Below are 55,065 nucleotides of genomic sequence, written 5' to 3'. Positions count from 1 at the left end.
GGCGGCAACGCGGTGGAGGCCATGGTGGCCGCGGCCGCGGCCATTGCCGTGGTGTACCCGCACATGAACGCCATCGGCGGCGACGGTTTCTGGCTCATCCACGAACCCGGCCAGGAACCCGTGGCCATCAGCGCGTGTGGCCCGGCCGCAGCGCTGGCCGACCTGGACTTTTACGCCGACCACGACGCCATCCCTTCGCGTGGCCCCAAGGCCGCGCTCACCGTGGCCGGCACCATCGGCGGCTGGGCCAAGGCACTCGAGGTGGCCGCACCCTGGGGCCCCGCCCTGCCCTTGTCGCGCCTGCTGGCCGACGGCATCCGCCACGCGCACAACGGCATCGCCGTCACCGAAAGCCAGGCCGCGCTCACGCGCGAGAAGTTCGACGGCCTGAAAGACGCGCCCGGCTTTGCGCAGACCCACCTGGTCCATGGCCAGCCACCCGCCGTGGGCCACATCCTCAAGCAGGCCACGCTGGGCCGCACGCTGGAGCAACTGGCCGAACGCGGCCTGGACGACTTCTACCGCGGTGAGCTCGCCCAGCGCATCGGCGCCGAGCTCGAACGCGTGGGCAGCCCGCTGCGCACCAGCGACCTCGCGGCCTACCGGGCGCAGATCGTCGAGCCGCTGTCGGTGCGGCTGAACGACAGCACGGTCTACAACCTGCCGCCGCCCACGCAAGGCCTCTCGGCCCTGATGATCCTCGGCCTGTTCGAGCGCCTGGGCGTGACCGAGGGCGAAGGCTTTGCCCACGTGCACGGCCTGGTGGAGGCCACCAAACGCGCCTTCCGCGTGCGCGAGCGCGTGGTGACCGATCCGCAGCGCCTGCCGGTCGATCCGAAGAGCTTTCTCAAACCCGCCGCGCTGAGCGATCTGGCCGCCGACATCGACCGCGCAAAAGCCCTGCCCTGGCCCGACGTGGCCGCGCCGGGCGACACGATCTGGATGGGCTGCATCGACGCGCAGGGCCGTGCGGTGAGTTTCATCCAGAGCGTGTACTGGGAGTTCGGCTCGGGCGTGGTGCTGCAGGACACCGGCATCGTCTGGCAGAACCGGGGCACGAGTTTTTCGCTCGACCCGAAGGCGCTCAACGTGCTCAAGCCCGGCATGCGCCCCTTCCACACCCTCAACCCGTCGCTGGCCATTTTTGACGACGGCCGCGTGATGCCCTACGGCACCATGGGCGGCGAGGGCCAGCCGCAAACACAGGCGGCGGTGTTCACGCGCTATGCGCGCTTCGGCCAGGGCCTGCAGCAGGCCGTGACCGCGCCACGCTGGCTGCTCGGGCGCACCTGGGGCGATGTGACCACTTCGCTGAAACTGGAGAGCCGCTTCGACCCGGCGCTGGTCGACGCGCTCAAGGCCGCGGGGCACCAGGTGGAGGTGTTTGACCAACCCTTCAGCGACACCATGGGCCACGCGGGCGCGCTGGTGCGCCACCCCAACGGCGTGATCGAAGGCGCGGCCGATCCGCGCAGCGATGGGGTGGTGGCGGGGGTCTGACGGCCGCCTTGGCGAACGCCCAAAGAAAAACCCCGCTGTTGTTGCCAGCGGGGTTTTTCTTTGGGGGAACCCGATAGCTCAGGCAGCGCGGCGGCGGCGCAGGCCGAGGACGGCCAGGCCCAGCCCCAGCAGGGCCAGCGTGCCGGGCTCGGGCACTTCGGCCGCGGCGGCCACCGAGTTCAGGGAGACGTTGTCCAGGATGGCGCCGATGTTGTCGTTGCCGGCGTTCTGGATGAACAGCCTGGCCAGCACGTCCGCGTCGGGCGTGAAGGAGAACACGAACGTGTTGAATGCGTCGCCTTGCACGCCCACCGTTTGGCCCGCGAAGCCTTCGAAGCCGAAGGTCACCCGATCGGTGTTGTTGTTGCGCTGGTTGCCCGAGAGGTCCAGCGAGAACAGGTAGGTGGTTCCGGCCATCAGCGCAAACGCATCCTTCGTGGTCATCAGGCCGGCATGTCCGGTGCTGCCGTCCAGATCCACGCAACCACCAGCATTGCCGACGCAGTCGATGCCGTAACCGCCATTGCGGATGTAGTCCACGGTGTGCGGGTTCTTTGCGCTGCCACCCGTGACGGTCCAGTTGCCGAAGGCGTTGAAATTCAGAACGCTGGAACCCGCGTCGGTGTTGAAGTTGTCGCTGAACATCACGGCGGCATGGGCGGCTGGCGCTGCGGCCATCAGGGCGGCCACGGTCAGGGGAGCGGCGAAACGGGTCAGAAAGCGGATCATGGAATGCCTGGGTTCGTTGGAGGGTGTGATTTATGTCACGACCCTGAATGGCTCGCCACAATTCACTTCTTTGCTGCAATAAGCAGAGCAAAAGTCGAGCCAGGCCAGCAAGGTGTTGATCTTCAAGGGAGTACCCCCGGGAGCTGTAACGAAATGTCAGTTTTCCCGACACTTCACCACGCCCTCAGGCTCCCTCGCCTGACTGCGGCATCCCACGCTCACGCGTCATACACTGCGCCGATGTCCACCCCGGTCGATTCCGTCTTCCCTGACCCCAGCCGCTGCCCTCTGTGCGGCGGCGACAACCGCTGCGCGATGGAGGTCGAGCGCGACACCGGCGAGGCACAGCCGCCGTGCTGGTGTGTGGACGCCACCTTCAGCCCCGAGTTGTTTGCGCGCATTCCCGACGAAGCACGCGGACAGGCCTGCATCTGCGCGGCCTGTGTGGCCGAGGCGCTGCGCGTGCGCGCGACGGACTAAGGCTCCCTTGGTGGGTCCGCTTCGGGCGGCAACACCAGCGACGATGCGGACGCCTGGTTCAGGCTGTGCAACCACTCGCGCCAGATCGCCACCAGCAGCGCCATCAGCACCGGCCCGACGAACAGGCCGACGATGCCCATGGTCGTCACGCCGCCCACCAGACCAAAGAACGTGGGCAGAAACGGCAGCTTCACCGGCCCACCGACCAGGCGCGGGCGCAGCGTCTTGTCGACGATGAAGAGTTCGACCGCCCCCCAGGCGAACAGACCCACGCCGGCCCACAGGTGCCCCGAGCCCACCAGGTAGAGCGAGACCAGGCTGAACGAGAGCGGCGCGCCGCCGGGAATCAGCGCCATGAAGCCGGTGACCACCCCCAGCAGCACCGGCGAGGGCACACCCGCGATCCAGTACGCCACGCCCAGCACCACGCCCTCGCCAACGGCGATGAGGCCCAGACCGGTCACGGTGGCACTCACGGTGGCCGGCACCACGCGCGAGAAGCGCTGCCATTGCAACGGCAGGATGCGCTCACCGATGCTGTCGAGCTGGTCGGCGATGCGGCCGCCGTCCTTGTAGACGAAGAACAGCGTGATCAGCATGAACAGCACCGTCAGCGCGAGGTTGACGATGTCGCCCGTGGCGCTGAGCACCGTGCGGTAGATGTTGCCGATGTGCTGGCCACTGAGGATCTGGATCCAGTCGCCCAGCGCTTGCGGTTCGCCCAGGTGCGCGCGCCAGTAGACGGCCAGCGTTTCGCCCACCCAGGGCAGCGCCTCGATCCAGGGCGGCGGCGGCGCTCCATTGCGGTTGACGTCGAGCAACCAGGTCACGAAGCCGCTGGCCTCCTTGAGCGCGTAGTGCAGCGCCAGGGTGAGCGGCACGATGAGCACCACGATCACGATCACCAGCGCCAGACTGGCCGCCAGCGTGGTGCTGCCGCCGCAGGCGCGCACGCCCCGGCGGTACAGCGGCCAGCTGGCAAAGCCGATGATGAGCGCGGCCAGCACCGGCACCAGAAAGCCCCGGAAGAAGTAAACGCCAGCGGCCACGATCAGCAGCAACAGGCCGCGAACGATCAGGGAGGCGTGCGGAACAGGGGGCATGGGAAAGGGGCGGACACCGGCAGGAAGGCCTCGGGCAATATACCCGACCCCTCTCGCGCGAACGCGGGCCCGGCGAGGCCACCGCAGCCCTGCCAAATCCAGCGGAACAAAACGGCTAAGCTTGTTCGCCGCCCCTGCACCTCCGCTCATGAAACCACCCTCCAGCGACCACACCCTGCCCGCGATGCGCGCGCGCTACGGCGAGCGCTACCGCTGGCTGCTGCTGCTCTCGGTGATGGTGGGCACCATGGCTTCGATCATGTCGTCGACCATCATCAACGTGGCCATCCCCGACATGAGCCAGCACTTCACGCTCGGCCAGGAGCGCGCCCAGTGGGCCACCTCGGGCTTCATGGCGGCCATGACGGTCTCCATGCTCACCACGCCCTGGCTGCTCGCGCGCTACGGCTACCGCAGCACCTACGCCGGTTGCATGTGGCTGCTGCTGGCCGGCGGTGTGGCCGGCGGTTTCGCCAACTCGTTCCCGCTCGTGCTGGCCGCGCGCGTGGCCGAAGGCCTGGCGGCCGGTGTGGTGCAACCAATCCCGGCCATCATCATCCTGCGCGCCTTCGAGCCGCACGAGCAGGGCCGGGCCAGCGGCATCTTCGGCATGGGCGTGGTGCTGGCTCCCGCGATCGGCCCCAGCATCGGTGGCGTGCTGGTGGACGGTTTTGGCTGGCGTTCGATCTTTTTCATGGTGGTGCCGTTCTGCATCGCCTCGCTGTGGCTGGCGCGGCGCTTCGTGCCCACCACCTCGCCGGGCGGCGGTGCGGCCAACCCGCAAGGCGCAGGCCTGGACTGGCGCGGCCTGCTGCTGGCCGCCGTCGGCACGCTGTGCCTGCTCAATGGCCTGGTGGAGCTGCAGGGCGGCACGGTGCTGAGCGCAGCGGTTCTGCTGGGCGGCGCCGCGTTGCTGCTGGTGGCCTTCGTCGTGCTGCAGCGGCGCACGCTCAAGGCGCGCCGGCGCCACCCCGAACAAGGCGTGGACCCGCTCATGAATCTCTCACTCTTCAAGGACCGGCGATTCGCCATGGGCAGCATCGTGGCCTTCATCTACGGCATCGCCTTGTTCGGCTCCACCTACCTGCTGCCGGTCTACATGCAGATGGGCCTGGGCCTGTCGGCCTCGTACGTGGGCACCATCCTGCTGCCAGCGGGTCTGGTGCTGGCGGTGACCATCGCCGTTGTCGGTCGGCTGGCCGACAAGCAGCCGACGCACCGGCTGGTGAGCATCGGCCTGGTGCTGCTGGCCGCCTCGTTCGCGCTCATGGTGACCATCGACCTCGGTCGCCCGGCGCAGATCATTCCGCTGCTCGTCACCTGGGCGATCCTGGGGCGCATCGGTCTGGGCTTCATCCTGCCCTCGCTGAACATCGGCGCCATGCGTTCGCTGGACCGCGGCCACATCCCGCAGGGCTCCAGCGTCATCAACTTCCTGCGCATGCTCGGCGGCGCGGCCGGCGTGAGCCTGTGCGGCATCGTGCTCGAATGGCGCGTGGCCGCGCACGGCGCGGTGCTCGACACCGGCACCTCCAGCCCGGCGCGCATGGCCGCGTTCGGCGAAACTTTCCTGATGCTCGCCGCGATTTGCGCGCTGGCGGTGATCGCAGCGCTGAAACTTCGCACAGTGCAGCAGACGACGGGTTCAAAATAGCCAAATGTGCCAATTGCTCGGCCTCAACTGCGCCACCCCCACCGACGCGTCGTTCAGCTTCACCGGCTTCTGCCAGCGCGGCGGCAAGACCGACCACCATGCCGATGGCTGGGGCATTGCGTTCTTCGAAGGCAAAGGCCTGCGCCTGTTCGTTGACCACGCCAGTGCCTCTCAGTCGCCCATGGCCACCTTCCTGCAGGGCTACCCGCTCAAGAGCCGCAACATCATTGCCCACGTGCGCAAGGCCACCATCGGCGAGGTGTCGCTGGAGAACGCCCATCCCTTCGTGCGCGAACTCTGGGGCCGCCAGTGGGTGTTCGCGCACAACGGTGACCTGAAGGACTATTTCCCGCACCTGCACAGCCACTTCCGCCCGGTCGGCACCACCGACAGCGAACGCGCCTTCTGCTGGCTGATGCAGGAGTTGGCCAAGTCGCACGCCGGCCTGCCCAGTGTGGAAGAACTCACCCTCACGCTGCGCGAGCTCCTGCCGCAAGTGCGCCGCTTCGGCTCCTTCAATTTTTTGCTCTCCAACGGCGAGGCGCTGTGGGCACACTGCAGCACCAGACTGCACTGGCTGGTGCGTCAGCATCCGTTTGCGCAGGCCACGTTGATGGACCAGGACTGGACCGTGAACTTCGCCGACCTCAACCACCCCGGCGACCGCGCCGCCGTGGTGGTGACCACGCCGCTGACCAGCAACGAGCAGTGGGCCGCCTTCGAGCCCGACGAGCTCAAGGTCTTTGTGGACGGCCTGCCGTTGCCGTGATTTCCCGGGTGGCGCGGGGGTACCCCCCCGGCTACTATGATCGTTGCTCCCCTGCGTCGCGTGCGCCGGTCGGCTCATATCAACAACCCCCTGGAGACAAGACATGCAAAGACGACACCTCGTGGTCGGCGGCCTCGCCGTCGCGACCCTGCCCCCATTCGCGTTCGCGCAAGGCATCGAGAAGCCCAAGGTCACCATCGCCGTGGGCGGCAAGAACCTGCTGTACTACCTGCCACTGACCATCGCCGAGCAACTGGGCTACTTCAAGGCCGAGGGTCTGGACGTGACGATTGCCGACTTCGCCGGTGGCTCGCGCGCGCTGGCCGCGGTGGTGGGCGGCAGTGCCGACGTGGTCTCGGGCGCGTTCGAGCACACGGTCAACATGCAGTTCAAGGGCCAGCCCATGCGCGCCTTCGTGCTGCAGGGCCTGGCGCCGCAGATCGTGCTGGGCATCAACCCCAAGACCATGGCCGGCTACAAGGGAATTGCGGATCTCAAAGGCAAGAAGATCGGCGTGACCGCGCCGGGCAGTTCGACCAACGTGATGGTCAACTTCGTGCTGGCCAAGGCCGGCCTGAAGCCGAGCGACGTGAGCATCGTCGGCGTGGGCGCGGGCAGTGGCGCCGTGGCTGCCATGCGCTCGGGCCAGATCGACGCCATGAGCAACCTCGACCCTGTGGTCACGCTGCTGCAGCGATCGGGCGACATGAAGATCATTTCCGACACGCGCATCGTCGCCGAATCGGAGAAGGTGTTCGGCGGCCCCATGCCCGCGGGCTGCCTGTACGCGCCCCAGCCCTTCCTGGACAAGAACCCGAACACCGCGCAGGCCCTGACCAACGCGATGGTGCGCGCGAACAAGTGGATTCAGACCGCCGGTGCGGGCGACATCATCAAGGTCGTTCCCGAGGGCTTCCTGCTCGGTGATCGTGCGGTCTACATCGACGCCTTCATGGCCGCCAAGGGCGCGCTGTCGCCCGACGGCAGCTTCCCGGCCAAGGGGGCAGACACAGCGTTCCGCGCGCTGGCCAGCGTGGACGAAAAGCTGGCTGCGGCCAAGCTCGATCTGAACGCGGTCTACACCAACGCCTTCGTGCAAAAGGCCAACGCCAAGTACCCGAAAGGCTGACGTGACGAGTCCAGCGATCGACCTGCAGGGCGTGTCCTGCACTTTCATCAGCAAGGACGACCCCGGTCAGCGATACACCGCCGTGCGCGATGTGACGTTGACCGTGGGCGCTGGCGAATTCGTCAGCGTGGTGGGCCCCACCGGCTGTGGCAAGAGCACGCTGCTCAATGTCGCGGCCGGCCTGCTCTCGCCGAGCACCGGCACGGTCAACGTGTTCGGGGAGCCGCTGGCCGGCATCAACACCCGCGCGGGCTACATGTTCCAGACCGAGAGCCTGATGCCCTGGCGCACCGCGCTGGGCAACGTGATGGCGGGCCTGTCGTTCCGTGGAGTGCCTGACGCGGACGCACAAACGCAGGCCGAAGACTGGCTGCGCCGCGTGGGCCTGGGAGGCTTCGGTGACCGCTACCCGCACCAGATGAGCGGCGGCATGCGCAAGCGCGCCAGCCTGGCGCAGACCCTGGTGCTCGACCCCGACATCATCCTGATGGACGAACCGTTTTCCGCGCTCGACATCCAGACGCGCCAGCTGATGGAAAACGAAGTGCTGGACTTGTGGGCGGCCAAAAAGAAGGCCGTCCTGTTCATCACGCACGATCTGGATGAGGCGATAGCGATGAGCGACCGCGTGGTGGTGCTCAGCGCCGGCCCGGCCAGCCATCCCATCGGCGAATTCAGCATCGACATCCCGCGCCCGCGCGACGTGGCCGAGATCAAGACCACCGCCCGCTTCATCGAACTGCACGCCGCCATCTGGGCCGTGATGCGCGAGGAAGTGCTCAAGGGCTACCAACAACAACTCAAGGTGGCCTGAGCCATGTGGAACCTCATCAAACCGCAGCCGAAGACCCTGCGCCTGTGGCAGATCGGTCTGCTGGTGGCGCTCATCGTGTTCTGGTACGCCATGACCACGCCCGGCCTGCTGCCGAACTTCATGTTCGAGAACGACCGCCAGGCCGCGTTCTTCTTCGGTGAGCCGTTGCGCGTGGCCGAGCGCATCTGGGCCTGGTTCGTCACCGACGCCGACATCTACAAGCACCTGGGCGTGACGCTCACGGAGACGGTGCTGGCCTTTGCCATCGGCGCGCTCGGCGGCCTGGGCGGCGGCCTGTGGCTGGCGCTCTCGCCCATGGCCTCGGCCATCCTGGAGCCCTACATCAAGGCCATGAATTCGATGCCGCGCATCATCCTCGCGCCCATCTTCGCGGTGTGGTTCGGCCTGGGCATCGCGAGCAAGGTGGCGCTGGGCGTGACGCTGGTGTTCTTCATCGTGTTCTTCAACGTCTACCAGGGCGTGAAGGAAGTGAGCCCGGTCATATTGGCCAACGCGCGCATGCTGGGCGCAAGCCAGAAGCAGCTGCTGCGCCACGTGTACCTGCCCAGCGCCACCAGCTGGGTGTTCAGCTCGCTGCACACCAGCGTGGGCCTGGCCTTCGTGGGCGCGGTGGTGGGCGAATACCTCGGCTCCAGCCAGGGTGTGGGCTACCTGATCCTGCAGGCCGAGGGCAGCTTCGACATCAACACCGTGATGGCCGGCATCGTGGTGCTCACGGCGTTTGCGCTGGTGCTCGACGCGGTCGTGGGCCGCATCGAAAAACGGCTGATGAAATGGCAACCCAAGGTGGGCGAGACGGAGAAGCTCTGAAGGGCTGCGCCTGCAGCCGCGTTCAACTCAGGTCGCCCGGTCGCGCACATAGACGATGGCCTCGGCCCGCGTGTGCACGCCCAACTTGTCGAAGATGCTCGACACCTGGTTGCGCACCGTCTTTTCGCTCTTGTTCAACTGCTGCGCGATGGCCGGGTTGTCCAGACCGAGCGCCACGAGGCGCAACACCTCGCGCTCGGCCGCTGTCAGCGCGGCATCGCCTCGGCTGGCATCGACCGGCGCGGCGCCCAGAAATCCGCGGAGTTCGGCCAGGAACGCGGGCCATGCCGGCTCGGTGTCCAGCAGCACGTGGTTGTCGCTGTCCAGCGGCACGAAGCGCGCCCCCGGAATCAGCGCCGCCAGCCGCAGCCCTTCGTCGAACGGCACGCGCGCATCGCCGCGCGCATGCAGCACCAGCGTGGGCACGCGCAACTGGCGCGCGAGCTCGGTCACGTCGACGCGGTGAAACGCCTCGAGCGTGCGCGCGGCGTTCTCGGGGCTCGCGGTCAGGCGCTCCAGTTCGTTCCACCACTGGTGCTGCGCCGGCGTGCCGCCGGGGATGAACTGGTTGGTGAACACCTGGCGGAAGGCGTCGTTGTCGCGCCCCCAGCCCAGGCGGATCAGGTTGACCAGCGTCTCGGCCTCCAGCCGCTCGGCGTCGCTCGTGGCGCGCCGCAGCGCTCCGCGCGCGTAGGCACCGGGCAGCACCAGGTGAGACACCTTGTCGGGGTGGCGCACGGCGTAGGCAATGGCCACCGCGCCGCCCTGCGACATGCCGATCAGCGGAAAGCGGCGCAGGCCCAGGCTGTCGACCACGGCCTCGAGGTCGCCCACCCAGGCGTCGAGCGAGAAGTCGGCCACCGAGCTGTCGGACAGGCCGCAGCCACGCTGGTCGTAGCGGATGTACTGGTGGTCGCGCGCGAGTTCGGCCAGCCAAGGCCGCCAGACGGGGCTGTGCAGATCGTGTTCAACGTGGCTCAGCCAGTGCGCGGCGCGCAGCAGCGGCGGGCCTGACCCGATCGACGCGATCGCGATCCGGGTGCCGTCGGCCGCGCTGCAGAAGCGCAGGTTCTGACGCAGGTTCGAGGGGGGACTCGGAACGGCGGGCATGCGCCATTGTCTCGCGCCTGGGTCGTTCGTCCCATGGCTGGACGCCTGCGATGTCCCCTCGACGGGGGACTTGGGACATCCGCCCCATGCGCCGGCGCGCGCGGCGAGCAATCCTTCATCCACGTCGATTCGACGGATCTCACCGAGAGGAAACACCATGGAAACCCACCCCACCCCCCTGGACATCCCGCGCTACGCCAAGACCATCGAGGTCTCCAAACGCATCCGCTGGGACATCGACCGCGACGTGATCCGCGGCCGCCATTTCGACCTGGCCCACACCTTCCTGCCCGACGGGCTGTCACTGGCCGACGAGCTGCCTTTCCTGAGCCCCACCGAGCACCGCTTCCTGAGCCAGGTGCAGGGCCGCACCTACGCCAACATGTTCGGCCTGGTCGAGCGCTTCATCGGCGCGAAGATGCTGGAGGTGAGCCGCGACCACTGGCTCGGCGACCAGACCGCGCTGGAAGCCATCGTGCGCTTCACCGACGAGGAACTGAAGCACCAGGAGCTGTTCCGCCGCATCGAAGGGCTGGTGGGCGCCGACATGCCGGCGGGCTACCGCTTCGACGTGTCGCCCAACGACGTGGCCGCCTTCGTGCTGGGCAAGAGCACCTGGGCCGTGCTGGCGCTCACCTGCCACATCGAGTTGTTCTCGCAGGCGCATTACCGCGCCAGCATCGATGCCGCGGAAGGCCTGTCGCCGCTGTTCAAGGACGTGTTCCTGTTCCACTGGCGGGAAGAGTCCCAGCACGCGATCATCGACGAGCTCGAATGGGCACGGGAAGACGCCAAGCTGACGTCCGATACCCAGCGCGATGCGGCGGTGGACGACCTGATCGCGCTGGTCGGCGGCGTCGACGGCATCCTGCAGGGGCAGGCCAAGGCCGACGCGGCGTACTTCCTGAACGTCAGCGGCATGGCACCGGAAGGGGAGCGCGCCGAGCAGGTGAATGCCACGCTGCTGAAGGCCTACCGCTGGCAGTACATCGTCTCCGGCACGCTGGAACCGCGCTTCCAGAAAATGCTGGGCGGCCTCGTCAGCCAGGCGCAGATGGCGCGCATCCAGGCCGCGCTGGCACCGCTCAGCTACGCGGTGCCGGTGCGCGCGGAGGCCATGCGCGCCATGAGCGCGACGGTGCACTGACCGCGCTTCACGGCGGGCTCTGGCCCTGCCGTGCCGCCTCGATCGCCGCGATGTCGATCTTCTGCATGGTCATCATCGCCTCGAAGGCGCGTTTGGCCGCCGCGCGATCGGGGTCGGCGATGGCCGCGATGAGGGCGCGCGGGGTGATCTGCCATGACACGCCCCAACGGTCCTTGCACCAGCCGCACGCGCTTTCCTGGCCACCGTTGCCCACGACCGCGTTCCACAAGCGATCGGTCTCGGCCTGGTCGTCGGTCGCGATCTGAAAGGAGAACGCTTCGTTGTGCTTGAACACCGGGCCGCCGTTCAGCCCGAGGCAGGGAATGCCGGCCACGGTGAACTCGACCGTCAGCACATCGCCCTGCTTGCCGTCCGGATAGTCGCCCGGCGCGCGCAGAACCGCGCCCACCGCACTGTCCGGGAACGTCCGGGCATAGAAGTTGGCGGCGTCCAGGGCAGCGCCGTCGTACCACAGGCAGATGGTGTTCTTGCTCGTCATCGCATGCCTCCTGAAGTGTTGAGCACGCAGCGTACGCCACTGCTCCAACACAGTCCATCAGGGGGACAAACCACCCCTTCCTGTGGCAGAGTCCATGTTTCTCGAAAAGCGCCGTACCCAAGGAGACCACCGATTGAACGCCTGGATGATGCTCGGACTGGCCATCGTGGCCGAGGTGATCGGCACCACCGCCTTGAAAGCGAGCGAGAGTTTCACGCGGCTCGTGCCGTCGCTGATCGTGGTGGTGGGCTATGGCGTGGCGTTCTACTGCCTCGCGGGGGTGCTCAAGAGCGTGCCGGTGGGCATCGCCTATGCGGTCTGGTCGGGCCTGGGCATCGTGCTGATCACCGCGGTGGCCTGGCTGCTCTATGGTCAGCGCATCGACGCGGCCGGCCTGATCGGCATGGGTCTGATCATCGCCGGGGTGGTGGTGCTCAATGTGTTCTCCAAGGCCACGGCGCACTGAGCGCGGGTCAACCCCGGCCGGCCCGGCGCTCCTCGCGCAGCATGAACAGGTAAAGGCCTTCCACTTTTTCCCGCGCCCACGGTGTCTTGCGCAGGAAACGCAGGCTCGAGCCCACGCTGGGGTCGACGTTGAAGCAGCGCACCGGGATGCGCTGGCCGAGTTCTTCCCAGCCGTAGTGGTCCGCGAGCGCGGTGACGATGGCTTCCAGCGTCAAGCCGTGCAGCGGGTTCCTGGGTTGAGCCGGCGCGTCGGCCGCTGCGTCGTCTTCTTCGCTCATGCCATCGCCGCTTCAAGCGCATCCACAAACATCGCCGGCACATCAAAGCCGGTCTGCTGCTGGATTTCCTGGAAGCAGGTCGGGCTGGTGACGTTGATCTCGGTCACCTTGTCGCCGATCATGTCCAGCCCCACCAGCAGCAGGCCGCGTTCGGCCAGCACAGGCGCGATGGCCTCGGCGATCGCGCGGTCGGTGTCCGCCAGGGGCTGGGCCACGCCTTTGCCACCCACCGCCAGGTTGCCGCGCAACTCGCTGCCCTGAGGAATGCGCGCCAGCACGAAGGGCGCGACCTTGCCGCCGATGAGCAGCAGGCGCTTGTCGCCGTCCACGATGGCCGGCAGGTAGGCCTGCACCATCACGCTGGTGGCGCCACCCTGGTTGAGCGTCTCGGTGATGGAGCCCAGGTTCATGCCGTCGGGGCCGACGCGGAAGATCCCCATGCCGCCCATGCCGTCCAGGGGCTTGAGGATGATGTCCTTGTGTTCGGCGTGAAAGTGGCGGATGGCCTCGGGCGAGCGCGTCACCAGCGTGGGCGGCGCGTACGCGGCGAACTCCATGAGCGCGAGTTTTTCCGGGTGGTCGCGCAGCGCGCGCGGGCTGTTGAACACCTTCGCGCCTTCGCGTTCGGCCTGCTCCAGCAGGTGCGTGGCGTAGAAGAACTCGCTGTCGAACGGCGGGTCCTTGCGCATGAGCACGGCGTCAAACGTGTGCAGGGCTTCGCGGCCCTGGTGCAGCACGCGGTACCAGTCGTCGGCCACGCCGGTCAACTCGATGCGGCGCGCCAGCGCGGTCACGGGCTGGCCGGTCTGCCACTGCAGGTGCTGCGGCTCACAGGCTGCCAGCGTGTGACCGCGCTTCTGCAGCTCGCGCATCATGGCGAAGGTGGTGTCTTTGTAGGTCTTGAAGGTGACCAGCGGGTCGGCGACAAAAAGGATGTTCATGGCTTGCTTTTCTGACGAAGGCCGTACTGTTGCACAAACAGCGCGAGGGCGCCGGCCACCCCACCTCGTGTGGGCTTCAGATCTCGATCTTCGAGCCCAGCTCGATCACCGCGTTGTTCGGCAGATGCAGGAACTGCGCGGCCGCGCTGGCGTTGTGGTGCATCTGGGCAAACAGCTTTTCGCGCCAGGGCGCCATGCCGCCGCCCAGCGTGGGCGTGACGACGTCGCGCGACAGGAAGTAACTGGTCGTCATGGGCTCCATGGCACAGCCGTGGCCCCGCATGAGCTGCAGCGCCTTGGGCACGTCGGGCTCGTCCTTGAAGCCGAAGTTCAGCGTCACGGCCCAGCAGTCGTACCCCAGCGGCTCCATCTGCAGGCGTTGTCCGGGCGCGATCCACGGCACCTCGTGGCTGCGCACGGTCACGAACAGGTTCTGCTCGTGCAGCACCTTGTTGTGCTTGAGGTTGTGCAGCATCGCATTGGGCACGCTGCCCGGCTCGGCCGTGAGAAACACGGCGGTACCCGACACGCGCACCGGCGGGCTCACGAACACCGCCTCCAGAAAGCTCGGCAGGTCCAGCGCTTCGGCCTGCTGGGCCTCCCCCATGAGGCTGCGGCCGCGCTTCCAGGTCATCATGAGCATGAACACCAGGCCGCCGATGAGCAGCGGGAACCAGCCGCCGGCGAACAGCTTGAGCAGGTTGGAGGTGAAGAACGCCAGGTCCACCATGAAGAAGAAGCCGGTGGCGGCCACGCACAGCCACAGCGGGTACTTCCAGCTGTAGCGGATCACGTAGAAGGTGAGCACGGTGGTGATCAGCATGTCCAGCGTGACCGCGATGCCGTAGGCCGCCGCCAGGTTGGTCGACGACTTGAACATCACCACCGCCAGCACGATGGCGGCAAACAGGCCCCAGTTGACGAAGGGCATGTAGATCTGGCCGGTGTCGTGCTCGCTGGTGTGCTGCACCTGCAGGCGCGGCAGGTAGCCCAGCTGCATGGCCTGTTTGGTCACGCTGAAAGCGCCGGTGATGAGGGCCTGCGAGGCGATGACGGTCGCCATGGTGGCCAGCAGCACCAGCGGCAAGAGCAGCCAGTCGGGCGCCATGTTGAAGAACGGGTTCTTCACCGCTTCGGGTCGTGCCAGCAGCAGCGCGCCCTGGCCGAAGTAGTTCAACGTGAGGCAAGGCATGACCACCGCAAACCAGGCCAGGCGGATCGGCTTCTTGCCGAAGTGGCCGAGGTCGGCGTACAGCGCTTCAGCCCCCGTGACGCACAGCACCACGGCGCCCAGGATGATGAAGGTGGTGCCCGGCTGCTGCCAGATGAAACGCAACGCATGGTGCGGGCTGAGCGCGGCCAGGATCTCGGGGTGGTCCACGATCTGCACCACGCCCAGGCCCGCGATGCTGATGAACCACAGCACCGTGATCGGGCCGAAGAACCTGCCGATGCCGCCGGTGCCGCGCTTTTGCACCACGAACAGCGCGAACAGCACCACCAGCGTGATCGGCACCACGTACTGGCGAAAGGCGGGGGAAATGACCTCCAGGCCTTCCACCGCCGAGAGCACCGAGATGGCGGGCGTGATGACGCCATCGCCGTAAAACAGCGCGGTGCCGAAGATGCCGACGGCCAGCAGTGTCTGGCGCAGTTCGGGCCGGTCTTTCACCGCGGTGGAGGCCAGCGCCAGCATGGCGATCAGGCCGCCTTCGCCGTGGTTGTCGGCACGCAGCACCAACACCACGTACTTGAGCGACACGATGACGGTGAGCGTCCAGAACAGGATGGACAGCACGCCGTAGACGTTGGCGTGGGTGAACGGGACGTGGCCGGATCCGAAGACCTCCTTGACGGCGTACAGCACACTGGTGCCGATGTCGCCATAGACCACGCCGATGGCGCCCAGGGTGAGCGCCGCGAGAGAGGATTTGGAAGCTGACACGAAACGACCCCGGCCGGGTGGGCGCGGGGCAGGTTTGTCTGGGGACCGCGATTTTGCGCCCCCCTCGGGCCCCGTGTCTGCGGGCCAGGGACTCTAAAGCGCCGTCGCGGCGCTTATGTTGCGCCGCAGCAACTCACTCGTAGACCTCGGCGTCCGGGTCGGTGGCTTCGAGCTCGTAACTGGCCGCCAACATGGCCAGGCGGCCGATGACGCCGTACATGTAGAAGCGGTTGGGCACGCTGGCACCGGGCTTCACACCGGGCTGCGGCAGTTGCGCGCTCTGCTCGAAGGCCAGCGGCACGAAACTGGAGCCGGGTGCGTTGAGGTTTTCGTCCACGCCACGGTCGGCGTGCACACGGTAGAAACCACCCACCACGTAGCGGTCCATCATGTAGACCACCGGCTCGGCCACCGCGCTGTTGATGCGCTCGTTGGTCAACACGCCTTCCTGGATGATGACCTCATGCACCGCCTGCCCGCCCTGGGCCACGGCCATGCGTTCCCGCGTCTTGGGCGAGAGCTTGTCCAGATCCTTGGCGTCGCGCACGGTGAGGATGCCCATGCCGCCGGTGCCGTTATCGGCCTTGATGACGACAAATGGCTTCTCGTTGATGCCGTATTCCTTGTACTTGCGGCGGATCTTGCCCAGCAGCGCGTCGGTGTTGCTGCGCAGGCACTCCAGGCCGGCGTCGGTGTTGAAGTCGACCTCGCCGCACTGGTTGAACATCGGGTTGATGAGCCAGTGGTCCATGCCCAGCAGCTTGCCGAAACGCTTGGACACCTCTTCATAGGCCTTGAAGTGGTGGCTCTTGCGCCGCGTGGGCCAGCCTCCGTGCAGCGGGGGCAGCAGGTACTGCTCGTGCAGGTCTTCCACGATGCCGGGCACGCCGGCGCTGAGGTCGTTGTTGAGCAGGATGGTGCAGGGGTCGAAATTCTTCAGACCGAGGCGCCGCTTGCTGCGGATCAAGGGCTCCAGCACCACTTTTTCGCCGCCCGGCAGCTCGATCGTGGTGGGCACCTTGATGTCGTTGGACATGGAGCCCAGCCGCACGTTGAGCCCGGCCATGTAGAAGATGCGCTGCAGCTGGGCCAGGTTGCTCAGGTAGAAGGTGTCGCGCGTGTTCTCGGGGATCAGCAGCAGGTTCTTGGCCTCGGGGCAGATCTTCTCGATGGCGGCCATGGCCGCCTGCACCGCCAGAGGAATCATCTCGGGCGTGAGGTGGTTCCAGCCGTCGGGGTAGAGGTTGGTGTCCACCGGCGCGAGCTTGAAGCCGGCATTGCGCACGTCTACTGACGTGTAGAACGGCGGCGTGTGCTCCATCCACTCCAGCCGGAACCAGCGCTCGATCACCGGCGTGGACTCGAGGATGCGCTGCTCAAGCTCGTTGATGGGGCCGGTCAGGGCGGTGACGAGGTGGGGAACCATAGGAAAAAGGCCTGCGGTGGCAACGGGTGGGGGTAGTCAGTGTAATGGGGCCATATGACACCCATTTCAAGCCGAAGACACCAGTTTGCCGGGCTTCTTTCGCGCGATCTTTTGGCCAGCCCCGTCAGCGGGCTGACGGGGCTGGCCCGAAGCGGGCGGCCGTGCGGGCGCGGGCCTTGGCTGCCTCCACGTCGCGGTCGCGCGGGGCGGCGGTGGTGCGCAGCGACCGGATGAGCTCCCGGGCGGAGCCGGCCACCTGCTCCACCGCGCGGTCAAACGCCACCTCGTTGGCCTGCGACGGCACATTGAAGCCGCTGAGCTTGCGCACGAACTGCAGCGCGGCGTCGCGAATCTCCAGCTCCGTGGCGGGCGGCTCGAAATTGAACAGCGTCCTGATGTTGCGGCACATGGTTCTCGTCCTTGTTCTGTCGACCCGTCGGCGGGCCAGGCGACCCGGGTGCATTTTTTCCGCGGGCACTGCCCGTGGCAAGCGCGGAATCGCGTGTCCGCATCCGGCCAGACAAACGGCGGCACGGCGCCTACGCTGGGGGCTCTTTTCAACCCGGGAGTGACACATGCATGCATTGACCGGCAAGGTCGCGATCATCACCGGCGCCAGTTCAGGCATCGGCCGGGCCACGGCCTTGCTTTTTGCGCGGGAGGGCGCGGCGGTGGTGGTCGGGGCCCGACGCGAGGCCGAACTCGACGAGTTGGTCGCCGAGATCCGCCGGGCCGGCGGCGCTGCGGTTCGCGTGGCGGGCGACGTGAGAGACGAGGCCTTTGCTCAGGCGCTGGTGGAGCAGGCCACCGAGCACTTTGGCGGTCTGGATGTGGCGTTCAACAACGCCGGCACACTGGGCACGATGGGCTCCACCCTGTCACTGTCCAGCGCGTCGTGGCAGGACGCGATCGCCACCAACCTCACCGGCGCCTTCCTCGGTGCCAAACACCAGATTCCAGCCCTGTTGAAGCGGGGCGGCGGTTCGGTGATCTTCACGTCGACCGTCGTGGGCCACACCACGGCCTTCTCCGGCGTGGCCGCCTATGCGGCCAGCAAGTCCGGTCTGATCGGCCTGACCCAGGCGCTGGCGGTGGAATTCGGGCCGCAGGCAGTGCGTGTCAACGCCCTCGTGCCCGGCGGCACGGACACCCCGATGGCCCGGGAGATGAATGGCACACCCGAGAGCCGGGCCCATGTGGAAGGTCTGCATGCGCTCCAGCGCCTGGCCCGCCCGGAGGAGCTCGCGCAGTCGGCGCTGTACCTGGCATCCGACGCCTCGTCGTTCACCACCGGCACCGCCATGCGGGTTGACGGGGGGATTTCCATCCACCGCAACTGAGCCGTGCGCGGTCTCAGCCGCGCACTTCGCCCTCGCCCAACACCACGTACTTGAGCGAGGTCAGGCCCTCCACCCCCACCGGTCCACGCGCGTGAAACTTGTCGGTGGAAATGCCGATTTCGGCCCCCAGGCCGAATTCAAAACCATCGGCGAAGCGGGTGCTCGCATTCACCATGACGCTGGCCGAATCCACCTCCCGCAAAAAACGCTGGGCGTGCATGTGGTCGGTGGTGAGGATGGCGTCGGTGTGGTGGCTGCTGTAGTGGTTGATGTGGGCAATGGCCTCGTCCACACCCTCGACCAGCTTGATGCTGATGACGGGCGCCAGGTATTCCTCGGACCAATCCTGCTCGGTCGCGTCCTTCAGGTGGGCGCCTTTCACGGCGGCCAGGATCGCTTTGGCGTCCGGACAGCAGCGCATCTCCACACCCTTGGCGGCGTAGATGGCGCCGATCTTCGGCAGGAACTCGGCCGCCACGGCGCGCGCCACCAGCAGGCTTTCGGTCGCGTTGCAGGGGCTGTACTTTTGCGTCTTGGCGTTGTCGGCCACGGTCACCGCCATGGCCACGTCGCAGGGGTCGTCCACGTAGGTGTGGCAGTTGCCGTCCAGGTGCTTGATGACGGGCACCTTGGCCTCGGCGCTGATGCGCTCGATCAGGCCTTTGCCGCCGCGCGGGATGATCACGTCCACGTACTGCGGCATGGTGATGAGCTGGCCCACGGCGGCGCGGTCGGTGGTGGGCACCAGCTGCACCGCATCGGCCGGCAGGCCGGCATCGACCATCGCACGCTGCACCAGCGCGGCCAGGGCGCGGTTGGATTCGATGGCTTCGGAGCCGCCGCGCAGGATGGCCGCGTTGCCGCTCTTGATGGACAGCGACGCGGCCTCGATGGTCACGTTGGGCCGGCTCTCGTAAATCATGCCGAACACGCCGATGGGCACACGCATCTGCCCCACCCGGATGCCGCTGGGCATCTGCTTCATGCCGGTGATGTCGCCAATGATCTCGGGCATGGCCGCGAGCTGCTCGCAGCCCTGGGCACAGGTCTCGATCACCTTGGGCGTGAGCTTGAGGCGGTCCACCAGCGGCTCGGCCAGGCCGGCGGCGCGGGCGCGCTCCAGGTCCTTGGCGTTGTCCCGCTGCAGCGCGTCCACATTGGCGCGCAGCAGGGCCGCCAGGCCGCGCAAGGCGCGCTGCTTGGTGGCCGCGCTGGCCTTGGCCATGAGCGCCGAGGCCGCCTTGGCCTGCTGGCCCAGGGTGTGCATGAGTTCGGTGGTGTTGGTCGCGTTCATGCACGGGATTTTCGCAGAGGGGCGCCCTTTGTGGCGGGAGAGGGCTCAAGTTGCCACATCGCAGGCCGATACACCGGTTGAGATCTCCACCCATCCGCCCTCCAGCGCCACGCCCACCATGTCCCTGTCCGTCATCTCAGGCACCTCGGCCGCCGCCATCGGCCTGAGCGGCATGCGCGCCGCGCAACTCAAGCTGGACTCGCACGCCCACAACGTGGCCAACGTGCAGACACCGGACTTCCGGCGCCAGGTCACGACCCAGACAGCCCGGCCCGATCTGGGTGGTGTGGATGCGCAGATCGGTCGCGAGACCGACGTGTCGGCACCCTTCGATCGACTGGCCGAAGACCTGGTGGGCCAACGCATGAGCCTCTACAGCTTCGCCGCCAACCTGCGCACGGTGCAGACGGAAGACCGCATGCTGGGCACGTTGCTGGACACCCGGGCCTGAGGTTCAGGCCATGGAGACCCGATGCGCTCCGAACGCTGCCATCGCGCCGTCGGCCACCGCCAGGGCCACGTTGCCCGCCGCCCGGGCGGCGTCTCCGCACGCAAACACGTTGGGAATGCTGGTGGCCTGCGCCTCACCCGTCTTGATGAACGGACCCATCGGTCCCTCGTCCATGGCACAACCCAGCTGCTCGGCCAATGGACTGCTCATCGTCGTCCGCGGCTGCGTGAAGAGTCCGTTCATCGGGAGCTTGCGACCGTCTTTGAGCACCACGTCGGCGAAGCCTTCGATGCGTTCGATCGGCGTGCGCTCAAGCTGGGTACCTCGGCGCGCCAACACCGCGAGTTCGTCCTCGTTCGGTGAATAGGCCCCATTCAAAAAGAGCGTGGTGACGCCCCAGTCCGGCAGCATGACGGCATGGTGATGGGCCAGTGGCGAGGTGGCCACGATGCCGATGCGGCCCGCATCCATCTCGTATCCGTGACAGTACGGACAATGGAACACACTGCGCCCCCAGCGCTCTGCCAGACCCGCAAGCGGTGGCAACTCGTCGCGCACACCGGTGGCGAGGATCAGTCGGGCGGCGCTGATCCTGGTTTCGCCGACGCGGAACGCCAGCCGACCGTCGGGCTCGACCCGGGCATGCTCTGCCACACCATCCATCCAGCGAACCGTTGCATAGCGCATCAGCTGCCGCTGGGCGTCGGCGGCGATCTCGCCGGGCGCGCGACCATCTTGCGTCAGGAATCCGTGTGAGGTCTCGCCCGCCTCGTCCACAAAGCGGTTGCGCCGCTGACCCGCGTCCACCACCAGAACGTCACGGCGCGCGCGCGCCAGTTGCAGGGCTGCGGAGAGTCCGGCGTAGCTGCCGCCAATGATGGCGAAATCAACCCGCTTCATGCGCATGCCCTCCGAGATGATGTGGACCAGATCCTCCTGTTGCCCGGTGGTGCGCCATTCGCTGGTGAAAGTCGTTGGACAGCGTGGCCAAGGTCACGGCGCCGAGACGCTTCAACAGGACAGCCTCCGCCGCCAGCACGGCGCCGTTGAGTGATTCGTGAACCGCTTGAGCAACCAGGCACGTGGGCCGGTCTTCGCGAAAGCCGAGCGACACGAGCGCCGGTGCGCCCAGCGCCTCATGAACGTCACGCAAGCTGATGCGGTCCAGCGCACAGGACAGCACCCACCCGCCGCCATGGCCCTTGGCTGAAGCAACGAAGCCCGCCTCTCTCAGGCCGGACATCAGCCGGCGCAGCACCACCGGATTGGTCTGCATCGCGGTGGCCAGCATCTCGGAGGTGGCGGGCCCATCGTGTTCTGCCATGTGCAGCAACACGTGGAGAACGTCTGAAAGTTGGCTGCTCTTTTTCATGCAACATTATGAGTTGCATATGAAAGTCACCACCACCGTCAGGGCTTTCCGCTCAGCGCGTGCCCGCCCCGACCAGCATCTCGCACGGCCCAACGAAACCCTCCGACGGGGTTTCGAAGCGGAGCAAGGCTTCCTCGATTTCTCTCCACGTGTCGGTGCGCTCGTCGTCGCTCAAGCTGGCCATCATCTGGTGCAGCGCGCCGAAGGATTCCCGCTCGAAGCGCACGCACTCGGTGGCCGTCGGCAGACGGACGGGGGAGTCGACCTTGCGCACCTCCACGTCGCGAAAGCCCGCTTGCTCCAGCACTTTCGCCAGCACGCCTTCACCGCCCAGCGAGAACGGCCCGGGTTGCCCCGGCAGGGGTGGTGGCAACTGCGCACGGCGCCGGATGATGCCGACCGGCACGGCAAAGAAGGGATTGCGTTCGGCCGTGGAATACACCACCGCGGCGAAGCGCCCACCCGGCTTCAGTGCGTGACGGATGCCGGCGAGCGCGCGCTGCTGGTCGGGAAAGTAGATCAGGCCGACGCGCGATACCGCGGCGTCGAAGGTGGCGCCGGGCAACAGGTCGTGGCGCTCACCATCGAGCTCACGGATTTCCACGTTCGACAGGCCGGCCTGTTCGGCCGCCGATGCGGCGTAGCGAAGAATCGCCGGCGAGATGTCGGTGGCCAGCACATGGCCGCGCGTGCCCACTCGGCGCGCGGCGACCAGGGTTTGTTCGCCCGCGCCGGCCGCCACGTCGAGCACGCGCGCGCCAGGCCCCACCGCCGCCATGTCCAGCATGGCTTCGGTCGCGGGCCCGAGCCAGCGGGCCAGCAAGGGGCCCCAGCGGTCCCAGGCTTCGGCGGCGTTTTCCCACTGCGCGCGTGTGGTCTGGCGGAACTTCTCGGCGTCAAAGACGGCTGGGGAAGCGGGACGGGGAATGAGGGTCTCGGTCATGGCAGTGCTCCTTGGACTGGACCGCGCGACGTGTGCGGTCTGGCTTCAAGTTAAGCCGGGCGCCACGCACCTTCAAGTCCAGAATCTGGAGTAGGCAGCCGACCTGCGCACCGCTAGACTGATCCGCATGATCGACTACATGCAGTTCTGTACGGTCGCGCGGGGCGCGGAGGTGCTGGGTGCCGTGTGGACACCGCTGGTGGTGCGCGAGTTGCTCTGCGGCAGCCATCGCTTCAACGACATCCATCGCGGCGTGCCGCGCATGTCGGCCACGCTGTTGACGCAGCGCTTGCGCAAACTCGAAGAGATCGGCGTCGTCGAGCGGCGCCGCGCCGACAAGACCTGGGAGTACCACCTCACGCCCGCCGGCGAAGAACTGCGACCGATCGTCGTGGGCATCGGTCATTGGGGTGCGCGCTGGATCGGCAGCCGGCTGCGGCGCGAGCAGCTCGACGCGGGTTTTCTGATGTGGGACATCCGCCGCTTCGCGCGCCTGGAGGAGTTCCCCGACGGAGAGCGCACCGTCGTCCACTTCCGCTTCAGCGATGCGCCCGTGGCCGAGCGGCAATGGTGGCTGGTGGTGGAACACCACGAGGCCGACCTGTGCCGCGACGACCCGGGCCACGACGTCAGCGTGCTGGTGGAATCGACCGTGCGCGCACTCACCGAGATCTGGACCGGCGACGGTGACCCGGCGCAGAAGATCCGGGCCGGCGACCTCACGGTGCAGGGTGCGGGCCGCAACGGTCAGCGGCTCTGGCGGTGGCTGGGACGCAGCATGTTCGCGCCGACACGCATGGCGCAACGGTGAGTCCGCGCAGCGGCCGCGTTCAGAACGGGTAATGCCGCGGCGGTGCGAGCATCAGGGCGGCGGACTGTTGCCCCCAGCGGCGCCGCTGCAGCCAGGGCAGCATTGACAGATGTAGCTCACAGGCTACACTTGCGCCATGCGTATCGAGCAGACCGATGACTACCGCCGATGGATCAATGGCCTGCGAGACCCCATGGCGCGTGCCCGCATTCTGGTCCGTGTCGATCGACTGGTTCATGGCAACCCAGGCGCGCACCGGAACCTCACCGACGGCGTATCGGAACTGAAAATCGACGTCGGCCCCGGCTACCGGGTGTACTACACGCAGCGCGGCAACGTGCTGCTGCTGTTGCTGGTCGGTGGCGACAAGTCCACCCAGACCAAAGACATTGCCAAAGCCATTGCCCTGGCACAGGGCTACCAGGAGTGACCACCATGCCCAAGACCACCGCCACCAAGACCACCCCCTACGACGTGACCGAATACCTGCGCACCCCCGAGGACATGGCCGCCTACCTCGATGCCTGGCTCACCGACGCGCCTGACGACGCGGCGGGCATTGCCCGCGCACTCGGCGATATCGCTCGCGCCAAAGGCATGACGCAGGTGGCCAAGGATGCGGGACTCAGCCGTGAAAGTCTCTATCGCGCACTGAGCCCGGAAGGCAACCCGAGTTTTGCAACCGTGCTCAAGGTGGCGCGGGCTTTGGGGGTGAGGTTGCATGTGGAGGCGGCATAAGCCAATGAGGCAGATGGTGTGATGGATGCAGCACTTTGAGGTCTGCTTGGAACCATCGTGGGGGCAACGTGGCTCTCAGGCCAGCACACACTTCGTCTTCAGCAAGAGGAAGACCTGACAGCTTTTCGCAAAGGCACTCCCTGGGGTAGGTCGTATCTCGGTGATGACCTGAGCGAAAGCATGCGACTTGCCAACAGAAAGCTCTGGATACTCATTGAACGAGTAGCAGACGATTACCTTCGGGCGGTGCTCAAAGCCACCCCGGGCGATCATGGCTTGGTCTGTTCGGCTGAAAGCCATCTTGATGCGGAAGCCGCGTTCATGAAGGCTGCCAACACCACCAACAAGACCTTGGAACAAGTCGGCACTGCCCTCAGAGGTCTCTACTGAGAGCCTCCAACCGGCAAGAAGCGTCCAATCCAGCGGCAGTTTCCAAACATCAGAACGGATAGTGCCGCGGCGTCGTCTGCAAGGTGATCCACCGCAGTTCGGTGAACTCCGCGATGCCGGCCTTGCCGCCGAAGCGACCGATGCCCGAGCCCTTCACGCCGCCAAACGGCATCTGCGCTTCGTCGTGCACGGTCGGGCCGTTCACATGGCAGATGCCGCTGTCGATCTTGCGGGCCACGTTGAAGGCGCGGGCGATGTCGCCGCCGAACACGGCGGCCGAGAGGCCGTACTCGTTGTCGTTGGCGCAGGCGATGGCCTCTTCCACGCCGTTGACGCGCACCACACACTTCACCGGGCCGAAGGTTTCCTCGTGGTAGATGCGCATGGCGGGGGTCACAAAGTCGAGCACGGTGGCGGGCATGAGCGTGGTGTCGGCCTTGCCGCCGCACGCGAGCTTGGCGCCTTTGGCCAATGCGTCGTCGATCAGTTCGTTGCAGTGGTTGACCGTGCCCATGCCGATCACCGAGCCCAGCACCACCGGCTCGGGCTTGCGCGGATCGCCCAGCGGCAGCGCCTTGGCCTTGTCGCTGAACTTCTTCACGAAGGCGTCCGCGATCTTCTGGTCCACGATGATGCGCTCGGTGCTCATGCAGATCTGGCCGCTGTTGGCAAAGGCGCCGAAGGCCGCGCCGTTGACGGCGTCGTCGAGGTTGGCGTCGTCCAGGATCACCAGCGGCGCCTTGCCGCCGAGTTCCAGCACCACGGGCTTGAGGTATTTCGCGCAAGTCATGGCGATGATCTTGCCGATCTTGGTGGAGCCGGTGAAGTTCACGCGCCGCACCGCTGGGTGGGCCACCATGGCTTCGACCACGGCGCCCGCGTCGGCCGGTGCGTTGGTGATGTAGTTCACCACGCCGGGCGGAAAGCCCGCGTCCTGGAAGGCCTCGACGATGAGCTGGTGGGTGCGTGGGCAGTTCTCGCTGCCCTTGAAGATCACCGTGTTGCCGCAGGCCAGCGGCACGCAGATGGCGCGCACGCCGAGGATGATGGGCGCGTTCCACGGCGCGATGCCGAGCACCACGCCGGCCGGCTGGCGCACGCCCATGGCCAGCGACCCGGGCACGTCGGACGGAATCACCTCACCCGCCACCTGCGTGGTGAGCGCGGCGGCTTCGCGGATCATGCCGGCGGCCAGCATCACGTTGAAGCCGCCCCACATGCCGGTGGCGCCGGTCTCGGCGGACACGGCTTCGATGAACGCGGGCGTCTTGGCCTCCAGCGCATCGGCCGCTTTGAGCAACAGGGCGCGGCGCAGGCTGGGCCCTGTTTCGCTCCAGGTCTTGAAGGCTTCGGCGGCGGCTTCCACCGCCATCACGGCATCGGCCGGTGACGCGGCAGGCGCGCGTGTGGCCACGCTGCCGTCGAGTGGGTTGCGGCGTTCGAAGGTGGCGCCTTTTTCGGCGGTGACTTTGAGGCCGTTGATGAGCATGGACATGTCGGACATGGGGTTCTCCTAAATAAACAACTGCACGGTGTCAGGGGGTGGCCACGGCCTTGCGGCGTTGCACGGCATCGGCGGCGCTGGTGGTGCCGGTGGCGGGGTCCTTGTCGGCGCCCAGGTAGGCCTCGCGGATCACGGTGGAGCGCGCGAGCAGCCTGGCCGGGCCACTCGCCACCAGCGCGCCGCGCTCCATCACGTAGCCGCGGTCGGCCACCGCCAGCGCCTTCTTCACGTTCTGCTCCACCATCAGCACGGTGGTGCCGGCGTCGGCAATGCGGCGCACGATGGTGAGCAGCTCGTCGACCATCTTGGGCGCGAGACCCAGCGAGGGTTCGTCGAGCATGAGCAGGCGCGGCGCGCACATCATGGCGCGCGCGACCGCCACCATCTGCTGCTCGCCGCCGCTCATGGTGCCGGCCAGTTGGGTGGCGCGCTCCTGGAGCTTGGGAAAGTCCACGAAGGCCCGGGCCAGGCGCTCGGCGCGTTGCGCCTTGGGCACGAGCCAGCCGCCGAGTTCGAGGTTCTCAGCCACGGTGAGTTGCGGGAACAACTGGCGACCTTCGGGCACGAGGGCCACGCCGGCCTGCACGATCTCGTGCGTCTTCTCGGGCATCTCGGTGCCGTCGAGCAGCACCGATCCGCCGCGCGGGATCAAGCCGTTGAGCGCCTTGAGCAGCGTGGTCTTGCCGGCGCCGTTGGGGCCGAGCACCACGGTGAGTCCGGGCTGGATGTCGAGCTTGAGGTCGCGCAGCACCAGGAAGGCGCCGTAGCCGGCGGACAGGCCGTCGACCTTGAGGCGGGCGCGGGCGCCGCCACCGAGCTCGAAGGGGGTGGGTCGGTACCACATCATGCGGTGGTCTCCTCTGGCTCGTTCATCTCGTCGCCCAGGTAGGCCTCGATCACCTCGGCGTTGCGCACCACCTCGGCGGGTGTGCCATCGGCAATCTTCCTGCCCTGGTGCAGCACGATCACGCGCTCCACGTGGCGCAGCAGCGTGGTCACGGCGTGCTCGATCCAGACCACGGTGAGGTCGAGCTCGTCGCGCAGGCGGCGGATCAGCCGCGCCATCTCCTCGACCTCGTTTTCGGTCAGGCCGGCAGCCACCTCGTCGAGCAGCAGCATGCGCGGGCGCGTGGCCAAGGCCATGCCGATTTCCAGCAGGCGCTGTTGCGAGGGCGTGATGGCCGCGGCCGGCAGATCGGCCTGGGCGGAGAGGCCGATCAGACCCAGGATGCTCTCCGGCGTGCGCAGCACCCAGGGCACGGTCGTCTCTTCGCCCCACCAGATGTACTTGCGTGGCCGGCGGCCAGCGAACTTGAGACCGAAAGCGATGTTGTCGCGCACGCGCATGTCGGCAAAGGTGCGCGGGGTCTGGAAGGTGCGCGCCAGCCCGTGGGCTGCAAAACGGTGCGGGCCTTTGCCGCTCAGTTCACGCCCCTGCATCAGCAGCTTGCCGCTGGTGGCCTGGGTCACGCCCGAGATGGCGTTGAAAAAGGTGGTCTTGCCCGCGCCGTTGGGCCCGATGATGCCGACGAGTTCGCCGGCCATGAAGCGCGCGCTGACCGCATCCACCGCGGTGAGGCCACCGAAGCGCACGGTGATGTCGCGTGCGTCGAGGAGCGGCTGGCGATCAGAAGACATCGCGGCGCTCCCTGAGTTGTTTGTCGCGCAACTTGCGACGTTTCGTCTCACCGCTCAGGTCATCACGTGTTTCCAGCCACCACGCCTTGGCACCATCGCGCCAGCCACGGAAGGTCTCGGCGCGCAGCGAAGCCAGGCCACCCGGCAGGTACAGCACCGAGAGGATGAGCAGCAGGCCCAGCGACATCATGTAGATCTGCGGCACCTGCAGGCGCAGCGTTTCGGCCAGCACGCTGAAGACGATGGCGGCAATCAACGGGCCCCACAGCGTGGCCGCGCCGCCAATGAGCGCGATCAGCACGGTCTGGAAACCGATGAAGGGGTTGAAGACGGTGTGCGGGTCGATGTAGGTCCAGCGCACCGACATGGCCGCACCCACCGCGCCGGCCACCGCGGCGGTGAGCGCGAAGCCCGCCACCTTGACCCAGCGCGTGTTCACGCCCAGGGTCTGGGCGCGCTGCTCGTCGGCCCCGATGCCCAGCATGGCCAGGCCGAAGCGCGTGCGCCGGATCGTGATGGACAGCGCCACCGTGATCACCGCGAGCGCGAGCACGGTGAGATAGATGGTGTCGCGATCGGGCACCACCATGAGCACGCGGCCCACGGTACCGGTCACGCTCTTCTCGAAGTAGCTGATGGCGTGGCGGATGAGCTCGGTCATGCCGAAGGTGAGCACCGCGAAGTAGGTGCCGCGCAGGTGCAGCACGGCCGCGCCCATCACCACCGCCACGGCCGCGGCGATCAGTGCCCCCAGTCCGATGGCCTGCGCCCAGGACACCTGCTCCAGCAGGATGGCGCTGGTGTAGGCGCCAATGCCGAAGAAGGCCGAGGTGGCCAGCGACAGGTAGCGCGTGGTGCCGCAGAACAGCGCCCAGCTCGACGAGAGCGCGATGTACATCAGGCAGGTGAGCGCCATTGACACGGCGAACTCGCTGGCGAAGCCCGGCAGCGCCAGCGCCCAGCCGGTGAGGCCGAAGAGGACCAGCAGGTCGCGGATGAGGAATTGTCTTGAATTCATGCTTTTCTGCTTTTGCGCGAGAACAGACCTTCGGGGCGCAGGAGCAGCACGCTGATGAAGACCACGTAGCTCAACAAGGCCTTGAGCGAGGGATTCGTGAAGTGCATGCCCAGGGCTTCGATCACGCCCAGCAGCAGGCCACCGGCCAGCGCGCCGCCCATGCTGCCGAAGCCGCCCAGCGTGATGACGATGAGCGCGGTGATGGTGTAGGGCTCGCCCATCGACGGTGAGATGGTGTAAGACATGGAGATCAGGCAACCGGCCACACCCGAGAGACCCAGGCCGATGCCGAACATGAGCGGGTGCAGGCGCTGCGTGTTGATGCCCATGAGCTGCGCGCCGGTGGGCGACTGCATGAGCGCGCGCACGCCCTTGCCCAGCAGCGTGGTGCGCATGAGCACGATGAGCGCGCCCGAGAACAGCAGGGCCAGGGCAAACACCAGCAGCTTGTTGCCGGCGAACTGCGCCGTGCCGTCGGGCAGCGGAATCTGCACCGGCTCGGTCAGGAAGTCGTAGCCGCGCAAATCGCCGCCCCACATCCACGAGGCGAAGTTCTGCACCAGGAACATCAAGCCGAAGGCCACCATGAGACCGCGCGCTTCAAAGATGTCGAGGTTGGGCGAGGTGGCGGTGAGGCGGCGGAAACACAGGCGGTGGATCACCCAGCCCAGCACGAACAGCATGCCGAACGACACCGGCACCATGAACAGCGGATTGAGCCCGAGCGAGGTCTGTGCCATCCAGGTGAGGTAGGCCCCCACCATGAGGAACTCGCCGTGCGCGATGTTGAGGATGCGCATCAGCCCGTACTGCAGGTTCAGCCCGAGCGCGACGAGCGCATAGATGCCCCCGGTGATGAGACCGGAGGCGAGGAGTTCGAGCCAGGCGGAGAAAGACATGTGGGGGTGAGCGAGGGTTGTTGACCAGAATGCCGCGGGTCCGGCGCCGCCGGCCCGCAGGCATTGCCCCCTGGAGGGGGTGACGCGCCGCAGGCGCGGCGCGGGGGTGAGCCCTACTTCCAGGCGGGCTTTGCCGGATTGAGCGCCGCCGTTGCGACGCTCTTCGGCCACACCACCTCGAATTCCCCGTTCTGCCACTGACTCACGGTGCCCGGCGTGCCCACGTTCTCGCTGCCGTTGAACTTGATGTCGCCGATGATGGTCTTGTGCGTGGTGCCGGCCACATAGTCGCGGATGGCCTTGCGGTCCAGGCCTTGTGCCTTCACCGCGTTGGTGAGGATCTCCAGACCGGCCCAGCAGGCGCCGCTGGCCCAGCGGTCGGGCTCCTTGCCCGCGAACTTCTTGGTGTGCGCGTCGAAGTAGGCCTTGGCAGCCGGGCTGGTCTTGCTGTTCCACGAACCCATGCCCAGCACACCTTCGGCACCGGCGGGGGTCATCACGTTGCGGTAGAGCTGGAAGGCCGTGCCCACCGAGGCGTAGAAGAACTTCGGGTTGAAGCCCACTTCCTTGGCCTGGCGGCTGGCCAGGATGGTGTCGGGCGGGTAGGTGAATCCGACAAACGCGTCGGGGTTCTTGTCCTTCATCGAGCGCAGCACGGGCGAGAGGTCTTTCACGCCACCGGGGTAGCTCTTGTCTTCCACCAGCGTGATGCCGCTGCCCTGCAGCGCCACCTTGAAGGCGGCGAAGTTCTCCAGACCGAACAGGTCGTCCACGTAGATCAGCGCCACGGTCTTCACGCCGTTGGCTTTCAGCATGTCGACCAGCGCGTTGGTCATGGGCGCGGGCTGCTGCAGCAGCAGGAAGAAGTACGGCAGGCGCATCTCGACCAGGCGGCGCGAGAGCGCGGTGGGCGCCAGGAACGGGTACTGGAAACGGTTGGCCAGCGGGGCCACGGCGAAGTTGGCGTTGGAACCCCAGGGCGGCAGCACCAGGTCGACCTTGTCGCTGCCCATGAGCTTTTCGTAGGTGCGCACCACGGTCTCGGTGTCGCTGCGGTCGTCGCTGCTGATGAGTTCGATCTGGCGCTTCACGCCTTTCACGTCGAGACCGCCCGCGGCGTTCTGCTGCTCGGCCCAGAGCAGGTAGTTGGGCTCCTGGCTCACCTGCGCGCCACCCGTCCAGGGGCCGGTGCGCGACATCGAATACCCGATGCGCACCGGCGCGGACTGCGCCAGGAGCTGGGGAGCGAAGGACATGGCGCCCACCGCGGCGGCGGCGCTCTTGATGACCAGACGGCGATTGGCTTGAACCATGTTGTGTCTCCTGCAGGTATGGGTTGGCTGAGAGCCGAATGGTAGGCACGACCGCGATCGCGCGCTGTGCTGTGGGTGCACTACCTGCTTGCCGGAACGTGCATGACGCCTCGGGTAAACCCTCAACCTCGGGCACAGCGAGGGCTCGCGGGGCGGCCGATAATTTGTGTCCCAGACCACCCCCGGAGACCCCCATGGCCGTTGCCTCCGTGATGAGCACCGACAGCGTGGCGCCGATCGAGCGCGCCGCCATCTGGCGCGACTGGGTGTGGACCCATTTCGGCGGCCTCGAATCCGACCTCTACGGCGACACCGGGTTCGATGGCCACATGAGCGCATCGGCCGCGGGCGACGTGGTGCTCACCAAGCTCGAAGCGAACCGCCACCGCGTGCTCAAGAGCCCACAACTGGCGCGCGCCAACGACCGCGCCTACCTCAAGATCGTGGCGCCCTGGCAGGGCAGCGCGGCGGTGCAGCAGCAGGGGCGCGAGGCCTGGGTGCGCCCCGGCGGCTGGGCCATCTACGACACCACCGGCAGCTACGAAATCGCCAATCCCGAGCGGGTGGAACACCTGATCGTGATGCTGCCCAAAGATCAGCTGACCGAGCGTGGCCTCAAGCTCGAACCGCTGATGGCGCGGCATGTGGGTGGCGTGAGCGGCATCGCCCGGGTGGCGCTGGAAACCATGCGCACCACCTACCAGGAACTGCCGCAGATGAGTGAGACGGCAGCGCGTGGCGCGGGCGAGCTCATTGTGGAACTGGTGCGCCTCTCGTTGCAGGAGCTCGCCGGGCGCGAGAGCAGCGTCACCCAGCTCGAAGCCTTTCGCGACCGCATCCGGGTCCACATCGGCCAGCACCTGCGCGATCCCTCGCTCACGCTGGACCACATCGCCCAGGCGCTGAACTGCAGCAAGCGCCATCTGCACAACGCCTTCAGCGCCGAAGAAGACACGCCCGCCCACTACATCCAGCGCCAGCGCATCCAGGCATGCATGCGTGAACTGCGCCAGTCCGGTGGCACACAGCGCACCATCACCGACATCGCTTTTTCCTGGGGCTTCAACAACACGGCACATTTCAGCCGCGTGTTTCGTGAGCACACGGGTGTGTCGCCGAGCGACTTTCGGGAAGCGGCCCAGCGGCGCACATGAGCTGTCAGCGCAGGCCTTGTGGACCAACCCTTGTTCCGGCTTTCCAGACTCCTTTTGCTGGGGCTTTGGTTGGTGGGCCTTGCGGTCCACGCTCAGCCGATCTTCGACATTCCACAGAACATCGCCAGCGTGGCGCTCTCGCAGGAGTTGGAATATTTCATCGATGTCTCGGGCCGGTGGCGGCCGGAGACCGGTGAACCCGCACCGGGCGGATGGCAAAAGCTGCGCGACCGCGCCGGCCAGAGCAATTTCGGTTTCCTGAGCCACCCGGTCTGGTTGCGCGTGACCTTGCGCTCGCCGATCACGCTTGAGCGCATCTGGATCATCGACACCCCGCAGCTGGACTGGGTTGAATGGGTGCAGACGCGAGCGGACAGGCCGCCGCGGCAAACGATCGCGGGTCTGGGAACCCTGCGCGAGGGGCACGCTTCGCGCGATCGCGTGCCGAGCCTGCCATTGACGCTCGACGCAAACCAGCCCGTCACCGTGCACCTGCGGGTGCAAGGCGCGGGGCTCATGCAGGTGCCGGTCGATCTGTGGGAGCCAGCCGCGTGGCACGAGCGAGAGCGACGCACGCTGGCCCTGCTTGGATCGTACTTCGGCCTGCTGGTCGGTCTGCTGGCCTACAACGGCTTTCTGGCACTGCGGCTGCGTGATCTGGCCTACAGCCTTTACGTCGGCTTCGGGATCGGTCTGGGCGTCTTCCAGCTCGGCAGCACGGGCCTGGGGCCCCACTTCGTCTGGACGGACATGGCGCTGAACACCCATGTGTTCATGAGCACGATGACCGACGTGTACGGTGCATTTGCCTTGCTGTTCACCGACAGCTTCCTGCATTTGGGCCGGCGGAGTCCCCGCCTGTCATGGCTGCTGCGCGGCACGGCCGCCGTGTGGGGGCTGCTGTTGCTGGCGCAGGCATGGGTTCCAACACCGACGATCATGAACGGACCGACATTGCCGTTGGCGCTGTGGACGGTCCTGCTCATCATGATCGCGGGCGTGCGCGGCGTGCTGCAAAAGACCCCGGCGGCCACCTACTTCCTTCTGGGATGGAGTGGTCTGGTCGCCGCGGTCGTCCCGCGGGTGCTGCTGCGCATGGGGCTGCTGCCGCCCCATCCCGTGCTGTACAACAGCCTGCTGATCGCATCGGCGCTCGAGATGCTGCTGCTGTCGCTGGCGCTGGCCGATCGCATCACCGAGGAGCGGCGGGCCCGCACCGAGGCCGATCTGCAGCGCGCCCGGGAGCAGGTCGCGCGCGAGGAGGCGCAGCGCGCGCTGCAGGAGAAAACCCGCTTCATGGCCGCCATCACCCACGATCTTCAGCAACCCATCTACGCCCTGAGCCTGGCCACCGAGAGCGTGGTGCGCCGGCGCACCGAGGCTTTGTCGACCGAGGCGCTGAACCAGATCCAGTCGGCCGTGTTCGCCGCCGACGAGCTGCTGTCGTCGCTGGCAATGAACGTGCGGCTCGAACGCGATGACCTGCAACCGGATACCGAGGTGTTCTCGGTGCAGGAGATGCTGGAGCGCATTGACACGCTGTTCGTCACGCTCGCGCAGCAGCGCGGCTTGCGCTGGCGGGTGCTGCCCAGCCTGTCCCAGGTCCGCAGCAACCCGCTTTTGCTGGAGCGCATGGTCTGCAACCTGGTGTCCAACGCCATGCGTTACACCAGCGCGGGTGGCGTGCTGCTGTCGTGCCGTTCGCGGTCCGGGCATCTGCTGATCCAGATCTGGGACACGGGCCCCGGCATTCCCGCGCACGAGCAGGCCTTCATTTTCGAGCCCCACTACCGCGGCAACGCGGCGCAGGCGCACGACAAGGGCCTGGGGTTGGGCCTGTCGATCGTCAGCCGTTGCGCCCGCTTGCTCGACATCCGTGTGGGCCTGCGGTCCGTGCAGGGCCGCGGCTCCTGTTTTGAACTGTGGGTGCCGCTGGCGCCTTCGCCCTGAGCCTTCAGCGCAGCGCGCAGGCGCCAGCCACACGCATCGCCATCTGCTGCAACGCCTGCCAGGGATCGGCCGGCCAACCCGGTGACTTCAGGCCTTTGACGATGCCGTCCACCGTGTGCGCGTCGTCCAGCCATTTCGTGAGCGTGGCCATGGAGAGCAGCGGCAGGGCGCGCTCCATGAGCTTCTCTTTCACGCCCCACACGCGGTTCTCGCGCAACGCCATGGGCAGCGGGCGGCCGGCGTCCAGCGCGGTGCGCACGCGGTGCAGCGTGCGGATGTCTTCGGACAGCGCCCAGTGCACCAGCACCGGCGCTTCGCCCTCGGCCTGCAGGCCGTCGAGCATGCGCTGCACGCGCACGCTCTGCCCCCCCAGCACCGCCTCGGCCAGCTTGAAGGCGTCATAGCGCGCCACGTTGAGCACGGCCGACTCCACCTGCTCCAGCGACAACTCGCCCGCCGGGTGCAGCAGCGCGAGTTTCTGAATCTCCTGGTGCGCGGCGAGCAGGTTGCCCTCGACCCGGTCGGCGAAGAACTGCAGCGTGCGCTGGCCCTCGTCGCCCGCCACCACGCGCTGGCCCTGCGCCTGCAGCCGCTGCGCGATCCACTGCGGCAGGGCTTTGCGGTCCACGGGCTCCACGCGCACCGTCACGCCAAAGCTGTCGAGCGCGGCGAACCAGGCGCCCTTCTGCGTGGCCATGTCCAGCCGCGGCAGGATCACCACCGTGACCGTGCTGTCGTTGTTCTCGGCCTGCTGGGCGATCTGCTGCAGCACCTGCGAGCCGTCCTTGCCGGGTTTGCCCGAGGGGATGCGGATTTCAATGAGCTGCTTGTCGGAGAACAGGCTCATCGAGCCGCCGCTGGCCAGCACCTCGCCCCAGTCAAAGTGCGCGCCGGCCACGGTGTGCACCGTGCGCTCGCTGCAGCCCTGCGCACGCGCCACCGCGCGGATCGCGTCGGCCGCCTCCTGGATCAGCAGCGGCTCGTCGCCGTGCAATGTGTAGAGGCTTTTGAGGCCGCGCTGCAGTTGGGCGGCGAGTTGGTTGGCTGCGACCTGCATGGAGCGATCAGAGCGATTTCACGGCCGCCAGACGGCGCACCACCTGCTGCACGATGTCGCTGCGCATGTCGCGGTAGAGCATCGCCTCTTCGGCGTCCTTGGCCAGCACCTGGGTTTCGTTGAAGCTGATGTCGCGCTCGAGCAGCATCTCGACGTCGTCGATCAGGATCTTGTCGGTGGGCGTGCGCAAGCGAAACACAAAGCGTGTGCGCAGTTGCAGTTCGCGCACCTGGCCGGCCGCCGTCTGGCCCACCACCACGCGCTCGCGCTGGTCCACCAGCACGGTGAGGATGGCCTGGGCTGCCGGGACACCGGCGCCGCTGGCCGGCGTGGCCGAGGTGAGCACGCGAAGGCCGTTGGCCTGCAGGGCATCGCGCAACTCCCGACTCACCTGGGTGCCCTCCATGCCTTGAATGCGCACCGTGTCGAACGCGAAAGTGGGCGCCTTGCGCAATGCGAATCCGCAGCCCGACAGACCGAGCACGGTCGCGCCCAGGGCCAGTTGCAGCCAGGCGCGGCGGCGCGGGATCGAGGAACGAGGGAGTGTCATGCTGGGGCTTTCAAATCACCACGTTCACCAGGCGGCCGGGCACGACCACCACTTTTTTCGGCGGCGCACCGGCGGCTTGCTTGACGAAGGCCTCGCTGGCCAGGGCCGCCGCTTCAATGGCGGCCTTGTCGGCATTCGCCGGCACCAGCACGCTGCCGCGCAGCTTGCCATTGATCTGCAGCACGAGTTCGATCTCGTCGCGCTGCAAGGCGGCCTCGTCGGGCTGGGGCCAGGGCGCGTCGAGCAACTCGCCCGTATAGCCCAGTTGGGTCCACAGCGTGTGCGCGATGTGCGGCGTGGCGGGATAGATGCAGCGCAACAGGATGCCGAAGCTTTCGGCCAGCGCGGCGTTGTCACCGGTTGAGCCGTCGGGCTTGAAGTCTTCCAGCGCATTGAGCATCTTCATCGCGCCCGACACCACGGTGTTGTATTGCATGCGCTGGTAGTCGTAGTCCACCTGCTTGAGCACGGTGTGCATCTCCAGCCGCAATGCCTTCGCGCCTTTGGACACCGCCTGACCAGACACACCGGCCGCCAGCGCGCCCAGGCCGCTGGTGGCCGAGAGCTTCAGGCCGAAGGCCCACACGCGGCGCAGGAAGCGGTAGCTGCCCTCCACCGCCGCGTCGTTCCACTCCAGCGTGGCCTCGGGCGGCGCGGTGAACATGGTGTAGAGGCGCGCGGTGTCGGCACCGTATTTCTCGATCAGGTCTTGCGGGTCCACGCCGTTGTTCTTGGACTTGGACATGGTGCCCACGCCCTCGTAGTCGATGGGTGTGCCCACGGGCAGCAGGCCGTCGCCGCTGGTGGCCGGGTTTTTGAGCTTGGCGCCCACGACCTTGCCGCTCTCGTCGAGCACGTTTTCCACATCGTGCGGCCAGAAGTGGTCCTTGCCGCCCTTCTCGGTGCGGCGGCTGTAGAGGTGGTTGAGCACCATGCCCTGCGTGAGCAGGTGGGTGAAGGGCTCGTCGACCTTGACCAGGCCGAGGTCGCGCATCACCTTGGTCCAGAAGCGCGCGTAGAGCAGGTGCAGGATCGCGTGTTCGATGCCGCCGATGTACTGATCCATCGGCATCCAGTAATCGGCTCCGTCGGCCACCATCTTCTCGCTGTTCTTCGGGTCGCAATAGCGCATGAAGTACCACGACGAATCGACGAAGGTGTCCATGGTGTCGGTCTCGCGGCGCGCGGGCTGGCCACACACCGGGCAGACCACGCCGGCGTGGAAACCTTCGTGCTTGTGCAGCGGGTTGCCCGAGCCGTCGGGAATGCAGTCCTGCGGCAACACCACTGGCAGGTCTTTCTCGGGCACCGGCACCGCGCCGTGTTCGGCGCAATGGATGATGGGGATGGGCGTGCCCCAGTAGCGCTGGCGGCTCACGCCCCAGTCGCGCAGACGGAAGGTGGTTTTCTTCTCGCCCAGGCCCTTGTCGGCCAGCAGCGCGGCGACCTTGTCGACCGCGGCCTTGTAGCCCAATCCATCGAGCACGCCGGAGTTCACGCACACCCCGCGCTGCTTGTCACCGTACCAGTCGGCCCAGGCCTCCAGGCTGAAGGTCTCGCCTTCCACCGCCACCACGGGCTGGATCTTGAGCCCGTATTTCTTCGCGAAAGCGAAATCGCGCTCGTCGTGCGCGGGCACGCCCATCACCGCGCCATCGCCGTAGCTCATCAGCACGTAGTTGCCGACCCACACGGCCACTTCCTCACCGGTGAGCGGGTGTGTGACGGTCAGGCCCGTGGCCATGCCCTTCTTCTCCTGCGTGGCGAGCTCGGCTTCGGTGGTACCACCGGTCTTGCACTCTTCAATGAAGGCCGCGAGCTCCGGGCTGGATGCGGCGGCGTGCGTGGCCAGGGGGTGTTCGGGTGCGACGGCGCAGAAGGTCACGCCCATGATGGTGTCGGCGCGCGTGGTGAACACGTACATCTTCCCGTCGCCAATCCGTGCACCGGTTTCGTCCTGGATGGTGTGCGGGAACGCAAAACGCACGCCCTCGCTCTTGCCGATCCAGTTTTCCTGCATCAGCCGCACCTTGTCGGGCCAGCCGTTGAGGGTCGCCTTGGGGTTGCCGATCTGCACGTGGTCGAGCAGCTCGTCGGCGTACGAGGTGATGTTGAGGTAGTAGCCAGGGATCTCGCGCTTTTCCACCACCGCGCCGGTGCGCCAGCCCTTGCCGTCGATCACCTGCTCGTTGGCCAGCACGGTCTGGTCCACCGGGTCCCAGTTCACGACCTGCGTCTTGCGGTAGGCGATGCCCTTCTCCAGCATCTTCAGGAACAGCCACTGGTTCCACTTGTAGTAGCTGGGGTCGCAGGTGGCCACTTCGCGCGACCAGTCGATGGCCAGTCCCATGGCCTGCATCTGCTGCTTCATGTAGGCGATGTTTTCATACGTCCACTTCGCCGGTGGCACACCGTTCTTCAGCGCGGCGTTTTCCGCCGGCAGGCCGAACGCGTCCCAGCCCATGGGCATGAGCACGTTGAAGCCTTTCATGCGCAGGTGGCGCGTGAGCATGTCGTTGATGGTGTAGTTGCGCACATGGCCCATGTGCAGCTTGCCGCTGGGGTAGGGCAGCATGGAGCAGGCGTAGAACTTCTTCTTGCTCGTGTCTTCCGTCACGCGGTAGGCGTCGGTGGCGTTCCAGTGGGCGTGCGCTTCGCGCTCGACTTGCCTGTGGGCGTATGTTTGTTGCATGAACCAGGGTCCGGACCAGCCGGCGACGGTGAGGGTAGAGGCTGCGCGCGGTGGCGCGAGGGAATGGCGGATTTTAGGCCTTGGGCCGCAGGCCACCCGCCGGCCCGGCCATTCAGCGCGGGGCTGTCGACTCGGCCACGAAGCCAATGCGCGCGAGCCCGGCCGATTGCGCCATGCCGATCAGCGAGACCACACGGCCGTAGGACACGCTGGCATCGGCGCGCAGCTGGAGTTCGGTGGCGGGGTTGCGCTGCGCGGCCTCAAGCAGACGCTGGCGCAGGGCGGCATCGTCCACGGCCTGCCCGTCCCACTGCATGCGTCCCTGGCCATCGACCGACAGCGACACGAAAGGCCCGGGTTCGGTGGGGGTGGCGGCCTTCGGCAGTTCGGCCTTCGGCAATTCCAGCGCCAACCGGTCGGCCATGAAGGGCGCGGCAATGATGAAGATCACGAGCAGCACCAGCATCACGTCCACCAGCGGCGTGACGTTGATCTCGCTCATGGGTTTGTGGCCAACCGGTTTCTCCAGCCGACCAAAACTCATTCCAAACCCCTGTGCACCAACAGTTCACGCAGGTCGCGCGCGAAGCCTTCGAGGTCGGCCTCGATGCGCGCGATCTGGCGGCCCAGCACGTTGTAGGCCAGCACGGCGGGTATCGCCACCACCAGACCGGCGGCCGTCATGACCAGCGATTCGCCCACCGGCCCGGAGACCTGCTCGATGCGGAAGCCGCCGTCGAGCCCGATGCCGCCGAGCGCGTTGTAGATGCCCCAGACCGTGCCCAGCAGACCCACGAAGGGCGCGGTGGAACCCACGGTGGCCAGCAGCACCTGACCGAATTGCAGGCGGTGCAGCACGCGGTGCAGCGCGTCGCGCAGCACGCGGGTGAGCTGCTGTGAGCGGTCGCCGGCGGCGGCCAGGGTGTGCGGCAGGGCGTTGGCCAGGCCAAGTGCTGCCTGCAGCAGCGGCAGCACGAGTTGCTGCGCATCGAAGGTGACCAGCCGGCGCTGCGCATCGTCCAGATCGGCCGCCTGCCAGAAGGCGGCGGTGCTCAAGCCCAGGTCGCGCGCGGCGCGGCGCAGCAACCAGCCCTTCCACAAGATCACCACCCAGCTCGCCACTGACATGGTCAGCAGCAACAGCGCCACCGCACGGCCCAGCGCATCGGCCTGCGCCAGCGTCTGCAGGAGACCCTGGCCCGCGCTGTCCATCATTTCAAACCGAGCACGTCGAACATGTCGTACAGCCCGGCCGGCTTGCCAGCCAGGAAACGCACCGCGCGCAGGCTGCCTTGCGCGTAGGTCACGCGGCTGCTCGACTTGTGCGTGATCTCGATGCGCTCGCCGGTGCCGGCGAACAGCACGGTGTGGTCGCCCACGATGTCGCCACCGCGGATGGTGGCAAAGCCGATGGAGGATGGATCGCGCTCGCCCGTCACGCCCTCGCGCGCATAGACCGCGCATTCCTTCAGGTCGCGACCCAACGCATCGGCAATCACCTCACCCATCTTCAGCGCGGTGCCGCTGGGCGCGTCCACCTTGTGGCGGTGGTGTGCTTCGATGATCTCGATGTCGTAGCCAGTGGCCAGCGCCTTGGCCGCCATCTCCAGCAGCTTGAGCGTGACGTTCACGCCCACGCTCATGTTGGGCGCCATCACGATGGCGATCGCCTTGGCGGCTTCGGCAATCTCGGCCTTCTGTTCGTCACTGAAACCGGTGGTGCCGATGACCGCATTGACGCCGTGCTTCGCGCATTCGCGCAGGTGCGCCAGCGTGCCTTCGGGCCGGGTGAAGTCGATCAACGCCTGGCTGCCACCCAGACCCTGGGCGAGGTCTGCGGTGATGAGCACGCCGCTGGCCTGACCCGCAAAGCCGGCTGCGTCCTGGCCCAGCATCGGACTGGTGGCGATGTCGAGTGCACCGGTGAGCTGGCAGTCGCCGCTGTTGCGCACGGCCTCCACCAGCATCTGCCCCATGCGGCCGCTGGCACCCGCCACGCAAACGCGGTGCAGGCTCGCTGCGCCGCTCATCGAGCGGACCCCGGAGTCTCCAGGGGAGGATAGCTCGCGGCAGGTGCCGCAGGGGGATCAGCCGGCGTGGTGGGAGCGTTGGTCTTGTTGCGTTCGTCAAAGGCCTTGAGCTGGGCCTCGGTGGCCTGCAAAGGCGGCGCCTTGTCGAACTTGCGCCCTGCGTCGAGCGAAGCCACGAATTCCGCCTCGGTGGGCAGCTCGTCGGCCTCGAATCTCTCGAGCACATCGGCCTTGAAGAACACGGTCAGGCGACGCTGCTGCGGCGTCTGACCCTGGCGACGGAAAGTGAACACATAGTCCCAGCGATCGGCGTGGAACACGCTGGCGAGCAGCGGCGAGCCCAGGATGTCGCGCACCTGGTCGCGCGTCATGCCGGTCTGCAGGGCAGCGGCTTGCTCGCGCGTGACCACGTTGCCTTGCAGGATGTCGATCTTGTACGGGCTGACCAGACTGGTGATGCCCGGCATGCGGCTGGTGATGCTGGAGCAAGCCGACAGGGTCACCAGCGCGGCGAGCACACAGACCGCCTGAAGCGGTCTGCGCGGGCGCAGCCCCGGGGTGGGCAGTGGGGCGCAATCGGGTGTGTTTTGGAGCATGGAATCTGACCGTGAAGGGGGCGCGCGCGCAAGCGTTGCCGGGGCAAAAATGCAGCGTGCGCCAGACGCTGACGATATGATCCTTTCATTGTAGTCTTGGGGCCCGAAGACACTGCAACCACACCCGCCCGCCCGATTCAGCGCCCCGCGCGCTCACCGCCATGACCAACATCGAAGAACTCAAGAGCACAGGCCTGAAGGCCACGCTGCCCAGGCTGAAGATCCTGGAGGTGTTTCAGAACGCCAAACAGCGCCACATGACGGCCGAAGACGTGTTTCGCGTGCTGCTGGAAGAGCGCTCCGACATCGGCCTGGCCACGGTGTACCGCGTGCTCATGCAGTTTGAGCAAGCTGGTCTGCTCACGCGCAGCAACTTCGAGTCGGGCAAGGCGGTGTACGAGCTCAATGAAGGTCAGCACCACGACCACCTGGTCTGCCTGGACTGCGGTCGCGTGGAAGAGTTTTTTGACGCGGAAATCGAGAAGCGCCAGCAGATGGTGGCCAAGACGCGTGGCTTCGTGCTGCAGGAGCACGCGCTGTCGCTCTACGCCAATTGCACCAAGACCGACTGTCCCCACAAGGGCCAGGGCCACACGCACCGAGCCTGAGCCGTTCAAGAACACCGCGGAACCGGCTTTGCCGGGCCGCAGGTGTTGCCCCCTAGAGGGGGTGACGCCGCAAGGCGGCGCGGGGGTGCAGCTCTACTCTCCGCGCGACATGGCCGCGCGGTGGCGCGATACAAACTCCTGATAAGTGTCGATACCGCGCAGCTGCAGGATGGTGTTGCGCACCGCAGCTTCCACCAGCACGGCAATGTTGCGGCCGGCCACCACCTGGATCACGGCCTTGCGCACCGGCACGCCCAGCACGTCCTGGTACAGCGGTTCGTGGGGCATGCGCTCGTAGTCACGCTCCATGGTTTCGCGGCGCACCAGATGCACGATGAGCGAGAGCCGCATCTTGCGCCGCACCGCCGTCTCGCCAAAGATCGCCTTGATGTCGAGCAGGCCGATGCCGCGCACCTCCAGCAGGTTCTGCAACAGCTCGGGGCAGCGGCCTTCGATGCTGGTCTGGTTGATGCGGTAGAGGTCCACCGCATCATCGGCCACCAGGCCATGGCCCCGCGAGATGAGTTCCAGCCCGAGTTCACTCTTGCCCAGGCCCGATTCGCCCGTGATCATCACGCCCATGCCGAGGATGTCCATGAACACGCCATGCATGGAGGCGCGGTCGGCGAAATGGCGCGAGAGGTAGGCGCGCAGCACATCGATGACGAACGCCGCCGACTCGTGCGTGGAGAACATCGGGATCTGAGCGCGCTCGCACATGGCGGTGAGCGCATCGGGCGCGGCCTGGCCATCGGCCACCACCAGCACCGGCGGCTCCAGCGTGACAATGCGCGCCACACGGCGCCTGTTGTCGTCCTCACTCTGGCTGGTGAGGTAGGCGACTTCGCGTTCGCCAAACACCTGGACCCGGTAGGGGTGGATGTAGTTGAGATAACCGACCAGGTCAGCACCTGAACGTGCGGCGCGGATGGCCACTTCGTCGAACCGCCGCTCGGAGGCCCCCAGCCCGGCAATCCATTGCCACTTCAGGGCATCACGATGGTCCTCGAACAGGACGTCGGCGCTGACGACGGTGGGTTTCAAAAGGGATCACTCCGATAAGCAGCGGGGGATGGAACGATCCGCCACGGGGCCGCCCCAAGGCGTATCAGCTCCCTTGGTGGGCAGCGGTGGAGCGTGGGAGACCAACAACCTCAGGCTGCGGCGTGGGCCGATTGCCAGGACGTGATCAGTTTGTGCAGTGCGGCTGCGTCGGTGGAGGTCTTCATCTGCTCGCGCAGACCGCTGTCGCTCAACAACTCGGCGATCTCGGAGAGGATCTCCAGGTGCTTCTGCGTGGCCGCCTCGGGCACCAGCAGAAAGATCATCAGTTGCACCGGCAATTCGTCGGGGGCGTCAAAGCCAATCGGGCTGGCCAGCTGGAACACCGCCGCCAAAGGCTGCTTCAAACCCTTGATTCGCCCATGCGGGATCGCCACACCGTGGCCCAGACCGGTGGAACCCAGACGCTCGCGGGCAAACAGGCTGTCGGTAATGAGTGCGCGGTTGAGTCCGTGAAGGGTCTCGAAAAGCAGGCCTGCTTCTTCGAATGCGCGTTTTTTGCTGGTTGCGTCCACGCTGACGAGCACTTGCGCGGCAGGCAATATGACAGATAGTCGGTTCATGTGAGCCCTCTTGGACCGCAAATTATGACCAGTTGAGCGGTGTTGGCTAGACTGCGGGCACAAAAAAGCCGCTTGACTTTCCAAGCGGCCTGCTGCAGTGCAGCATCGGGTTTTCCCTCACGGACCGCAGTCCGTGACATTCATCACATCAAACGCTTGACCGTGTCGTGGTGGTGGTCCTGTGCCTTGTCTTTGTAGCGAAGAACTTGCCGATCCAGCTTGTCGGCCAGTTCATCGACGGCAGCGTAAAGATCGGCGTGGGCGCTCTCGGCGAACAGGTCGCGGCCCTTGACGTGGATGTTGCATTCCGCTCGCTGCCTGAGGTCCTTTTCCTTGAGGTTGTCCACCGTCAACAGCACCTTCATGTCGACCACCTGGTCGAAGTGTCGGGATATGCGTTCGAGTTTGCTGGTGACGTAACCGCGCAGGGCGGGTGTGACCTCAAGGTGGTGACCGCTGATCGTCAGGTTCATAAAAGAGCCTCCATATGCTCCGGGTTGAGACAAGCCGCCTGGGGCAAGACCTCCCGACGGCCACGGGGATGTCTTGAGCCCACTATGCACACGAAACCTCCGAGGCGCAAGCCGGCAAGGGCAACAAAGCGTGCGAATGCCGGTGAATGCCGGTGAATGTGACCGTTGTCATTCATGCCAACGCGCTCCGCGTTCATACCGGCCCGGCATGTCCTATGCTCAGGCGCATGCTCAGCGTCCCAACCTCGCAAGACCGGCTGCTGCACGAGCAGGTGCGGTTGCTCGCGCGAAACGTCCCCGCCCTGGTCGTGGGTACGTTGACGCTGGCGATCGGCACCGCCGCGCTGCTCCTGATGAACGGGCAGCCTTCCCGATGGGTGTTGTACTGGCTGGGCGCCATGGCGGTGCTGTGTGCCGTTCGGTGGTGGGGCGCACGGCGCTACCAACGGTCACAGCCAGATCAGACACAGGCACGCGGTTGGGCCCGCTGGTTCGTTCTGGCGTCGTTCGCCGCCGGCTTGCTGTGGGGCTCGCTGACGGCTCTGTTCTTCAGCCCCGACGATCCGCACACGCAGGCGGTGCTGGTCATGATCCTCGCGTCCATCGTCGCCAGCGCCACCCAGTCGCTGGGGCCGTATTTCCCGGCGCACCTGGCTTTTGGCGTGCCCGCCATCGTGCCCCTTGCGTTGCGCAGCATGTTCAGCGGCGACACGCGCACGATGACCGTGGGCCTGCTCGCCCTGGTCTTTCTGTTGATGGCAGAGCTGTTTGCGCGGCGCATTGCCGCGGCCATCGAAGAAGCGCTTCGCCTGCGTTTCGAAAACGACGCACTGGTGACCGAACTCTCGCTGGCCAGGGACGCGGCCGAGACCGCCAGCAAGGCGAAAACACGGTTTCTGGCGACCGCCAGCCACGACTTGCGTCAACCGATCCATGCCATGAGCATGTTCGTCCCGGCCCTCAAGCGCATGGCACAGGAAGGCAGGCTCTCCGCGCCGGCACTGGGCGACATGGCCGACCGCATGCAGTCGGCGCTGGGCACCATGGGCCAGTTGCTCAGCCGCTTGCTGGATGTCTCTCGACTGGATGCCGACGCGGTGCGCGTGACCACCGAAGACTTCCCCCTGGAGCCGTTGCTGTCCGCGGTGGTGGACGAAGTGGCGGCGCAGGCCGAGGCCAAGGGGCTGCGGCTGCGCATGCACGACGGCGGCCTGTGGGTGCACAGCGATCCGTCGGTGCTGCACACGATGCTGAGCAATCTCGTCAGCAATGCGGTGCGCTACACCGACCGCGGCGGCGTGCTGGTGTCGGCGCGCTCGCGGGGCGACAGCGTCGACATCCAGGTCTGGGACACCGGCATCGGCATCTCGTCGCACGAGTCGTCGCGCATCACCGAGGAGTTCTACCAGGGCAGCAACGCGCATGCGGACGGCAGCCAGGCACGGGGGTTCGGACTGGGCATGGCGATCGTGCACCGCTCGGCCAAATTGATCGGTGTGCGCCTGAGCTGGCGCTCGGCGCTGGGCAAGGGTTCGATGTTCTGCATCCGCACGCCGCGCGCGCAAGCCGGCCATCAACCAGCCACGCTGCCGCCATCCAAGGCTCCGGCTTCGAAACCTGTCGGCGGGCACATCGTGCTGGTCGTGGAGGAGAACCAGGACATCCTGGCGGCCATGTCCATTCTGCTGCGGAGCTGGGGGCATGTACCCCTGCAGGCGTCCAACGCGCAGGAGGCGGCCCGCATCGCCCTGGACCACCGGGACCAGCTGGACGCCGCCCTGGTCGACTTCCACCTGGCGCGGGACAGCGATGGACTCGCCGTGGCCCATCTCTTGCGCCAACACGCCAGGCCCGACCTGGCGGTGGCCATCGTCACGGGCGACACCAGCACCGAGGTGATGAACGCCGTGCTGGCGGTCGGCCTGACCGTGATGCACAAACCGGTGGACCCCGCAGAACTGCAGCAGTTCATCGCACGCGCGCGCCGGGCCGTCGCCTCTCCAACCCCGTAAGCCCATGTCCCTCGACACCATCATCACGCACAACATGCTGGCGACTTCTTCACATGAAGTGAGGCCCGATGCGTGTGCACTGGTGTTGATGGGCGGCGGCGCACGCACCGCCTACCAGGCCGGTGTGCTCAAGGCGCTGGCCGCGATGCAGCCGCGGGGCAGTCAGGCGTTTCCGTTTCAGTGGTTGTTCGGCACCTCGGCGGGCGCACTCAATGCGGCCTACCTGGGCAGCATCGCCCTGCAAGGCCTGCCTGCGCTGCCGCAGCTGGCAACGTTCTGGATGGGACTGCGCTCGGAGCAGATCTACCGGCTGGAGGCGCCGGGCTGGGTGCGCGCCAACCGGTTGGTGGCGGGCTGGACGCTGGCGCGTCAGGTCAAGCGCCACCGCGCCCTGCTCGACACGCTGCCGCTGGTGAACACATTGCACCGGGCGATCGATCTGCCGGGCCTGGAGTATGCGCTGGAGCAAGGCGCCATCCACGCGCTGGGCGTGACCGCCTCCAGCTACACAAGCGGCGAACACTGGACCTTTTGCCAGACCAACACCGACCACACCGTGCAGCCGTGGCACCGCCCGGGGCGCCGGGCCGCTTTCCAGCCCATCACGATCGAGCACCTGATGGCGTCCAGCGCCATCCCGTTCCTCTTTCCGTCCGTGCCGCTGTGGGTCGAAGGCCACAAGGAGCATTTCGGCGACGGCTCGATGCGCCAGCTCTCGCCGCTGTCGCCCGCCATCCATTTCGGTGCGCGGCGGGTGCTGGTGATCGGTGTGGGGCAGCCACAGCGCTCGGGCATGGTGGCGCGCACGGCGGGCGACCCCACGGCCGGCACCATCGCAGGCCACGCCATGGCCAGCGTGTTCCACGACACCCTGCAGGCCGATGTGGAACAGGCCCAGCGCGTGAGCCAGACCCTGTCGCGCCTGCCTCCGGCCCTGGCCGCGGCCCTGCCCTACCGCCCGGTCGACGTGCTGGCCATCCAGCCGAGCTTTTCACTCGACGAACTGGCGCGCAAGCACATCGGCGAACTGCCCGCGCCCACCCGCAACACCCTGGCCGGGCTGGGCGCGCTGGACACCGCGCGCGGTGCGGCCGGCAGTGCGGCGTCGCTGGCCAGCTACCTGTTGTTCGAGCCGGGTTTCGTGCATGCGCTCATCGAGCTCGGCGAACACGATGCCTGGCGCCGAAAGGACGAACTGATGCGCTTCATGGCGCCTCAAGCACCGCTTCCAGAAACGGTGTCGGTGCCATAATTCGCCGGTCGAATCTACCCACGGAGAGCCTCATGGACAGCACGCCCCCCAGTTGCGTGCTTTCAGCCACCCCCGTCACCGTCTGACCGCTGCGCCTGGCGCGGCCACCTGGGTCGGGCGGTCCGCTGGCTGAAAGCACCCTACCCCGCCTTCGGGTCCGCCTGCGCGGCCCCGCCCTTTCAGACAGCAGACTTCGCCGGGAGCGCTCCATGCTCAACGTATTCACCCTGGCCAATGGCCGCCTCTTCCAGGAAGAGATCGAGTCGCTCGAAGAGCTGGCTCAATTCAAGCCAATCTGGGTCGACCTGGAGGACCCCACCCCCGAAGAACGCCGCTGGGTCAAGCAGCACTTCGGGCTGTCGATTCCCGAAGACGCGATGGACGAGGACATCGAGGAGTCGGCCCGTTTCTTCGAGGAAGACAACGGCGAGCTGCATGTGCGCTCCGACTTTTTGATCGACGACGAGGAAGACCCGCGCGCGGTTCGCGTGGCCTTCATCCTCAACGAGCACAACGACACCTTGAAGAGCCAGGGCGTGCTGTTCTCCATCCACGACGAGGACGTGCCGGTGTTCCGCCTGCTGCGCATGCGCGCGCGCCGCATGCCCGGCCTGATCGAGGATGCCAAGGACGTGCTGCTGATGCTGTTCGACGCCGACGCCGAGTACTGCGCCGACACGCTGGAAGACATCTACGACGAGATCGAGACGGTGAGCAAGAAGGTGCTCAACAGCAACGCCTCGGACAATCTGCTGAGTGAGGCGCTCTCGGCCATCGCGCGCCACGAGGACATGTCAGGCCGCATCCGCCGCAACGTGATGGACACGCGCCGCGCGGTCAGCTTCATGATGCGCAGCCGGCTGCTGAGCGCCGAGCAGTTCGAGGACGCGCGCCAGATCCTGCGCGACCTGGACTCGCTCGACAGCCACACCGCCTTCCTGTTCGACAAGATCAACTTCCTGATGGATGCGACGGTCGGCTTCATCAACATCAACCAGAACAAGATCATCAAGATCTTCTCGGTGGCCAGCGTCTCGCTGCTGCCGCCCACGTTGGTGGCCAGCAGCTACGGCATGAACTTCGCATTCATGCCCGAGCTGCAGTGGCACTACGGTTACCCCCTGGCGCTGGCACTCATGGTGCTGTCGGCGGTGGTGCCGATGCTCTATTTCCGCAAGCGCGGTTGGTTGAGATAGATCCACCCCCGCGCCGGGCTTCGCCCGTCACCCCCTCAAGGGGGCAATGCCAGCGGCCCGGCAGAGCCGGTTCCGCGGCATTCTGGACAAGTCATCTCTGCCCCAGCAATGCCTCTACGATGGCCGCGCTGTAGCGGCTCGCAACCTCGCGCAGGAAGCGCGGGAAATCCACGTGTGCGGCGTCGTCGGCGCGGTCCGAGATGGTGCGCACCACGGCCAGCGGCACGCCGTAGTCGTGGCACACCTGGGCAAACGCCGCACCTTCCATTTCCACCGCGAGCGCCTCGGGCAGGGCCTCGCGCAAGGCCAGGCTTTCGGTGGTGGTCGAGACGAAGCGATCGCCGCTGATCAGCAGGCCCTGGTGGCAGCGCGGCGCTTGCAAACCGAAGGCATTCAACACGTCGGTACCGAGCAGCGATGGCAGTGCACGCAGCACCTGCTCGCTCGCGCGCGCCACTTGTGCGGTCAGCAGGGCGTCGGCCTCGAAGGTGGAGCGGCCATAACCGGGCACCTCGTGGCGTGGAAAGATCGGCGAGGCGTCCATGTCGTGCTGCAGGAACTGCGTCGCCACCACGACGTCACCCACGTTGACGCCACCCCCCAGACCGCCGGCCACGCCGGTGAACACGATGCGCTGCACGCCGAAGCGCTCGATCAGTGCGGTGGCCGTGGTGGCCGCAGCCACCTTGCCAATGCCCGACAGCACGGCGACCACCTCGTGACCGTGCAGGTGGCCGCGCCAGAAGGTGCGTCCGCCCACAGTTTGCTGTCTCTCATCGGGCATGAGCGCCAGCACGGCGGCCAGCTCTTCGTGCAGCGCACTGACGAGGGCGGTGAGACCTGCCACTATTTCTTGTCGCGCAACTCGCGGCGCAGGATCTTGCCGACCGGGGTCTTGGGCAGCTCGGTGCGGAACTCCACCACCTTGGGCTGTTTGTAGCCCGTGAGGTTGGCCTTGCAGTAGTCGCGCACCTGCGCTTCGGTCAGTGCCGCATCCTTCTTGACGATGACGAGCTTGACCGCTTCACCCGACTTGTCGTCGGGCACACCGACCACGGCGCACTCCATCACGCCGGGCAGCTGCGCCACCACGTCCTCCACCTCGTTGGGATACACGTTGAAGCCGCTCACCAGCACCATGTCTTTTTTGCGGTCGACGATTTTGAAGTAACCGCGCTCGTCCATCACGCCCACGTCACCGGTCTTGAAGTAGCCATCCGGCGTCATGACCTTGGCGGTCTCGTCAGGTCGCTGCCAGTAGCCCGCCATCACCTGCGGGCCCTTGATCGCAATCTCGCCGGGCTGGCCCAGCGGCACTTCGTTGCCATCATCGTCCAGGCACTTCATGTGGGTGTTGGACAGGGGCAAGCCGATGGTGCCGCTGTAGGCGGTGCTCGTGGTCGGATTGCAGGTGGCCGACGGACTGGTTTCGGACAGACCGTAGCCTTCGCAAATGGGGCAACCGGTCTTCTCCAGCCAGAGCTTGGCCACGGCGCCTTGCACCGCCATGCCGCCGCCCACAGACACCTTGAGGTTGCTCCAGTTCACGGTGTTGAAGTCGGGGTGGTTGGCCAACCCGTTGAACAAGGTGTTGACCGCGGGGAAGCTGTGGAAGGTGTGCTTGCTCAGCTCTTTCAACACCGCCGGCAGATCGCGCGGATTGGGGATCAGGATGTTCATGGCGCCGGTGCGCATGCCCAGCATCATGTTCACCGTGAACGCGAAGATGTGATACAGGGGCAAGGCGCACACGCTGGTGGGTTGTTCGCCTTCTGGCACACGCTTCATCACCGGCTCGTTCCACGCGTCGGACTGCAGCAGGTTGGCGATCACGTTGCGGTGCAGCAGCACGGCACCCTTGCTCACGCCGGTGGTGCCACCGGTGTACTGCAAAACGGCCATGTCGTCGGGCTTGATGTCGGGGCGTTTGAGCGTGCCGCGCGTGCCCTTGGCGATGGCTTCATTGAAGCGCACGGCCTGGGGCAGGTTGAAGGCGGGCACCATCTTCTTGACGTTGCGCACCACGTAGTTCACCAGCGCACCCTTGAGCAGACCGAGTTGGTCACCCATGGCGGTCAGCACCACGTGTTTGACCGGCGTGTTGGCAATGCACTGCTGCAAGGTGTTGGCGAAGTTCTCGATGATGACGATGGCCTTGGCGCCCGAATCCCTGAGCTGGTGCTCCAGCTCGCGCGGCGTGTACAGCGGATTCACGTTCACCACCACCAGACCCGCGCGCAGGATGCCGGCCACCGCCACCGGGTACTGCGGCACGTTGGGCATCATGATGGCCACACGATCGCCCTTGACCAGACCCAGGCCCTGCAGATAAGCCGCAAAGGCCTGAGACAGGCTGTCGGTCTGCGCAAACGTGATCTGCTTGCCCATGAAACTGTAGGCGGGCCGGCTGGCGAACTTGCCGAAGCTCTCTTCCATGAGGTGCACCAGCGAGCTGTATTGCGCCACGTCGATGTCGGCGGGCACACCGGGTGAATACGAGCCCAGCCAGGGACGGTCGGCCGTTGAGTCGGTCATTCGGGATTTCCTCATTCTTGTGGATACAACTGCCGCGCATTGTCTGTGGAAAGCCGGACACGGGTCCTCGTGTTTTTCCCTTACGCGTGGCAGGCAGGCTACCTCAAAAACGCGTGGCAGGCTGCCCGGCTGCTACAAGAACCTGAGTGCCGTGTCACCACCGGCACTCAGTTGGCCCGTGATGTGTCCAGATGCACATTGATGGCTGCGCAGGTGCGCCCGATCTCTGAAGCAAAGCGCGCGATCTCATCGGGGTCGCGCACCCCCGTTCGCAGGTGCTCCTCCAAATGGCTGGCGACCTTGGTCGCCGCCATCAGCGCCAGCGCCGAGGCGCTGCCCCGCGTCCTGTGCACATGACGGATGAGGTCTTCATTCCCCAACGCATCGGCACGCTGCGCCTCGTCCTCATGCTCCTGCACAAAGCGGCGGAGATGATGGCGATAGTGCCCAAGGTCTTGCCACAGTTGCAAGCCCAGATTGAAGTCCACCAGCATCAATTCGCCCGAAGACTCGGTGGGCGTCCCGGGCGGCAGTGCATCGGTGGCCATCCCGTCACTCTCGGCAAGACCTCTGCCGAGGCGGAACAGCAGTTGGACAAGGCCGTCGACATCAAACGGCTTGGTGACCACGGCGTCCATTCCGGCCGCCAGTGCTGCATCTCGCTGCTCGTTGAAGGCACTGGCCGTCAACGCCACGATGGGCAAGGTCTCGCACCCCGGCAGCTGGCGGATCCGTGACGTCGCCTGCATCCCGTCCATTCCAGGCATCTGCAGATCCATCAGAACGATGTCGCACACACTCCGGTCGTCCTGCAGCATGTCCACCGACGCCTGTCCGTCCGCGGCCGTGATGACGGAAGCCCCGTGGCTGGCCAGAATGCTGCTGGCGAGCTCCCGGTTGGTGTCGTTGTCATCCACCACCATCACGCGGATGCCCCGCAGGGGAGCGGACTCACTTCTCGTCATGCCGTCCATCTCCAGTGACCGGCCGCAGCGACGCATGGCTCTGTCGACACTCTCTCGAAGAGTCGACGGCGTCACGGGCTTGACAAGCAACGCGTCGAGCACCCCTTCGTCCACCAGCGATTCCAGCGAGAGCGCCTCTCGGGCGCGGACCACCGCCACCAGCCCCAAGCCGCGCCGCGCCGTTGCCTCGCGGAGCTGGCGTGCCAGCGCTGGACCAAAGCCGTCGTCTGGCCCCCATTCGATCAGGACCACCTCCACCACGGGTTCTGCGCCGCTCCCGGCCACGACCGTGGCAGCGGCCTCGCCGACCGCCGCGCTGGACACGCACCAGTCGAGCCCACGACAGATTTGAATCAGGTTGTCTCTGGTTCGCTCACGGGTCATCGCGAGCAGCACATGCCGCCGCGCAAACACCTCGGGCGCCGGCCACTCGCCATCATTGCCCAGCCCGACCTCTACAGTGAACCTGAATGCGCTGCCACGCCCCTTGGTGCTTTCCACCACGATCTCGCTGCGCATCAGCTCCACCAGTTGTTTGGAAATCGACAGGCCCAGCCCGGTACCACCAAAGCGCCGCGAGGTCGACACTTCGGCTTGCGTGAATGGCTTGAAGAGGCTGGCCACCTCTTCGCGGGTCATGCCGATGCCTGTGTCTTCCACCGAAAACCTCAGGGTGACTCGGTCCTGAGCCCTGTCAACCACCTCGACCGACAGTTCAACGTGACCTTCGTGGGTGAACTTCAGCGCGTTGCCCGCCAGGTTGATCAGGACCTGCTCGATCCGGAACGCGTCGCCCACAAGGTGCTGGACTCCCATGGGAAGTGGAGCGACCACCACTTCCACGGCCTTGCTCGACACCACCGAACCCATGATGACGGCGACGTTGTCGAGCACTTTTTGCAGATCGAACGGGGCGTTCTCGATCTTGAGCAAGCCTGCCTCGATCTTGGAGAAGTCCAGGATGTCGTTGATCAGATTCAGGAGCGAGTGACCGGCGCGCGCGATCTTTTCGAGTTTTTCCCGCGTGGAAATTTCACGGGTTTCGCGCTCCGCCAGATACGCCATGCCCAGCACCGCGTTGAGAGGCGTGCGAATTTCATGGCTCATGTGGGCGAGAAACTCACCTTTGGCCCGTGAGGCCGCCTCGGCCGCCTCGCGAGCGCGCCGCTCGACCTCGGCACGCCGCCTTTCCGTCTGGTCCAGCACGTACGTGACCCGCAGCTGTTGCTCGCGGTCCAACATGGCCGACCCCACCAGCACAGGAACCCTCCGCCCGTCACGATGGAGCAGCTCCTTTTCGTAAGCGCCGCACGCTCCCGTAAGGCGGATCTCTTCTGCGGTTCGTGCGTCGGCCTCTTCATGGCCCCTGGGCGTCAGACGGTCCCAGCGCAAGTGGCCAGACAACAGGTCGGAGCGCGAGTAGCCCAGCATGTCGAGAAAGGCGTCATTGGCCTCTTCGATGCGCCCGTCGGCATGCCAGAACAACACACCGATGATGTTGGACTCCACCAGACGATGGATCCGGTCCTGGTGTGCACGCAATTCGCCGATGTCCCGCCCCACCAGAAGCACGCTGCCGACCAGATTCCGGGCGTCGAGCTCGGGAGTCAGGCTGACCAGAAAGTACGCCGGGCGACCTCTTGCGTCGGTCCAGTTCAGCTCAAAGTGCTGCGGCTCGCCACCTTGCAGGCAAGCAAGCATCCGGTGCTGCAGCTCCTCGCCCGGGGCCGATCCCAAGCACTCCGCCGGCGTCATTCCGATCAACGCGCCAGGTTCGCTGTGCGTGCGCTGGGCGAGCGCGGGATTCGCGTAGAGGCAGCACAATGCTGCATCGAACCGCGCGATGAGATCAGGCGAGTTCTCAACCAATGTGCGGAACTGGCGCTCCTTCGCTTCAAGTGCCTCCTGCAGGGCCAGCCGGGCCGAGACATCCCGCGAAACAGTGATGAAGTGCGGCGCCTCTCCTTCGCCCATCGGCATCTTGGAGACCGACAGTTCGTACCAATGGCGTCCCTGGGCGGTGTCGACGGAGATCACCTTGCCAAACGAAAGGCCTTTTTCGTCGGCCTCGCGAAACGCCGCCTTGGCGATCGCTGCGCTGGCGGGTGAAAGCACCTCGTCAAGTGTGCGCCCCAGCATGAAATCTCGCGACGCCGCCAGCAGTTCCGGGTTCTTCGTCCACGTGTTGAGGTAGCGCCCCTCAGCACTGCCCTCAAACAGAAAGTCCGGAAAGGCATCGACAATGCCCTGCACGAAGGCGAGGGTTCGCTTCAACTCCTGCTCGACATCCCCAGGAGGATTGAGTTCGCCGGAATACAGCACCAGGAAGCGCTGGTCGCGCAAACTCAACGCCTGAAGACGAAACTTCGTCGCAACGCGACGACCGTCGGCGGCTTCGTGCCACGACTGCCATTGAGTGGAACCGCCTGGTCGCCAGCGGGGGTGCGCAACGTCCGACCATTCCCGCCAGAGAGCCGCGTCGATGTCCTGAACGCACGCCTGCAAAAGCTGCTGGCGATCACAGCCGCGCCATTGGCACGCTGCATCGTTCGCGAACACCACTCTGCCGGCTGCGTCGGCGATCATGACCACCGAAGGATAGGCGCTCAGCCATCCGAGCAGCAACGCCGGCACCGGGTCGGGCATGGCTTCTGCAGAGGTTGGCTCGTTCCAATGTTCCACAGTCCCTCGCGTCCTGCGCTTTGGAATTTTTCAGTTTAAGTCAGCTGAGAGCCAGCCGCTATCCCGGGTCCTCCCTGTGCTTGGGGCCATGAGCGCCGTGACCGGGGTCGTCGCTGATGGGCCAGGCCATGCCGCTTCAGAGAGCCCCGCTCAGGCACCACTCACTCGATCGCCTTGGTCATGTCCTCGACAACCTTCTTCGCGTCGCCAAACACCATCATGGTCTTGTCCATGTAGAACAGTTCGTTGTCCAGGCCGGCATAGCCCGCGGCCATGGAGCGCTTGTTCACGATCACCGTCTTGGCCTTGTAGGCCTCCAGGATCGGCATGCCGTAGATCGTGCTGCCCTTTTGCAACGCAGCCGGGTTCACCACGTCGTTGGCGCCCAGGATGATGGCCACGTCGGCCTGGCCAAACTCGCCGTTGATGTCCTCCATCTCGAACACCTGGTCGTACGGCACCTCGGCCTCGGCCAGCAGCACGTTCATGTGCCCCGGCATGCGCCCGGCCACCGGGTGGATGGCGTACTTCACGGTGATGCCTTTTTCGGTGAGCTTGTGCGCGAGCTCTTTCACCGCGTGCTGCGCGCGCGCCACCGCCAGGCCGTAGCCCGGCACGATCACCACGGTCTCGGCGTTGCCCAGCACGAAGGCCGCGTCGTCGGCGCTGCCGCTCTTGACCGGCCGCGCCTCGGCCTTGGCGCCGCCGGCAGTTGCCGCCTCGCCACCGAAGCCGCCCAGGATCACGTTGAAGAACGAGCGGTTCATGGCCTTGCACATGATGTAGCTCAGGATCGCGCCCGACGAACCCACCAGCGAGCCGGCGATGATCAGCATGGAGTTGTTCAGGCTGAAGCCGATGCCCGCGGCCGCCCAGCCCGAGTAGCTGTTGAGCATGGACACCACCACCGGCATGTCGGCGCCGCCGATGGGGATGATGATGAGCACGCCCAGGATGAAGCCCAGCGCGATCACCAGCACGATGTCGATCCAGCTCTGCGAATGCCAGAAACCAAAAATGAAGAAGACGGTGGCCAGGCCCAGCAGCAGGTTGAGCTTGTGCTGGCCGGCGAACTGCACCGGCGCGCCCTGGAACAGGCGGAACTTGTACTTGCCCGAGAGCTTGCCGAAGGCGATCACCGAGCCGCTGAAGGTGAC

54 protein-coding genes (1 of these 54 only partly in view) are annotated in these 55,065 nt (G+C 66.4%); 21 read left to right on the top strand and 33 right to left on the bottom strand.

The window, feature by feature from the left end; genetic code table 11:
- Positions 1-1,500 carry the 3' portion of a gamma-glutamyltransferase family protein gene (locus tag V6M63_RS19575; RefSeq protein ID WP_332744601.1) on the top strand. 87 nt of this gene lie to the left of the window's left edge, so 1,500 of the gene's 1,587 nt are visible here — the last part of the coding sequence; its start codon lies beyond the left edge, outside the window; it ends in the stop codon at positions 1,498-1,500.
- A 78-nt stretch (positions 1,501-1,578) separates the two neighbouring features.
- On the opposite strand, the gene V6M63_RS19570 is transcribed toward V6M63_RS19575, so the two are convergent.
- Positions 1,579-2,229 carry a PEP-CTERM sorting domain-containing protein gene (locus tag V6M63_RS19570; RefSeq protein ID WP_332744599.1) on the bottom strand — a complete coding sequence of 217 codons (651 nt, stop codon included), beginning with the start codon at positions 2,227-2,229 and terminating at the stop codon, positions 1,579-1,581.
- Between the two features lie 240 nt (positions 2,230-2,469).
- On the opposite strand from V6M63_RS19570, the gene V6M63_RS19565 reads away from it, so the two are divergent.
- The gene (locus V6M63_RS19565; protein WP_332744597.1) at positions 2,470-2,709 is read left to right on the top strand and encodes a cysteine-rich CWC family protein; all 240 of its coding nucleotides are present in this window, start codon (positions 2,470-2,472) and stop codon (positions 2,707-2,709) included.
- On the opposite strand, the gene V6M63_RS19560 is transcribed toward V6M63_RS19565, so the two are convergent.
- Positions 2,706-3,812 (bottom strand): AI-2E family transporter, encoded by a 1,107-nt coding sequence (locus V6M63_RS19560; protein WP_332744595.1) that lies wholly within the window; start codon positions 3,810-3,812, stop codon positions 2,706-2,708. The two genes, V6M63_RS19565 and V6M63_RS19560, sit on opposite strands and share 4 nt — an antisense overlap.
- Positions 3,813-3,960: 148 nt before the next feature.
- Between V6M63_RS19560 and V6M63_RS19555 the strand changes: the two genes are divergently transcribed.
- The 5 genes from V6M63_RS19555 to V6M63_RS19535 all read left to right on the top strand — a co-directional run bounded on the left by V6M63_RS19555 (position 3,961) and on the right by V6M63_RS19535 (position 9,009).
- Positions 3,961-5,466, top strand: coding sequence for an MFS transporter (locus tag V6M63_RS19555; RefSeq protein ID WP_332744593.1), 1,506 nt, complete (start codon positions 3,961-3,963; stop codon positions 5,464-5,466).
- Between the two features lie 4 nt (positions 5,467-5,470).
- Positions 5,471-6,235, top strand: coding sequence for a class II glutamine amidotransferase (locus V6M63_RS19550; RefSeq protein ID WP_056264292.1), 765 nt, complete (start codon positions 5,471-5,473; stop codon positions 6,233-6,235).
- Between the two features lie 103 nt (positions 6,236-6,338).
- Entirely contained in the window at positions 6,339-7,364 is a 1,026-nt protein-coding gene (locus V6M63_RS19545; protein ID WP_332744590.1) for an ABC transporter substrate-binding protein, read from the top strand.
- A gap of 1 nt (position 7,365) precedes the next feature.
- A complete protein-coding gene (locus tag V6M63_RS19540) occupies positions 7,366-8,178 on the top strand; it encodes an ABC transporter ATP-binding protein (RefSeq protein ID WP_332744588.1) in 813 nt (270 codons plus the stop codon).
- Between the two features lie 90 nt (positions 8,179-8,268).
- Positions 8,269-9,009, top strand: a complete 741-nt coding sequence (locus V6M63_RS19535) for an ABC transporter permease (RefSeq protein WP_442909620.1) — start codon at positions 8,269-8,271, stop codon at positions 9,007-9,009.
- A gap of 27 nt (positions 9,010-9,036) precedes the next feature.
- On the opposite strand, the gene V6M63_RS19530 is transcribed toward V6M63_RS19535, so the two are convergent.
- Complete coding sequence (locus V6M63_RS19530; RefSeq protein ID WP_332744585.1) at positions 9,037-10,119, bottom strand: alpha/beta fold hydrolase; 1,083 nt, start codon at positions 10,117-10,119, stop codon at positions 9,037-9,039.
- A gap of 157 nt (positions 10,120-10,276) precedes the next feature.
- Here V6M63_RS19530 and V6M63_RS19525 point away from each other — a divergent pair, with 157 nt between their 5' ends.
- Positions 10,277-11,266, top strand: a complete 990-nt coding sequence (locus V6M63_RS19525) for a hypothetical protein (RefSeq protein ID WP_332744584.1) — start codon at positions 10,277-10,279, stop codon at positions 11,264-11,266.
- Positions 11,267-11,273: 7 nt separating this feature from the next.
- Here V6M63_RS19525 and V6M63_RS19520 read toward each other — a convergent pair whose 3' ends face one another.
- Positions 11,274-11,765 (bottom strand): VOC family protein, encoded by a 492-nt coding sequence (locus V6M63_RS19520; RefSeq protein WP_332744583.1) that lies wholly within the window; start codon positions 11,763-11,765, stop codon positions 11,274-11,276.
- Between the two features lie 145 nt (positions 11,766-11,910).
- On the opposite strand from V6M63_RS19520, the gene V6M63_RS19515 reads away from it, so the two are divergent.
- On the top strand, positions 11,911-12,231 hold the full coding sequence (locus V6M63_RS19515; protein WP_056264316.1) for an SMR family transporter: 321 nt from the start codon (positions 11,911-11,913) through the stop codon (positions 12,229-12,231).
- Between the two features lie 7 nt (positions 12,232-12,238).
- On the opposite strand, the gene V6M63_RS19510 is transcribed toward V6M63_RS19515, so the two are convergent.
- From V6M63_RS19510 to V6M63_RS19490, 5 genes are all read right to left on the bottom strand, one after another.
- Positions 12,239-12,508: a VF530 family protein gene (locus V6M63_RS19510; RefSeq protein WP_332744582.1), complete on the bottom strand. Its 270-nt coding sequence runs from the start codon at positions 12,506-12,508 to the stop codon at positions 12,239-12,241.
- Complete coding sequence (gene gshB / locus V6M63_RS19505; protein ID WP_332744581.1) at positions 12,505-13,449, bottom strand: glutathione synthase; 945 nt, start codon at positions 13,447-13,449, stop codon at positions 12,505-12,507. The genes V6M63_RS19510 and gshB overlap by 4 nt, the downstream gene beginning before the upstream one ends.
- A gap of 76 nt (positions 13,450-13,525) precedes the next feature.
- The gene (locus V6M63_RS19500) at positions 13,526-15,394 is read right to left on the bottom strand and encodes a potassium transporter Kup (RefSeq protein ID WP_332744580.1); all 1,869 of its coding nucleotides are present in this window, start codon (positions 15,392-15,394) and stop codon (positions 13,526-13,528) included.
- Between the two features lie 133 nt (positions 15,395-15,527).
- Positions 15,528-16,820, bottom strand: coding sequence for a glutamate--cysteine ligase (gene gshA / locus V6M63_RS19495; protein WP_332744578.1), 1,293 nt, complete (start codon positions 16,818-16,820; stop codon positions 15,528-15,530).
- Positions 16,821-16,944: 124 nt separating this feature from the next.
- Complete coding sequence (locus tag V6M63_RS19490; protein WP_332744576.1) at positions 16,945-17,229, bottom strand: DUF2277 domain-containing protein; 285 nt, start codon at positions 17,227-17,229, stop codon at positions 16,945-16,947.
- 166 nt (positions 17,230-17,395) lie between these two features.
- Here V6M63_RS19490 and V6M63_RS19485 point away from each other — a divergent pair, with 166 nt between their 5' ends.
- A complete protein-coding gene (locus V6M63_RS19485; RefSeq protein WP_332744574.1) occupies positions 17,396-18,160 on the top strand; it encodes an SDR family oxidoreductase in 765 nt (254 codons plus the stop codon).
- A gap of 13 nt (positions 18,161-18,173) precedes the next feature.
- On the opposite strand, the gene V6M63_RS19480 is transcribed toward V6M63_RS19485, so the two are convergent.
- Positions 18,174-19,454 (bottom strand): glutamate-5-semialdehyde dehydrogenase, encoded by a 1,281-nt coding sequence (locus V6M63_RS19480; RefSeq protein ID WP_332744572.1) that lies wholly within the window; start codon positions 19,452-19,454, stop codon positions 18,174-18,176.
- A 118-nt stretch (positions 19,455-19,572) separates the two neighbouring features.
- Here V6M63_RS19480 and V6M63_RS19475 point away from each other — a divergent pair, with 118 nt between their 5' ends.
- Positions 19,573-19,905, top strand: a complete 333-nt coding sequence (locus V6M63_RS19475) for a flagellar basal body rod protein (protein ID WP_332744570.1) — start codon at positions 19,573-19,575, stop codon at positions 19,903-19,905.
- Positions 19,906-19,908: 3 nt separating this feature from the next.
- On the opposite strand, the gene V6M63_RS19470 is transcribed toward V6M63_RS19475, so the two are convergent.
- From V6M63_RS19470 to V6M63_RS19460, 3 genes are read right to left on the bottom strand one after another with little or no spacing between them, the layout of a single operon-like run.
- Entirely contained in the window at positions 19,909-20,805 is an 897-nt protein-coding gene (locus V6M63_RS19470; protein WP_332744568.1) for an NAD(P)/FAD-dependent oxidoreductase, read from the bottom strand.
- Positions 20,792-21,277: an Rrf2 family transcriptional regulator gene (locus V6M63_RS19465; protein ID WP_332744566.1), complete on the bottom strand. Its 486-nt coding sequence runs from the start codon at positions 21,275-21,277 to the stop codon at positions 20,792-20,794. Before V6M63_RS19465 ends, V6M63_RS19470 begins: the two co-directional genes overlap by 14 nt.
- Positions 21,278-21,329: 52 nt before the next feature.
- Positions 21,330-22,220 (bottom strand): class I SAM-dependent methyltransferase, encoded by an 891-nt coding sequence (locus tag V6M63_RS19460; protein ID WP_332744564.1) that lies wholly within the window; start codon positions 22,218-22,220, stop codon positions 21,330-21,332.
- Between the two features lie 127 nt (positions 22,221-22,347).
- On the opposite strand from V6M63_RS19460, the gene V6M63_RS19455 reads away from it, so the two are divergent.
- From V6M63_RS19455 to V6M63_RS19440, 4 genes are all read left to right on the top strand, one after another.
- A complete protein-coding gene (locus V6M63_RS19455; RefSeq protein WP_332744563.1) occupies positions 22,348-23,031 on the top strand; it encodes a winged helix-turn-helix transcriptional regulator in 684 nt (227 codons plus the stop codon).
- Positions 23,032-23,167: 136 nt separating this feature from the next.
- Positions 23,168-23,461 carry a type II toxin-antitoxin system RelE/ParE family toxin gene (locus V6M63_RS19450; RefSeq protein WP_332744562.1) on the top strand — a complete coding sequence of 98 codons (294 nt, stop codon included), beginning with the start codon at positions 23,168-23,170 and terminating at the stop codon, positions 23,459-23,461.
- A gap of 5 nt (positions 23,462-23,466) precedes the next feature.
- Positions 23,467-23,769, top strand: coding sequence for an addiction module antidote protein (locus tag V6M63_RS19445; protein ID WP_332744561.1), 303 nt, complete (start codon positions 23,467-23,469; stop codon positions 23,767-23,769).
- A 180-nt stretch (positions 23,770-23,949) separates the two neighbouring features.
- Positions 23,950-24,159: a hypothetical protein gene (locus tag V6M63_RS19440; protein ID WP_332744560.1), complete on the top strand. Its 210-nt coding sequence runs from the start codon at positions 23,950-23,952 to the stop codon at positions 24,157-24,159.
- Positions 24,160-24,208: 49 nt separating this feature from the next.
- Here the strand turns inward: V6M63_RS19440 and V6M63_RS19435 are convergent, their stop codons facing one another.
- From V6M63_RS19435 to V6M63_RS19410, 6 genes are all read right to left on the bottom strand, one after another.
- Positions 24,209-25,663, bottom strand: a complete 1,455-nt coding sequence (locus tag V6M63_RS19435) for an aldehyde dehydrogenase (RefSeq protein WP_332744558.1) — start codon at positions 25,661-25,663, stop codon at positions 24,209-24,211.
- 31 nt (positions 25,664-25,694) lie between these two features.
- Positions 25,695-26,510, bottom strand: a complete 816-nt coding sequence (locus V6M63_RS19430; protein WP_332744556.1) for an ABC transporter ATP-binding protein — start codon at positions 26,508-26,510, stop codon at positions 25,695-25,697.
- The gene (locus V6M63_RS19425) at positions 26,507-27,301 is read right to left on the bottom strand and encodes an ABC transporter ATP-binding protein (protein WP_332744554.1); all 795 of its coding nucleotides are present in this window, start codon (positions 27,299-27,301) and stop codon (positions 26,507-26,509) included. Before V6M63_RS19425 ends, V6M63_RS19430 begins: the two co-directional genes overlap by 4 nt.
- Positions 27,291-28,319 (bottom strand): branched-chain amino acid ABC transporter permease, encoded by a 1,029-nt coding sequence (locus V6M63_RS19420; RefSeq protein ID WP_332744552.1) that lies wholly within the window; start codon positions 28,317-28,319, stop codon positions 27,291-27,293. Before V6M63_RS19420 ends, V6M63_RS19425 begins: the two co-directional genes overlap by 11 nt.
- Complete coding sequence (locus V6M63_RS19415; RefSeq protein ID WP_332744550.1) at positions 28,316-29,218, bottom strand: branched-chain amino acid ABC transporter permease; 903 nt, start codon at positions 29,216-29,218, stop codon at positions 28,316-28,318. Before V6M63_RS19415 ends, V6M63_RS19420 begins: the two co-directional genes overlap by 4 nt.
- A gap of 113 nt (positions 29,219-29,331) precedes the next feature.
- Positions 29,332-30,531 carry an amino acid ABC transporter substrate-binding protein gene (locus tag V6M63_RS19410; RefSeq protein WP_332744548.1) on the bottom strand — a complete coding sequence of 400 codons (1,200 nt, stop codon included), beginning with the start codon at positions 30,529-30,531 and terminating at the stop codon, positions 29,332-29,334.
- Between the two features lie 194 nt (positions 30,532-30,725).
- Between V6M63_RS19410 and V6M63_RS19405 the strand changes: the two genes are divergently transcribed.
- Positions 30,726-31,685: a helix-turn-helix domain-containing protein gene (locus V6M63_RS19405; protein WP_332744546.1), complete on the top strand. Its 960-nt coding sequence runs from the start codon at positions 30,726-30,728 to the stop codon at positions 31,683-31,685.
- Between the two features lie 72 nt (positions 31,686-31,757).
- A complete protein-coding gene (locus V6M63_RS19400; protein WP_332744544.1) occupies positions 31,758-33,635 on the top strand; it encodes a sensor histidine kinase in 1,878 nt (625 codons plus the stop codon).
- Positions 33,636-33,639: 4 nt separating this feature from the next.
- Here V6M63_RS19400 and holA read toward each other — a convergent pair whose 3' ends face one another.
- From holA to V6M63_RS19365, 7 genes are all read right to left on the bottom strand, one after another.
- Positions 33,640-34,692: a DNA polymerase III subunit delta gene (holA, locus tag V6M63_RS19395; RefSeq protein WP_332744542.1), complete on the bottom strand. Its 1,053-nt coding sequence runs from the start codon at positions 34,690-34,692 to the stop codon at positions 33,640-33,642.
- Between the two features lie 7 nt (positions 34,693-34,699).
- A complete protein-coding gene (locus tag V6M63_RS19390) occupies positions 34,700-35,242 on the bottom strand; it encodes an LPS-assembly lipoprotein LptE (protein ID WP_332744540.1) in 543 nt (180 codons plus the stop codon).
- A 10-nt stretch (positions 35,243-35,252) separates the two neighbouring features.
- A complete protein-coding gene (leuS, locus tag V6M63_RS19385; RefSeq protein ID WP_332744538.1) occupies positions 35,253-37,934 on the bottom strand; it encodes a leucine--tRNA ligase in 2,682 nt (893 codons plus the stop codon).
- 112 nt (positions 37,935-38,046) lie between these two features.
- Positions 38,047-38,478, bottom strand: a complete 432-nt coding sequence (locus tag V6M63_RS19380; RefSeq protein ID WP_332744536.1) for an ExbD/TolR family protein — start codon at positions 38,476-38,478, stop codon at positions 38,047-38,049.
- Positions 38,475-39,146, bottom strand: coding sequence for a MotA/TolQ/ExbB proton channel family protein (locus V6M63_RS19375; protein ID WP_332744534.1), 672 nt, complete (start codon positions 39,144-39,146; stop codon positions 38,475-38,477). The genes V6M63_RS19380 and V6M63_RS19375 overlap by 4 nt, the downstream gene beginning before the upstream one ends.
- A complete protein-coding gene (dapB, locus tag V6M63_RS19370) occupies positions 39,146-39,964 on the bottom strand; it encodes a 4-hydroxy-tetrahydrodipicolinate reductase (RefSeq protein WP_332744532.1) in 819 nt (272 codons plus the stop codon). Before dapB ends, V6M63_RS19375 begins: the two co-directional genes overlap by 1 nt.
- Positions 39,961-40,560: an outer membrane protein assembly factor BamE gene (locus tag V6M63_RS19365; RefSeq protein WP_332744530.1), complete on the bottom strand. Its 600-nt coding sequence runs from the start codon at positions 40,558-40,560 to the stop codon at positions 39,961-39,963. Before V6M63_RS19365 ends, dapB begins: the two co-directional genes overlap by 4 nt.
- Before the next feature lie 161 nt (positions 40,561-40,721).
- On the opposite strand from V6M63_RS19365, the gene fur reads away from it, so the two are divergent.
- Positions 40,722-41,168 carry a ferric iron uptake transcriptional regulator gene (gene fur, locus V6M63_RS19360; protein ID WP_332744528.1) on the top strand — a complete coding sequence of 149 codons (447 nt, stop codon included), beginning with the start codon at positions 40,722-40,724 and terminating at the stop codon, positions 41,166-41,168.
- Between the two features lie 93 nt (positions 41,169-41,261).
- On the opposite strand, the gene hprK is transcribed toward fur, so the two are convergent.
- The 3 genes from hprK to hpf all read right to left on the bottom strand — a co-directional run bounded on the left by hprK (position 41,262) and on the right by hpf (position 43,266).
- Entirely contained in the window at positions 41,262-42,212 is a 951-nt protein-coding gene (hprK, locus tag V6M63_RS19355; RefSeq protein WP_056264424.1) for an HPr(Ser) kinase/phosphatase, read from the bottom strand.
- 110 nt (positions 42,213-42,322) lie between these two features.
- Entirely contained in the window at positions 42,323-42,793 is a 471-nt protein-coding gene (locus V6M63_RS19350) for a PTS sugar transporter subunit IIA (RefSeq protein ID WP_291082679.1), read from the bottom strand.
- 143 nt (positions 42,794-42,936) lie between these two features.
- Positions 42,937-43,266 carry a ribosome hibernation-promoting factor, HPF/YfiA family gene (gene hpf, locus V6M63_RS19345; RefSeq protein WP_056264433.1) on the bottom strand — a complete coding sequence of 110 codons (330 nt, stop codon included), beginning with the start codon at positions 43,264-43,266 and terminating at the stop codon, positions 42,937-42,939.
- Positions 43,267-43,493: 227 nt separating this feature from the next.
- Between hpf and V6M63_RS19340 the strand changes: the two genes are divergently transcribed.
- From V6M63_RS19340 to corA, 3 genes are all read left to right on the top strand, one after another.
- Entirely contained in the window at positions 43,494-45,278 is a 1,785-nt protein-coding gene (locus V6M63_RS19340) for an ATP-binding response regulator (RefSeq protein WP_332744523.1), read from the top strand.
- Between the two features lie 4 nt (positions 45,279-45,282).
- The gene (locus V6M63_RS19335) at positions 45,283-46,530 is read left to right on the top strand and encodes a patatin-like phospholipase family protein (RefSeq protein ID WP_332744520.1); all 1,248 of its coding nucleotides are present in this window, start codon (positions 45,283-45,285) and stop codon (positions 46,528-46,530) included.
- Positions 46,531-46,739: 209 nt separating this feature from the next.
- Complete coding sequence (corA, locus tag V6M63_RS19330) at positions 46,740-47,726, top strand: magnesium/cobalt transporter CorA (protein WP_056264444.1); 987 nt, start codon at positions 46,740-46,742, stop codon at positions 47,724-47,726.
- A 91-nt stretch (positions 47,727-47,817) separates the two neighbouring features.
- Here the strand turns inward: corA and V6M63_RS19325 are convergent, their stop codons facing one another.
- The 4 genes from V6M63_RS19325 to V6M63_RS19310 all read right to left on the bottom strand — a co-directional run.
- On the bottom strand, positions 47,818-48,510 hold the full coding sequence (locus V6M63_RS19325; RefSeq protein WP_442909619.1) for a 5'-methylthioadenosine/adenosylhomocysteine nucleosidase: 693 nt from the start codon (positions 48,508-48,510) through the stop codon (positions 47,818-47,820).
- Positions 48,511-48,572: 62 nt separating this feature from the next.
- Entirely contained in the window at positions 48,573-50,261 is a 1,689-nt protein-coding gene (locus V6M63_RS19320; protein ID WP_332744513.1) for a long-chain-fatty-acid--CoA ligase, read from the bottom strand.
- A gap of 167 nt (positions 50,262-50,428) precedes the next feature.
- Positions 50,429-53,872 (bottom strand): PAS domain-containing protein, encoded by a 3,444-nt coding sequence (locus tag V6M63_RS19315; RefSeq protein WP_332744511.1) that lies wholly within the window; start codon positions 53,870-53,872, stop codon positions 50,429-50,431.
- A 197-nt stretch (positions 53,873-54,069) separates the two neighbouring features.
- The coding region (locus V6M63_RS19310; RefSeq protein WP_332744510.1) for an NAD(P)(+) transhydrogenase (Re/Si-specific) subunit beta at positions 54,070-55,065 on the bottom strand (996 nt) is incomplete at its 5' end.

Source organism: Hydrogenophaga sp., assembly GCF_036675665.1.
In the GTDB taxonomy this organism is placed as follows: Bacteria; Pseudomonadota; Gammaproteobacteria; order Burkholderiales; family Burkholderiaceae_C; genus Hydrogenophaga.
Note: the sequence above shows the minus strand (reverse complement) of the source record. Positions and strands in the feature narration are given on the sequence as shown.

Bases quoted from the DNA above. Each gene is read 5' to 3' on its own strand.
- V6M63_RS19570 (WP_332744599.1), bottom strand. From the start codon at position 2,229: ATGATCCGCTTTCTGACCCGTTTCGCCGCTCCCCTGACCGTGGCCGCC.
- V6M63_RS19565 (WP_332744597.1), top strand. From the start codon at position 2,470: ATGTCCACCCCGGTCGATTCCGTCTTCCCTGACCCCAGCCGCTGCCCT.
- V6M63_RS19560 (WP_332744595.1), bottom strand. From the start codon at position 3,812: ATGCCCCCTGTTCCGCACGCCTCCCTGATCGTTCGCGGCCTGTTGCTG.
- V6M63_RS19555 (WP_332744593.1), top strand. From the start codon at position 3,961: ATGAAACCACCCTCCAGCGACCACACCCTGCCCGCGATGCGCGCGCGC.
- V6M63_RS19550 (WP_056264292.1), top strand. From the start codon at position 5,471: ATGTGCCAATTGCTCGGCCTCAACTGCGCCACCCCCACCGACGCGTCG.
- V6M63_RS19545 (WP_332744590.1), top strand. From the start codon at position 6,339: ATGCAAAGACGACACCTCGTGGTCGGCGGCCTCGCCGTCGCGACCCTG.
- V6M63_RS19535 (WP_442909620.1), top strand. From the start codon at position 8,269: ATGACCACGCCCGGCCTGCTGCCGAACTTCATGTTCGAGAACGACCGC.
- V6M63_RS19530 (WP_332744585.1), bottom strand. From the start codon at position 10,119: ATGCCCGCCGTTCCGAGTCCCCCCTCGAACCTGCGTCAGAACCTGCGC.
- V6M63_RS19525 (WP_332744584.1), top strand. From the start codon at position 10,277: ATGGAAACCCACCCCACCCCCCTGGACATCCCGCGCTACGCCAAGACC.
- V6M63_RS19520 (WP_332744583.1), bottom strand. From the start codon at position 11,765: ATGACGAGCAAGAACACCATCTGCCTGTGGTACGACGGCGCTGCCCTG.
- V6M63_RS19515 (WP_056264316.1), top strand. From the start codon at position 11,911: ATGATGCTCGGACTGGCCATCGTGGCCGAGGTGATCGGCACCACCGCC.
- V6M63_RS19510 (WP_332744582.1), bottom strand. From the start codon at position 12,508: ATGAGCGAAGAAGACGACGCAGCGGCCGACGCGCCGGCTCAACCCAGG.
- gshB (WP_332744581.1), bottom strand. From the start codon at position 13,449: ATGAACATCCTTTTTGTCGCCGACCCGCTGGTCACCTTCAAGACCTAC.
- gshA (WP_332744578.1), bottom strand. From the start codon at position 16,820: ATGGTTCCCCACCTCGTCACCGCCCTGACCGGCCCCATCAACGAGCTT.
- V6M63_RS19490 (WP_332744576.1), bottom strand. From the start codon at position 17,229: ATGTGCCGCAACATCAGGACGCTGTTCAATTTCGAGCCGCCCGCCACG.
- V6M63_RS19485 (WP_332744574.1), top strand. From the start codon at position 17,396: ATGCATGCATTGACCGGCAAGGTCGCGATCATCACCGGCGCCAGTTCA.
- V6M63_RS19480 (WP_332744572.1), bottom strand. From the start codon at position 19,454: ATGAACGCGACCAACACCACCGAACTCATGCACACCCTGGGCCAGCAG.
- V6M63_RS19475 (WP_332744570.1), top strand. From the start codon at position 19,573: ATGTCCCTGTCCGTCATCTCAGGCACCTCGGCCGCCGCCATCGGCCTG.
- V6M63_RS19470 (WP_332744568.1), bottom strand. From the start codon at position 20,805: ATGAAGCGGGTTGATTTCGCCATCATTGGCGGCAGCTACGCCGGACTC.
- V6M63_RS19465 (WP_332744566.1), bottom strand. From the start codon at position 21,277: ATGAAAAAGAGCAGCCAACTTTCAGACGTTCTCCACGTGTTGCTGCAC.
- V6M63_RS19460 (WP_332744564.1), bottom strand. From the start codon at position 22,220: ATGACCGAGACCCTCATTCCCCGTCCCGCTTCCCCAGCCGTCTTTGAC.
- V6M63_RS19455 (WP_332744563.1), top strand. From the start codon at position 22,348: ATGATCGACTACATGCAGTTCTGTACGGTCGCGCGGGGCGCGGAGGTG.
- V6M63_RS19450 (WP_332744562.1), top strand. From the start codon at position 23,168: ATGCGTATCGAGCAGACCGATGACTACCGCCGATGGATCAATGGCCTG.
- V6M63_RS19445 (WP_332744561.1), top strand. From the start codon at position 23,467: ATGCCCAAGACCACCGCCACCAAGACCACCCCCTACGACGTGACCGAA.
- V6M63_RS19440 (WP_332744560.1), top strand. From the start codon at position 23,950: ATGCGACTTGCCAACAGAAAGCTCTGGATACTCATTGAACGAGTAGCA.
- V6M63_RS19435 (WP_332744558.1), bottom strand. From the start codon at position 25,663: ATGTCCGACATGTCCATGCTCATCAACGGCCTCAAAGTCACCGCCGAA.
- V6M63_RS19430 (WP_332744556.1), bottom strand. From the start codon at position 26,510: ATGATGTGGTACCGACCCACCCCCTTCGAGCTCGGTGGCGGCGCCCGC.
- V6M63_RS19425 (WP_332744554.1), bottom strand. From the start codon at position 27,301: ATGTCTTCTGATCGCCAGCCGCTCCTCGACGCACGCGACATCACCGTG.
- V6M63_RS19420 (WP_332744552.1), bottom strand. From the start codon at position 28,319: ATGAATTCAAGACAATTCCTCATCCGCGACCTGCTGGTCCTCTTCGGC.
- V6M63_RS19415 (WP_332744550.1), bottom strand. From the start codon at position 29,218: ATGTCTTTCTCCGCCTGGCTCGAACTCCTCGCCTCCGGTCTCATCACC.
- V6M63_RS19410 (WP_332744548.1), bottom strand. From the start codon at position 30,531: ATGGTTCAAGCCAATCGCCGTCTGGTCATCAAGAGCGCCGCCGCCGCG.
- V6M63_RS19405 (WP_332744546.1), top strand. From the start codon at position 30,726: ATGGCCGTTGCCTCCGTGATGAGCACCGACAGCGTGGCGCCGATCGAG.
- holA (WP_332744542.1), bottom strand. From the start codon at position 34,692: ATGCAGGTCGCAGCCAACCAACTCGCCGCCCAACTGCAGCGCGGCCTC.
- V6M63_RS19390 (WP_332744540.1), bottom strand. From the start codon at position 35,242: ATGACACTCCCTCGTTCCTCGATCCCGCGCCGCCGCGCCTGGCTGCAA.
- leuS (WP_332744538.1), bottom strand. From the start codon at position 37,934: ATGCAACAAACATACGCCCACAGGCAAGTCGAGCGCGAAGCGCACGCC.
- V6M63_RS19380 (WP_332744536.1), bottom strand. From the start codon at position 38,478: ATGAGTTTTGGTCGGCTGGAGAAACCGGTTGGCCACAAACCCATGAGC.
- V6M63_RS19375 (WP_332744534.1), bottom strand. From the start codon at position 39,146: ATGGACAGCGCGGGCCAGGGTCTCCTGCAGACGCTGGCGCAGGCCGAT.
- dapB (WP_332744532.1), bottom strand. From the start codon at position 39,964: ATGAGCGGCGCAGCGAGCCTGCACCGCGTTTGCGTGGCGGGTGCCAGC.
- V6M63_RS19365 (WP_332744530.1), bottom strand. From the start codon at position 40,560: ATGCTCCAAAACACACCCGATTGCGCCCCACTGCCCACCCCGGGGCTG.
- fur (WP_332744528.1), top strand. From the start codon at position 40,722: ATGACCAACATCGAAGAACTCAAGAGCACAGGCCTGAAGGCCACGCTG.
- V6M63_RS19350 (WP_291082679.1), bottom strand. From the start codon at position 42,793: ATGAACCGACTATCTGTCATATTGCCTGCCGCGCAAGTGCTCGTCAGC.
- hpf (WP_056264433.1), bottom strand. From the start codon at position 43,266: ATGAACCTGACGATCAGCGGTCACCACCTTGAGGTCACACCCGCCCTG.
- V6M63_RS19340 (WP_332744523.1), top strand. From the start codon at position 43,494: ATGCTCAGCGTCCCAACCTCGCAAGACCGGCTGCTGCACGAGCAGGTG.
- V6M63_RS19335 (WP_332744520.1), top strand. From the start codon at position 45,283: ATGTCCCTCGACACCATCATCACGCACAACATGCTGGCGACTTCTTCA.
- corA (WP_056264444.1), top strand. From the start codon at position 46,740: ATGCTCAACGTATTCACCCTGGCCAATGGCCGCCTCTTCCAGGAAGAG.
- V6M63_RS19325 (WP_442909619.1), bottom strand. From the start codon at position 48,510: ATGCCCGATGAGAGACAGCAAACTGTGGGCGGACGCACCTTCTGGCGC.
- V6M63_RS19320 (WP_332744513.1), bottom strand. From the start codon at position 50,261: ATGACCGACTCAACGGCCGACCGTCCCTGGCTGGGCTCGTATTCACCC.
- V6M63_RS19315 (WP_332744511.1), bottom strand. From the start codon at position 53,872: ATGCCCGACCCGGTGCCGGCGTTGCTGCTCGGATGGCTGAGCGCCTAT.